41 protein-coding genes and 2 pseudogenes are annotated in these 45960 nt (G+C 70.5%); 14 read left to right on the forward strand and 29 right to left on the reverse strand.

Going from position 1 to position 45960, the window contains the following annotated elements:
• Together ALA01S_RS34830 and ALA01S_RS17270 are read left to right on the forward strand one after the other, a co-directional pair.
• Positions 1–153, forward strand: a pseudogene (locus tag ALA01S_RS34830) (response regulator); the annotation flags it as partial.
• Positions 154–209: 56 nt separating this feature from the next.
• A complete protein-coding gene (locus ALA01S_RS17270; protein ID WP_066338677.1) occupies positions 210–2150 on the forward strand; it encodes a hybrid sensor histidine kinase/response regulator in 1941 nt (646 codons plus the stop codon).
• Between the two features lie 78 nt (positions 2151–2228).
• Here the strand turns inward: ALA01S_RS17270 and ALA01S_RS17275 are convergent, their stop codons facing one another.
• The 6 genes and pseudogenes from ALA01S_RS17275 to ALA01S_RS17300 form a co-directional block, all read right to left on the reverse strand.
• Positions 2229–2426, reverse strand: a complete 198-nt coding sequence (locus ALA01S_RS17275; RefSeq protein ID WP_066338681.1) for a YqaE/Pmp3 family membrane protein — start codon at positions 2424–2426, stop codon at positions 2229–2231.
• Positions 2427–2574: 148 nt separating this feature from the next.
• A complete protein-coding gene (locus ALA01S_RS17280; protein ID WP_066338683.1) occupies positions 2575–2973 on the reverse strand; it encodes a GFA family protein in 399 nt (132 codons plus the stop codon).
• A 408-nt stretch (positions 2974–3381) separates the two neighbouring features.
• Positions 3382–3792 (reverse strand): carboxymuconolactone decarboxylase family protein, encoded by a 411-nt coding sequence (locus tag ALA01S_RS17290; RefSeq protein ID WP_066338686.1) that lies wholly within the window; start codon positions 3790–3792, stop codon positions 3382–3384.
• A gap of 102 nt (positions 3793–3894) precedes the next feature.
• A complete protein-coding gene (locus tag ALA01S_RS17295) occupies positions 3895–4296 on the reverse strand; it encodes a hypothetical protein (RefSeq protein WP_066338688.1) in 402 nt (133 codons plus the stop codon).
• 59 nt (positions 4297–4355) lie between these two features.
• A pseudogene (locus ALA01S_RS33155) lies at positions 4356–4484 on the reverse strand (methyl-accepting chemotaxis protein); the annotation flags it as partial.
• 228 nt (positions 4485–4712) lie between these two features.
• The gene (locus tag ALA01S_RS17300; protein WP_157119086.1) at positions 4713–5003 is read right to left on the reverse strand and encodes a hypothetical protein; all 291 of its coding nucleotides are present in this window, start codon (positions 5001–5003) and stop codon (positions 4713–4715) included.
• A gap of 329 nt (positions 5004–5332) precedes the next feature.
• Between ALA01S_RS17300 and ALA01S_RS17305 the strand changes: the two genes are divergently transcribed.
• Together ALA01S_RS17305 and ALA01S_RS35230 are read left to right on the forward strand one after the other, a co-directional pair.
• Complete coding sequence (locus ALA01S_RS17305; RefSeq protein ID WP_066338781.1) at positions 5333–5518, forward strand: CsbD family protein; 186 nt, start codon at positions 5333–5335, stop codon at positions 5516–5518.
• Positions 5519–5535: 17 nt separating this feature from the next.
• Positions 5536–5736 (forward strand): hypothetical protein, encoded by a 201-nt coding sequence (locus ALA01S_RS35230; RefSeq protein ID WP_066338697.1) that lies wholly within the window; start codon positions 5536–5538, stop codon positions 5734–5736.
• Positions 5737–5812: 76 nt separating this feature from the next.
• On the opposite strand, the gene ALA01S_RS17315 is transcribed toward ALA01S_RS35230, so the two are convergent.
• From ALA01S_RS17315 to ALA01S_RS17340, 6 genes are all read right to left on the reverse strand, one after another.
• Entirely contained in the window at positions 5813–7093 is a 1281-nt protein-coding gene (locus ALA01S_RS17315) for an NRAMP family divalent metal transporter (RefSeq protein WP_066338699.1), read from the reverse strand.
• Positions 7093–7896 (reverse strand): metal ABC transporter permease, encoded by an 804-nt coding sequence (locus ALA01S_RS17320; RefSeq protein ID WP_066338701.1) that lies wholly within the window; start codon positions 7894–7896, stop codon positions 7093–7095. Before ALA01S_RS17320 ends, ALA01S_RS17315 begins: the two co-directional genes overlap by 1 nt.
• Positions 7893–8816 carry a metal ABC transporter substrate-binding protein gene (locus ALA01S_RS17325; protein WP_066338704.1) on the reverse strand — a complete coding sequence of 308 codons (924 nt, stop codon included), beginning with the start codon at positions 8814–8816 and terminating at the stop codon, positions 7893–7895. Before ALA01S_RS17325 ends, ALA01S_RS17320 begins: the two co-directional genes overlap by 4 nt.
• Positions 8817–8840: 24 nt before the next feature.
• Positions 8841–10271: a hypothetical protein gene (locus ALA01S_RS17330; protein WP_066338707.1), complete on the reverse strand. Its 1431-nt coding sequence runs from the start codon at positions 10269–10271 to the stop codon at positions 8841–8843.
• 80 nt (positions 10272–10351) lie between these two features.
• Positions 10352–10693 carry a hypothetical protein gene (locus ALA01S_RS17335; RefSeq protein ID WP_066338710.1) on the reverse strand — a complete coding sequence of 114 codons (342 nt, stop codon included), beginning with the start codon at positions 10691–10693 and terminating at the stop codon, positions 10352–10354.
• Positions 10694–10789: 96 nt separating this feature from the next.
• The gene (locus ALA01S_RS17340) at positions 10790–11401 is read right to left on the reverse strand and encodes a peroxiredoxin (RefSeq protein ID WP_066338712.1); all 612 of its coding nucleotides are present in this window, start codon (positions 11399–11401) and stop codon (positions 10790–10792) included.
• A gap of 63 nt (positions 11402–11464) precedes the next feature.
• Between ALA01S_RS17340 and ALA01S_RS17345 the strand changes: the two genes are divergently transcribed.
• On the forward strand, positions 11465–12124 hold the full coding sequence (locus ALA01S_RS17345) for a UPF0149 family protein (RefSeq protein ID WP_238455841.1): 660 nt from the start codon (positions 11465–11467) through the stop codon (positions 12122–12124).
• 69 nt (positions 12125–12193) lie between these two features.
• Here ALA01S_RS17345 and ALA01S_RS17350 read toward each other — a convergent pair whose 3' ends face one another.
• Positions 12194–12808, reverse strand: a complete 615-nt coding sequence (locus ALA01S_RS17350; protein WP_066338783.1) for a DUF938 domain-containing protein — start codon at positions 12806–12808, stop codon at positions 12194–12196.
• Between the two features lie 107 nt (positions 12809–12915).
• Between ALA01S_RS17350 and ALA01S_RS17355 the strand changes: the two genes are divergently transcribed.
• Both ALA01S_RS17355 and ALA01S_RS17360 read left to right on the forward strand, forming a co-directional pair.
• Complete coding sequence (locus ALA01S_RS17355; protein ID WP_066338719.1) at positions 12916–13275, forward strand: hypothetical protein; 360 nt, start codon at positions 12916–12918, stop codon at positions 13273–13275.
• A gap of 150 nt (positions 13276–13425) precedes the next feature.
• Positions 13426–13647, forward strand: a complete 222-nt coding sequence (locus ALA01S_RS17360) for a glycine zipper 2TM domain-containing protein (protein WP_066338722.1) — start codon at positions 13426–13428, stop codon at positions 13645–13647.
• A gap of 289 nt (positions 13648–13936) precedes the next feature.
• On the opposite strand, the gene ALA01S_RS17365 is transcribed toward ALA01S_RS17360, so the two are convergent.
• The 8 genes from ALA01S_RS17365 to dinG all read right to left on the reverse strand — a co-directional run bounded on the left by ALA01S_RS17365 (position 13937) and on the right by dinG (position 25895).
• Positions 13937–14989, reverse strand: coding sequence for a DnaJ C-terminal domain-containing protein (locus ALA01S_RS17365; protein WP_169805949.1), 1053 nt, complete (start codon positions 14987–14989; stop codon positions 13937–13939).
• A 268-nt stretch (positions 14990–15257) separates the two neighbouring features.
• Positions 15258–18560 (reverse strand): PAS domain S-box protein, encoded by a 3303-nt coding sequence (locus ALA01S_RS17370; RefSeq protein ID WP_066338728.1) that lies wholly within the window; start codon positions 18558–18560, stop codon positions 15258–15260.
• 168 nt (positions 18561–18728) lie between these two features.
• Complete coding sequence (locus tag ALA01S_RS17375) at positions 18729–19337, reverse strand: tRNA-uridine aminocarboxypropyltransferase (RefSeq protein ID WP_066338731.1); 609 nt, start codon at positions 19335–19337, stop codon at positions 18729–18731.
• A gap of 92 nt (positions 19338–19429) precedes the next feature.
• Positions 19430–19768 (reverse strand): zinc ribbon domain-containing protein YjdM, encoded by a 339-nt coding sequence (locus ALA01S_RS17380; RefSeq protein ID WP_066338734.1) that lies wholly within the window; start codon positions 19766–19768, stop codon positions 19430–19432.
• Positions 19769–19910: 142 nt separating this feature from the next.
• Positions 19911–20528 (reverse strand): FMN-dependent NADH-azoreductase, encoded by a 618-nt coding sequence (locus tag ALA01S_RS17385; protein ID WP_066338736.1) that lies wholly within the window; start codon positions 20526–20528, stop codon positions 19911–19913.
• A gap of 123 nt (positions 20529–20651) precedes the next feature.
• The gene (locus ALA01S_RS17390) at positions 20652–22769 is read right to left on the reverse strand and encodes a putative bifunctional diguanylate cyclase/phosphodiesterase (protein WP_066338738.1); all 2118 of its coding nucleotides are present in this window, start codon (positions 22767–22769) and stop codon (positions 20652–20654) included.
• Between the two features lie 234 nt (positions 22770–23003).
• Positions 23004–23744, reverse strand: a complete 741-nt coding sequence (locus tag ALA01S_RS17395; RefSeq protein ID WP_066338740.1) for a YceI family protein — start codon at positions 23742–23744, stop codon at positions 23004–23006.
• A gap of 12 nt (positions 23745–23756) precedes the next feature.
• A complete protein-coding gene (gene dinG / locus ALA01S_RS17400; protein WP_066338743.1) occupies positions 23757–25895 on the reverse strand; it encodes an ATP-dependent DNA helicase DinG in 2139 nt (712 codons plus the stop codon).
• Positions 25896–26132: 237 nt separating this feature from the next.
• Between dinG and ALA01S_RS17405 the strand changes: the two genes are divergently transcribed.
• Positions 26133–27056, forward strand: coding sequence for a YihY/virulence factor BrkB family protein (locus ALA01S_RS17405; RefSeq protein WP_169805950.1), 924 nt, complete (start codon positions 26133–26135; stop codon positions 27054–27056).
• A 42-nt stretch (positions 27057–27098) separates the two neighbouring features.
• Here the strand turns inward: ALA01S_RS17405 and ALA01S_RS17410 are convergent, their stop codons facing one another.
• Together ALA01S_RS17410 and ALA01S_RS17415 are read right to left on the reverse strand one after the other, a co-directional pair.
• Positions 27099–27701, reverse strand: a complete 603-nt coding sequence (locus ALA01S_RS17410) for a diguanylate cyclase (RefSeq protein WP_238455842.1) — start codon at positions 27699–27701, stop codon at positions 27099–27101.
• A gap of 289 nt (positions 27702–27990) precedes the next feature.
• A complete protein-coding gene (locus tag ALA01S_RS17415; protein ID WP_084267673.1) occupies positions 27991–29460 on the reverse strand; it encodes a replication initiation protein in 1470 nt (489 codons plus the stop codon).
• An 844-nt stretch (positions 29461–30304) separates the two neighbouring features.
• On the opposite strand from ALA01S_RS17415, the gene ALA01S_RS17420 reads away from it, so the two are divergent.
• Positions 30305–31564 carry an AAA family ATPase gene (locus tag ALA01S_RS17420; protein WP_238455843.1) on the forward strand — a complete coding sequence of 420 codons (1260 nt, stop codon included), beginning with the start codon at positions 30305–30307 and terminating at the stop codon, positions 31562–31564.
• Entirely contained in the window at positions 31561–32595 is a 1035-nt protein-coding gene (locus ALA01S_RS17425; RefSeq protein ID WP_066338755.1) for a ParB/RepB/Spo0J family partition protein, read from the forward strand. The genes ALA01S_RS17420 and ALA01S_RS17425 overlap by 4 nt, the downstream gene beginning before the upstream one ends.
• 723 nt (positions 32596–33318) lie before the next feature.
• On the opposite strand, the gene ALA01S_RS17430 is transcribed toward ALA01S_RS17425, so the two are convergent.
• Both ALA01S_RS17430 and ALA01S_RS33160 read right to left on the reverse strand, forming a co-directional pair.
• Positions 33319–35484 (reverse strand): site-specific integrase, encoded by a 2166-nt coding sequence (locus ALA01S_RS17430; RefSeq protein ID WP_066338758.1) that lies wholly within the window; start codon positions 35482–35484, stop codon positions 33319–33321.
• Positions 35481–35678, reverse strand: coding sequence for a hypothetical protein (locus ALA01S_RS33160; RefSeq protein ID WP_157119088.1), 198 nt, complete (start codon positions 35676–35678; stop codon positions 35481–35483). The genes ALA01S_RS17430 and ALA01S_RS33160 overlap by 4 nt, the downstream gene beginning before the upstream one ends.
• A gap of 106 nt (positions 35679–35784) precedes the next feature.
• On the opposite strand from ALA01S_RS33160, the gene ALA01S_RS17435 reads away from it, so the two are divergent.
• Positions 35785–36147, forward strand: a complete 363-nt coding sequence (locus tag ALA01S_RS17435) for a hypothetical protein (protein WP_066338767.1) — start codon at positions 35785–35787, stop codon at positions 36145–36147.
• 13 nt (positions 36148–36160) lie between these two features.
• On the opposite strand, the gene ALA01S_RS17440 is transcribed toward ALA01S_RS17435, so the two are convergent.
• The 4 genes from ALA01S_RS17440 to ALA01S_RS17455 form a co-directional block, all read right to left on the reverse strand.
• The gene (locus ALA01S_RS17440) at positions 36161–36799 is read right to left on the reverse strand and encodes a nitroreductase family protein (protein ID WP_084267674.1); all 639 of its coding nucleotides are present in this window, start codon (positions 36797–36799) and stop codon (positions 36161–36163) included.
• A gap of 412 nt (positions 36800–37211) precedes the next feature.
• Positions 37212–38627 (reverse strand): hypothetical protein, encoded by a 1416-nt coding sequence (locus ALA01S_RS17445; RefSeq protein WP_157119089.1) that lies wholly within the window; start codon positions 38625–38627, stop codon positions 37212–37214.
• Positions 38628–39200: 573 nt separating this feature from the next.
• Entirely contained in the window at positions 39201–42029 is a 2829-nt protein-coding gene (gene fdhF, locus ALA01S_RS17450; RefSeq protein WP_066338771.1) for a formate dehydrogenase subunit alpha, read from the reverse strand.
• Entirely contained in the window at positions 42026–43735 is a 1710-nt protein-coding gene (locus ALA01S_RS17455) for an NADH-ubiquinone oxidoreductase-F iron-sulfur binding region domain-containing protein (protein ID WP_066338773.1), read from the reverse strand. The genes fdhF and ALA01S_RS17455 overlap by 4 nt, the downstream gene beginning before the upstream one ends.
• A 121-nt stretch (positions 43736–43856) precedes the next feature.
• Between ALA01S_RS17455 and ALA01S_RS17460 the strand changes: the two genes are divergently transcribed.
• The 3 genes from ALA01S_RS17460 to ALA01S_RS17470 are packed head-to-tail and all read left to right on the forward strand — an operon-like array spanning position 43857 to position 45950.
• Positions 43857–44954: a substrate-binding domain-containing protein gene (locus ALA01S_RS17460; RefSeq protein ID WP_066338774.1), complete on the forward strand. Its 1098-nt coding sequence runs from the start codon at positions 43857–43859 to the stop codon at positions 44952–44954.
• Positions 44955–45001: 47 nt separating this feature from the next.
• Positions 45002–45454, forward strand: coding sequence for a hypothetical protein (locus ALA01S_RS17465; protein ID WP_066338776.1), 453 nt, complete (start codon positions 45002–45004; stop codon positions 45452–45454).
• Between the two features lie 28 nt (positions 45455–45482).
• On the forward strand, positions 45483–45950 hold the full coding sequence (locus ALA01S_RS17470) for a DUF6152 family protein (protein WP_066338778.1): 468 nt from the start codon (positions 45483–45485) through the stop codon (positions 45948–45950).
• The last annotated feature ends 10 nt before the right edge of the window (positions 45951–45960 follow it).

The following is a 45960-nucleotide window of genomic DNA, read 5'->3' on the forward strand; positions in this document are numbered from 1 at the left end:
GTGCGCAGCTACTCGCTGGGCGTGAACGCCTACGTCGTCAAGCCCGTGGAGTTCAAGCCATTCATCACCGCCATTGCCGACCTGGGCATGTTTTGGGCGGTGCTCAACGAACCTCCCCCGGGCTCGGTGCGGGCCACGCGGCGGGGGGACTGATCTTGGAAAGGCACGTGATGGGCGCAACAGGCGCAAAGAGCGCAACAGAGGCGGCCATGGCCGAACCGCGCGGACGGGGGCTGCAGGTGCTGCTGCTGGAGGATTCGCGCTTCGACGCCGAGCTCATCGGCGAGTGCCTGCGCGAGCACTACCCGAGCTCGCGGCTGCAAGTGGTCAGCGACGAGGCGGGCTTTGCCGCGGCGCTGGCGGCAGCCCCGCAGCCGCAGCTCGTGCTGTCGGACTACGAGCTGCCGGGCTTCAGCGGCGCGCAGGCGCTGGAGCTGGCGCGCGTGCTGGCACCGCAGGTGCCCTTCATCTTCGTCTCCGGCGTCATCGGCGAGGACAACGCCGTGGAGCTGCTCAAGCGCGGCGCCACCGACTACGTGAGCAAGAGCCGGCTGCAGCGGCTGCCGGTGGTGGTGGAGCGCGCGCTGCGCGAGGTGGCCGAGCGCGACGGGCGCGACCGTGCCGAGCGCCAGTTGCGCGAGGCCGACGCGCTGCACGCCCGCGTGGTGGACGCGCTGCACGACTACGCCGTGATCGTCCTGGACCGCGAGGGCTGCATCCGCAGCTGGAACCGCGGCGCGCAGGACGTGTTCGGTTTTGCACGCGAGCAGGTGCTGGGCCACCGCGCCGACCTGCTCTACACGCCGCAGGACAGGCGAGCCTTCGTCTTCGAGGACGGGCTGCAGCAGGCGCTGGCCCAAGGCAAGGCCACGGACGCGCGCTGGATGATGCGCCGCGACGGCTCCCAGCGCCGCGTCGAGGGCCTGACCATGCCGCTGCACGGCGGCGCCGCCGGCGAGCCCAGCGGCTTTTGCAAGGTGCTGCACGACGTGACCGAGGCCCACGCCCACGAGGCGCGGCTGCGCGCGGCCAAGGAGGAGGCCGAGCAGGCCAACCAGGCCAAGGACCGCTTCCTGGCCATGCTCTCGCACGAGCTGCGCACGCCGCTCACGCCCATCTCCTCGGCGGTGTACCTGCTGGAGCAGGTGGCGCAGATCCCGGCGCAGTACCGCAAGCTGCTGCCCATGATCCGGCGCAACGTGGCGCTGGAGGCGCGGCTGATCGAGGACCTGCTCGATCTCACCTCCATCAACGCCGGCAAGCTCACGCTGCACCTGCAGCCCGTGGACATGCACCGCCTGGTGCAGGCCGTGGCCGAGATGCTGGCCGAGGAGGTCGCCACCAAGCGGCTGCAGCTCACGCTGGCGCTGCAGGCCCCGCACAGCGTGGTGATGGCCGACGAGGCGCGCATGCAGCAGGTGCTGTGGAACGTGGTGCGCAACGCCATCAAGTTCACGCCGGAGGGCGGGCGCATCACGCTGCGCACGGCCTCGGTGGACGGCGGCTTCACCGTCACCTGCACCGACGACGGCATCGGCATAGACGCCGCGGCGCTGCCGCACCTGTTCACGCCCTTCCGCCAGGGCGACAGCGACACGACGCGGCGCTTTGGCGGACTTGGGCTTGGGCTGGCCATCGCGCGCGGGCTGGTGGGCGAGCATGGCGGCAGCATCGAGGCCGCCAGCGACGGCTTGGGGCTGGGCACGCGGGTGACGATACGCGTGCCGGTGTCGCTGCAGCCGGCGCAGTCGGCCGACGCGCCGGCCGCGCCCTCGCTGGCCGAGGACGACGGCACGCGGCTGCTGCTGGTGGAGGACAACGAGGACGCGGCCGAGGCCATGCGGCTGTCGCTGGAGGACCTGGGCTACCGCGTCACGCACGTGGGCACGCGGGCGGCCGCGCTGTCCGTGGCGCGCGAGCGGCACTTCGACGTGGTGCTGACGGATTTGGGATTGCCCGACGGCAGCGGCATCGACGTGGGCCGCGCGCTGTGCGGGAGCTGCCCGGTGATTGCGCTCAGCGGCTACGGCGCGCCCTCGGACGTGGAGCGCTCCACGCGCGCGGGCTTTTCAGGCCACGTCGTCAAGCCTGCCGACCCCAGCGCCGTGCACACGCTGCTGCAGCGTGTGCTTGCGCAGCGCGCGGCCTGAATTTCAAAAGGCCGTTGCCGGAAAGTCTTTGTTTTCCAGCCGCCCGCCGCCCGCCTGGTTTTCAGGCCCCACTGAAAATCAGGCCGATGGCCGGCGCAGGGCGCTTTCTATTTTCTTGTCCGTCTTGTATTGGCTCAGCGCATAAACCGCCCAAATGGCCGCCGGCAGCCAGCCTATGAGCGTGACCTGCAATATCAGGCAAATGATGCCGGAGATGGGCCGGCCGATCGTGAAGAACACGACGAAGGGCAGGAATATGGCAAGCAGCAGGCGCATTTTGAATCCTTGAATACGGGCCACGGAGGGAGCCGGAAGGTCAGCCGCAAAATGAAAATTTTTCCCCCGGCATGCCTTGTTGCATCGACTCCATCGGGAGCCAATGGTTCCCCGAAGGTCACAGAGCAAATTCCTGGCCCACAAGGCATCAGGTTTTCATGCGCACGGTGGCATATCCGGGCAAACCATCGTCCATGGAAATCCAGGGCAATTGCCGGGAAACCCAGGTATGGTCGGCGGGCGGGCATTGCTCCGGCTGGTCCAGCGTGCAAATCGTCACGTCGATTTCTTCCGGCAAATCGGAGTTTTCAAATGTCAACGCACTGCCGCAATCCTTGCAGAAACTGCGCATGCCTTGGGCACTGGAAGAAAACCGGGCCGGTGTGCCCTGCACCAGCCGGAATTCATGCTTGGGCACGCTGAACCAGGCCACCAGCGGCGCACCGCTGGCGCGGCGGCAGGTGGCGCAATGGCACATCGTCAAATTGAAGGGCGTGCCGCCTGCTTCATAGCGGACGGCGCCGCACAAACATCCGCCGGTGAGCATGCTGGAAACTCCTGTTGCTGCTCACGGCATGATGCAGCCGTCCCGAACGGGAACGGACGAAAAGGCGCGCGGAATACAGGCTTATATATTCCGCAGGCAGCGGCCCCGCGGGGCCGATTCAAATACGTTTCAATAAAGATATGTCAGGTTGTGACTTGACGCCCATTCCAGCGCGAAATCCACCGCGCCCGGCTTCAAGGTATCCATTGCCATCCACAGCCACAGCAGCGCAACGCTCATGACGAACTCCCTGGTGACGCCCCACAGAGCACAAGCCGTGCCTGCGGTGGATTCATCGTAGCGCGCACGCACCGCCGGGTCACGGTTCGAGATGTGGATTTTTTCTCCTGGGAATTGTGTCCCGCACCGCCCACCGGCCACCCGTGACAAATGGCCTGGCGGGCCGCTTCAAGGCCGCCCGGTTTCAGCCGCCTGCTGCCCGCGCTCGTCCAGTTCCGCGAAAACCTCCTTGGCCACCAGCAGTGCATTGACCGCGGCGGGAAATCCGGCGTACACGGCCATTTGCATGATGACTTCCACGATGTCCTGCCGGCTGCAACCCACGTTGAGCCCGCCCTGGATATGGGCGCGCAATTCCTTGGGCGAATGCCCCAGCGTCACCAGCGAGGAAATCGTGGCGATCTGCCGCTCGCGCGGCGACAGGATGCCGCGCGCGTAAATGTCGCCGTAGGGAAACTCGATGATGAAGCGCGCGAATTCCGGCGCAATGTCGCCCAAGGCCTTCATCACGCCTTCGCCTATATGGCCGTGGATACTGGAAAGCGTGGCCTGGCCGCGCTGAAAACGATCTGAATCCATGAGGAGGCGCCGAGAGGAAAACCCGGGATTTTAAAAGCCCGGTGCCCCCGGCGCGGCGGACGGCAAGGAGCTCAAGAGCGGCCCAAACCCGTACCCCGGCCTTCAGCGCAGGTTCCAGCGCAGCGTCATGACAGTGGCGCGCTCCAGCGCGTGCCAGCGGTGGTGCAAGCCCGCGCCCCAGGCCGCGAAGTCGCCCTGGCGGCGCAGCAGCACAGTGCGCAGGCCCTCGGGGCGGAAGTCCGGATGCGGGCTGAACTCGATGCGAAACAGCGACTCCCCGCTCACCAGCAGCGACACCGTGCGGCCTTCGCTCAGCGGCTTGCCCAGGCCGCTGCCGTCACCCGCGGGGTGGTCCCACCACTTCATGCACAGCCCGTCCAGCGGCTGCTCGCGCGGCACGTGCAGCAGCTCGCCCAGGCCGTGGCGCGTCCAGTCGCTGAAGCCCAGGAACCAGCCGGTGCCGCGGGTGTCTTGGTCGTAGGCGTTGCCGGTGATGAGGTCCATACGGGGGATGACTCCTGGGCGTTGAAGGGGTGCCGCCGTCCTCAGGACGACGAGGAGCGCAATGCCTCGTGTGAAATCTCCAACGCGCCCGCTTTTCCCTGGTGCGCCAGCACCGCATACAGCACCAGGCACTGCGAAGTGAAACGGCGCCGGCCGGAAAGGTTGATCAAATGCGAGCTGATATTCATGACTTGGCTCCCTGAGCTCCATGGAACGCACCAACAAATGGCAGTCTCGACCCAAATCAGGTGCTCGCAGCTTTCATACTCAAATTCATAACGGAATTGAATACCGTGAATTACTTCACGACCCTGGAATCAGAAGACAAGCATTTTCCATCCCGGAGAAGTACTCACGGCGGAATCAAGGGCGGGCATGCACTCGAAACCGGCAGCGGGCCTGCGAGGGGCCGCCGCTCAACGCGCGCGCTTGGGAGGACGGGGCGCGGCGGGCAGGAGGTCCGGTAGCGCAGCGGCGCGAGGCGGCGCCTCCTCTTCCTGGCCTTCTTCCTGGCCCAGCAGCAGCGCGGGCTGGTTGGCCGCACCCCATTGCGGCGGCCGGGTCGGCGGCGGTACCGGCTCCCACGCAAAGCGCTCGTCGGGCCGAGGCGCCTCCGGCGGCGGGCCGTCGTCCGCCGGCTCCACGCCCAGCCAGTCCAGCACGCGCCTGTGCCAGGGCGGGACGGGGGAAGAGGGTGGCGAGCTCATGCGGCTTGCGCTGCAAGTGCCAGGCCAAGTTTTTGTGCAATGCAGCATGCGTCCCGTGATGCGGGGGCCCAAAACCCCGGCGTTCCAGCATGCGGGAGCTGCCAACGCCATGCACCGTTGCCAGGCGGTCCAGGCCGTCGGCGTTTCACATCGTCCCACGCAAGCAGCGGTAAACCGGTTTCCGCCATCGGGAAAATCCCGCCGCCCCTTGAAAAATCTGCGGCCTGGGACTACGGGACAACGGCATGCGCGCCTACAGCGCAGGCCCGCGAACTGCTCCAGAGTGAAGCAACCGGCATGTGCCGGCCAACACCGACAAGGAGCACCGCATGAACAAGGATCAAGTCAAGGGCGTCGTGGACAACGCCAAGGGCCGCATCAAGGAAGCGGCAGGCGACCTCACCGGCAACCGCCAGATGCAGCAGGAAGGCCGCGCCGACCAGGTGGGCGGCACCGTGCGCAAGAACGTGGGCGACGCCAAGGAAACGGTCAAGCGCGGCATCGACAAGCTCTGAGCCGCAGCCCAGCGCGCATGACCCCGCATCAATCCCTTGCACGGCCGCAGCGGCGCATCCCGCCGCCGCTGTGGGCGCACGTGGTGCCGCCGGAGCCGGTGATGCCGCCGGGGCCCGCCCCGTCGCCGCTGCCGCCCGGCCCGGCACCGGTGGGCGACCCCATCAGCCCGCCGCCCGGCCCGGCCACGCCGGAGCCCCCGCCGCCCACGCCCATGTGAGCAGCGCCGCGCTCCTGGGACGCGCCCCCCGCAGGGCGTGGCCCCGGGACCGGCCGTTCTCCCCGGGACAGCAACTTCAGCCGCCGAGCAGGCTGGACAGCCCCATGAAGGCCACGGCCGCCGCCATCACGCCGGTGGCCAGCCAGCTCAGCCAGCGCAGGCGGCGGCTCATCACTTGCGCGCCCATGAGGCGGCGCGACTGGCCGATGAACAGCATGGCCACCATGATGGGCACGGCGATCACGCCGTTGGCCACCGCGCTCCATACCAGCGCGGACATGGGGTCCACCTCCAGCAGGCTGCCCAAGGTGCCCAGCACCGTGGCGGCGACGATGATCCCGTAGAAGCCCCGCGCCTCGTGGAAGCCGCGCGAGAGCCCGCCGGGCCAGCCCAGCAGCTCGCTCACCGCGTAGGCCGCCGAGCCCGCCAGCACCGGCACCGCCAGCAGCCCCGTGCCCACGATGCCCAGCGCGAACAGCCAGAAGGCGAAATCCCCCGCCACCGGCCGCAGCGCCTGAGCCGCCTGCGCGGCGCTGTCCACGTGCGCGCCCTGGCCGTGCAGCGTCACGCCCGCGGCCACCACGATGCACAGCGCCACCGCGTTGGAAAAGCACATGCCCACCACCGTGTCCACGCGTATGCGGCGCAGGAACAGCCGCTCGCGCGCCGGGTGCGGCAGCGTGCGGTCGCCCAACGGGGCGCGGCGCTTGTTTTCCACCTCCTGCGCGGCCTGCCAGAAAAACAGGTAGGGGCTGATGGTGGTGCCCAGCACGGCCACCACCATGGCGGCGTAGGCGCCCACGGACAGGTCGTCGCGCCAGGCCGTCCACGGCAGCAGCCCCTCGGCAGCCACCTCGCCCCACGGCACGCGCACGGCCAGCAGCACGGCCACGTAGGCAAAGAGGACGAGCGTCAGCCACTTGAGCAGCCGCACCGTGCGCTCGTAGGGGAAGAAGAGCTGCATGGCCACGCACAGGCCGCCCAGCGCCAGCACGTAGGGGGCGGACTGGCCGCCGGCCAGCAGCCGCACGGCCTCGCCCATGGCCGCGACGTCGGCGGCGATGTTGAGCGTGTTGGCCGCCACCAGCAGCGCCACCAGCGTCACGGTGACCCAGCGCGGGCACACGCGTGCGATGTTGGCCGCCAGCCCCTGGCCGGTGACCCAGCCGATGCGGGCCGACAGGAGCTGGATGCCGATCATCAGCGGCGTGGTCAGCAGCAGCGTCCAGGCCAGCGCGAAGCGGAACTGCGCGCCGGCCTGGGAGTAGGTGGCGATGCCGCTGGGGTCGTCGTCGGCCGCGCCCGTGATCAGGCCCGGGCCGAGCCGGCGCACGAAGCCGCGCAGCCCGCTGGCCATCACGGCGCTCCGTGCGAGGCGGCTTCCATCGCCGCCGACGGGCCGGCGCGGCGGCGCAGCAGCGCCGCGGCCGCCAGGGCGCACAGCGCCAGCGTCCAGACGACGACGGCGCCGGTAGGCCAGTCCAGCAGGGCGGACAGCGCCAGCCCAAGCACGTAGCCCGCCGCGCCCACCGCGTAGCCGGCCACCAGGCGCGAGCGGCCGCGCAGCGCCGTGGTCGCCAGCGCCGGGACGATGAGGCTGGAGAACACCAGGTACACGCCCACCAGTTGCACCGAGGCCGTCACCGCCAGCGCGAACAGGGCGTAGAAGCCCAGCCGCCCAAGCCGGCGCGGCAGCCCAAGCGCCATGGCGCCCAGCAGCAGCGCCGTGATCGCGGCCAGCACCCCGAGCTGCGAGGGCTGCACCCACAGGATCTGGCCGACCAGCAGGTCCTTGAGGTGCTCGCCGCCGTGGGGGTTGCCCGCCAGCAGCAGCAGCCCGGCGCAGGCGGCCAGGACGAAGAGCACGCCGATCAAGGCTTCCTGCTGGCGCGGGGCGCGCTTTTCCGTCCAGGTCAGCAGCAGCGCGCCCAACAGGGCCGCGCCCACCGCGGCGCCCTGCACGGCCAGCCCTCCCTCGGGCAGCCCCAGCGCGTCGGCCGCGATCACGCCCAGGCCGGCGATCTGCGCGATGGCCAGGTCGATGAAGACGATGCCCCGCTCCAGCACCTGCTGGCCCAGCGGCACGTGCGTGAGCAGCACCAGCAGCCCGGCCGCCAGCGCCGGGCCCAGGATGCCGGCGTCCAGCGCGTCCCAGTTCATCGCTTGGCGCCGGCGGCGGCCAGCAGCCGCCCAACGGTGTCGTCAAAGAGGCCGAACAAATCGTTGGCGGCGTCGCTGCCGCCCACGGTGAAGGGCAGTTTCACCGACGGGATGCCCGCATTGCCGCTGAGCCAGTCCGAGGCCTTGGGGTCCTGGTAGGCGGCGTGGATCACCATCTTGGCCGGCGTGTTCTTCAGCGCCGCCTGCACGGCCTGCAGTTGCGACACCGAGGGCTCCACGCCCGGCTTGGGCTCCAGCACCGCCACTTCCTTCAGGCCCAGCCAGTCGTAGAGGTAGGGGAAAGCCTTGTGCTGCGACACCACGGGCACGCCCTTGAGCGGCGCGGCCTGCGCGTTCCAGCGCGCCAGCGCCTGCTGCCAGCGCTGGCTGAAGGCGCGCTCGCGCTGCGCGTAGTCGGCGGCATGGGCGGCGTCGATCTGCTGCAGCCGGGTGGACAGCGCCGTGGCCACCAGGGCGATGTTGCGCGGGTCGGTCTGGATGTGCGGGTTGCCGGCGGCGTGCACGTCGCCCTGCGAGCGGTCCAGTTGCGTGGGCACCTCCAGCTTGCGCACGTAGGCCGCGGCCTCGAAGTAGCCGGGCTTGCCGGGCTGTATGGCGGCGTTGCCGGACTGCTGCAGCAGCAGCGGCAGCCAGCCCGTCTCCAGCTCGGCGCCGGTGCACACCACCAGGTCGGCGTTGCGCGCGCGGGCGATGAGGCTGGGTTTCGCTTGTATCTGGTGCGGGTCCTGGCGCGCGCTGGTGGCCACCGCCACGTCCACCGCCGGGCCGCCCAGCTCCATCGCCAGCGCCCCCCATTCCGGCTCGCAGGCCAGCACTTTTACATTTGCCTGGGCCTGCGCGGCCAGCAGGGCCAGGGGCAGCGCCACGAGGGCGCTCAGGACGAAATTGCGTTTCTTCATGTCGGAATCCGGTTCGGGGGCGAATCAATAGCCGTGGGCACCGTGCGCGCCCAAGCTCATCTGGTACTGCAAAAAGATCTGGTTGTCGGCCGCGCCCTCGCGTGCCAGGTCGCGCGCGAGCTGCAGGCGCACGCGCGAGAACTCGCTTGGGCTGTAGTCCAGCATCAACGAATGTTTTTTCGGCTGGAAGCCTGAGCCATCAAAGAGGCCGGCATGGGCGCCGTAGTTGGGCGAGCCCGCATCCAGCCGCTCGGTGCGCAGGCCCACGCGCCAGCGCGGCATGAATTGATAAATTCCCTGCACGTACCAGCCGGACTGCGTGACGCGGTAGTCGCCGGCCGACTCGGCCGGGCCGCCCAGGTCGTAGACCAGCGAGCCGCTGCGCCGCGCCTGCAGGACCTCGCCCTGCAATTTGAAATTCGTGCGCGTGGCGTTGCCCTCCGGCGCCCATTTCCACACCGCGTCGGCGATGTAGACGCGGGTGCGGCCGGTGAAGGCGGTGGCGATGCTGTCGTCGGCCGCCAGGCCCGTGAGCGCCTGCTCGCGCGCGCCGGCCTGCAGCACGGAGAGGCCCGCGCGCCAGGAGTGGCTGTCGCCGATGTCGCCGCCGGTGTGCACGCTCACCGAGCGCATGCCCGCGCCGTTGGCGCCGACGTCGCTGCCGGGGAAGCTGCGGCCGCGGCCCAGCTCGGCGCTGAATTCCAGCAGTTGGTCGGTGGGCGCGATCCAGCGCAGTTGCACGCCGTCGTCGCCGTACTGCGTGCCCAGCAGCGCCTGGTAGGCCAGCGGGTTGTCCACGAAGTCCCAGGTGTGGGCGTGCTGCGGGTTGAGGTAGCCGACGTTGGAGAAGAAGCGCCCGGCCTTGAGCGTGAGGCCGCTGCCCAGCGCGGTGGTTTCGACGAAGGCTTCCTCCACCGAGACGCTGTCGTCCGGGTGCAGCGCCGCGTGCAGGGCGCCGCGCCAGTAGGGGTCGATGCTGGCGGAGAAGGCCAGCTCCGACTCCGCCAGGCTCAGGCCGCGCGTGCCGGGGCCCACCTCGGCGTCCGGCGACAGGCCGAAGCCGCTGATGCGGTAGCCGGCCGGGTCGCGCGAGGTGCGCGTGACCAGGCCGGAGAGGATCAAGGAAACGGCCGGGTTGAAGGCGTTGGCGCCGCCGCCGGCAGGGGCCGCCGCGGCGCCGGGGCTCACGGAGGCGACGCCGGAGGCGGCAGGCGCGGCGGCCGGGTCGGCCGCGGTGGTGGCAGCGGCCGGCGCCTGGGCCGTGGCGCGCTCAGCCGCCTGCAGGCGCTGCTCCAGCGCCTGCAGCCGCGCCTCGTAGGCGTTGCGCAGGGTCTGGATCTCGTCGCGCAGCGACTGCAGCTCGTTGGCGGAGGTGGTGGATTGGGCGGCGGACTGCGCCGCCACCGGGCCGGCCATGGCCATCGCCACGGCAGCCGTCAGGATGCGTTGTTGCATGGGTGGGTCTTCAAGCAAAGGACGTTGCAAAGCACCGCGCCCGCGCAAGGCACAGGCGGGCCGGTACTGCTGAGGGACGTTCAGTGCGTGAAGACAGGGGGTGCGCGGCTGTCGTAGGCCGCGGCGAAGGGCGGCGCCCAGGCGCTGTCCACGGCCACCGCGGGCGCGGGCTGCCCAAGCCGCAGCGCCGGCAGCGCCGGCAGCGTGGCCGGCAGCGCGCCGGCGGCCACGGTGGCGGCGGTGATGCACAGCTCGCAGTGCGCCGCGTGCAGCGCCTGCTTGTCGTGCGGCGAGCCGCTGCCGCCGGCCAGGTGCGACACCGCATGCCCCGCCGCCACGGCCTGCGCCAGCGGCAGCAGCGCCAGCAGCAGCCACGCCAGGGCGCGCTGCAGCAGGGGGAGGCGGGAGAGGTGGCGTCGCATGGGAAGGGCGCGATCTTAGGGGCTGCGGATGAGCCGGCCCTTAAACGCGTGCCGCGCCGCGGTGCGGTCGCGGCGGCCATCGCGCCCAGGCGCGGCTCAGGGCTTGGGCACCTGAGCCGGTTGGACGGGTTGCGCGCGCTTCCAGTCCTGCACGGCCTTGAGCATGGCGTCGACGTGGCCGTCGGGGTTGAGGCTGGAGTACACGGCCATGACCTTGCCCTGCGGGCTGATGGCGTAGGAGATGCGGTCGGCCATGTCCCGCTTGACCCAGAGCGCGGCGTCGTAGGCCTTCATGACGCGCGCACCCGCGTCGGCGGCCACGGCAAAGCGGTTGCGGCAGGCCTCCACGGAGAACTTCTGCAGCGTGGCGATGTCGTCGTTGGACATGCCGATGACCGTGGCGCCCAGCGCCTCGAACACGGGCGTGGCCTCGGCGAAGGCATGCGCCTCCTGCGTGCAGCCGCTGGTGAAGGCGCGCGGATAGAAGTACAGCACCACCGGCCCCTTGCGCAGCGCCTCGGCCAGCTTGAAGTGGAAGGTGTTGCCGCCCAGGGCGGCGTCGGCGTTGAAGTCCGGCGCGGCCGCGCCCACGGGCAGCGCCGCGTGCGCGGCGGTGGAAAAAACGGTGGCGGCAACCGCGGTGGTGGCGGCGGCAAGCACCCGCGAAAGCGCGCCCAACGCGGTGCGGGATCGGTTCGTGAAACTCATGGCATGCGGCTCCTGGCGTCGGGTCAAGCACTGTAGCCGGCGGCTACACCACAATCCGGGCCCTTGACGCATTCCAGAAAGCACGACGTGGACTATCCGCAGTACGACCCTTCCCTGCCCGACCGGCCGCTCTCCGACGAAGAACTCTCCAAGCTGGACCAGGCGCTGCTGGCGCTGCCCGCCGACGAGGCCATGAACGTCGAGGCGCTGGACGGTTATTTGACCGCGCTGCTGCTGGCGCCCACGCCCGTGAGCACCCTCCCGACCGCGCGCTGGCTGCCGGTGGTCTGGGGCGGCGACGGCGAAGAAGGCAAACCCTTCCCCAGCAACCGCAAGCGCAAGGACACCGCCGTGCTGGTGCTGCGCCACCTGCACAACATCGCCACGCGGCTGAAGGAGACGCCGGACGACTGGGAGCCCGTGGTGAGCGTGGCCGAGGTCAAGGGCCGCGAGGTGGTGGACGCCGAGGACTGGTGCATCGGCTTCCTGCAGGCCACGGCGCTGGACCCCGAAGGCTGGGGCGCCCTCTTCGACGACCCGGACATCGGCGCCGTGCTGGCGCCCATCGTGCTGCTGGGGGGCGACGAGGAGGGGCTGTCGGACGCCGAGCGCGCGCGGCTGCAGGACCCGGAGGCCCGCGACGAGCTCAGCCGCGCCGCCGTGGAGTCGGTGCTGGCGCTGTGGGAGGCGCGCCACGCCGCCGACGAGGGCGAGGAGGCCTGACGCCGCGGCCCGCGGCGCCGCCCCCGCGAACCCGGTGTTAGACCGTCTAACACCCCCCGCCCGACCGCTTCAGCCGCCCGCGCGCAGGAAGACCAGCAGCAGGTTGTTGGCCGGCAGGGCCACGGACTCCTGGAAGCGCAGCCCCGCTTCGCGCGCCAGGTCGGCCACGTCGGCCAGGCGGCGCAGGCCCCACGCGGGGTCGCGCGCGCGCAGGTCGGCATCGAAGGCGAGGTTGCTGGGCGCGGTGGGCACGCTGTCCTGGATGAAGGGGCCGTAGAGGACCAGCGGCGCGCCGGCCTTGAGGTGGCGCGCCGCGCCACGCATGAGGCCCTCGCAGCAGGCCCAGGGGCTGATGTGGACCATGTTGGCGCAGTAGAGGGCGTCCAGCGCCGGCGGCACGCCGTCCCACTGCGGCGCGGCCACGTCCACGTGCAGCGGCGGCAGCACGTTGGACAGGCCGTCGCACCAGGCGGCGATGGAGGGCAGCACGCGCGCGTCGCCGTCGCTGGGCAGCCACTGCCAGTTGGGCAGCGCCCGGGCGAAATGCGCCGCGTGCTGGCCGCTGCCGGCGGCGATTTCCAGCGCCGTGCCGCCCGCGCCCGGCAGTACGCGTTGCAGCACTTGCAGGATGGGCTCGCGGTTGCGTTCGGCGGCGGGGCTGTGCAGGAGAGAAGAGGCTTGCATGGCACGCATGCTAGGCGCGGCACCGCTTGGGCCGGCCCAAGCGATGGGCATCGCGCTTGCCGCAAAGCGCGCCTCTTGGCCTTTCAGGCCGACAGGAGCTTGCTGCCATGCCCCCTCTTCCCACCATCACCACGGCCGCCACCACGCCGGTCACCGCGGCCCACCCCATCCCGGACGACGTCCACGAAGGCACGCCCGCCGCGCCGCAGAGCCCGCTGCAGCGCGCAGCCGAGCGGCTGCGGGCGCTCAAGCGCCTGGACGACCAGCGCCCAAGCGTGCCGGGCGAGCACTGGTTCGCTTTCGGCACGGGCGCGGCGCTGCTGCTGCGCGGGCGGCGCTCCTCCAGCGCGCTGCTGCGCACGGCGGCCACCGTGGGCGGGCTGCTGTTCATGGCGCGGGGCTTGAGCGGGCGCGACGGGCTGCTGGCAAGACTGCAGCAGCGGCCGGACCGGCGCCAGGACGACTGAGCCCGCGCCGTGACCCGGGAGGCGCCCTCCCCTGTCCGGTGTGGGCGCTATCCGACACGCGGCGGCGGCGCCGTCCGATGGCGGGCATGGGGGATGCCGGAGATGCTGTGTCCACGGCCGACATCCGGCCCCCAACAAACGGAGACCACCATGCGAAAGCTTCCCCAACGCCGCGGCCTGATGCTCGCCGCCACCCTCGTCACCGCGCTGCTGGCCGGCGGATGCGCCAGCATGGACCAGTGCTCCAAGAACACGGCCGTGGGTGCCGCCGTGGGCGGCGTGGCCGGCTCGGTGCTGACCGACCAGAGCACCCTGGGCACCGTGGGCGGCGCCGTGGCCGGCGGCGTGCTGGGCCGCGGGCGCGGGTGCTGAGCGGCTGACGGGCGCCCTGCTGTCCGGGAAAAGTTGTTCCGCCCGTCAGCCCCATGGCAAGGGCACATTGCACCCTGATTCGTCATACCCGCGAAAGCGGGTATCCACGCCGGCCGGGATGCTGGCGTTGGCTCTGGGCGATGCGTTCGAAGGCTGCGCTTCGGCGTTCGTGGATACCCGCTTGCGCGGGTATGACGAAGTAGAAAGCGAAGCGCCCGGGCTCACGGGATACGAGGACCTTCCCAGCTTTCTCCGGATTGCAGTGCGCCGTCCTCTCACTTTTCCCTTCCTACCCCACCTTCGCCTTCCACCGCACCACCTTGCCCTGCCACTCGTGCAGGGGCGTGCCCGGCGCGTGGCGCTGCGAGGCGGCCAGGCGTTCTATGAGCTGCTCCTGCTCGCGCGTGAACTGCGCGGGGAACAGCGGCTTCACGTCCACGATGTAGTGCCCGCGCGCGCCGCCGTGCTCCTTCGGGAAGCCCTGGCCGCGCAGCCGGTAGCGCAGGTGGCGGCGGTCCAGCCGCAACTGCTGCGGGCCGTAGAGGGTGGGCACGTCGGTCCAGCGGTTGGCCATCCACAAGAAGCCGTCCACCGGCATCTCGCAGTGCAGGGTGCCGTCGGCTTCCAGGCGGAAAAACGGGTGCTCGCGCAGAACGACGTGCAGCTTGAGCCGGTCGCCCTGCGTGCCGCCGGCCGAGAGGTCCAGCGTCTCGCCGTCGCGCAGGCCCGCGGGCAGGTCCACCGCGATCTCGTAGCGGCAGCGCCCAAGCTCGCCTTGCCCGTCGCAGGCCTCGCAGGCCAGCCGCGCCAGGCCGTCGCCCTGGCACTCGCCGCAGGTCTCGAAACCCGCTACCCAGCCGAAAAAGTTGCGCCGGCCTATGCGCCCAACGCCGTGGCAGGGCTCGCACGGGCGCGGGCTGTGTCTGAAACCCACGCCCTCGCAGGCCACGCAGCGCTCCACGTGGCGCCCGCGCAGCACCATGCGCCCGCCCGCGGCGGCCTGCTCCAGCGTCAATTTCAATTTGCGCTCGATGTGCCAGGGCGGGCGCGGCGGCTGGGGCGGCTGCGTCCAGCCGCCGCCGGACGCGGGCTTGGCCGACCGCGCGGCCGGCTGGGGCGCAGGCTGCGCGGGAGCGGCCGGCGGCGCCGCGTCGTCGGCCTCCAGGCCTTGGCGCAGCAATTCAAAGGCGGTGTTGATGCGCTGCATGCGCACCAGCGCCTGTGGGCTGGCGTTGCGGTCCGGGTGCCATTGCGACACCAGGCGCCGCCAGGCGGCCTTGATTTCGTGGTCGCTTGCGCCGGCGGCCAGTCCAAGCTCGGCGTATGCGTCGTCGGTCCCCATCCCCATGCTGTCCTTGTCGGCCCGCCGCGTGAAACTGCAAAGCGGCGGCAGCCGGGGATGGTAGCCCAGGGGCTGCAAGCCGCCGCCTGCACCCGAGTGCGGCGCTGCCCTGACGCAAACGAAGGGCCGCCGCCATCCCCGGACCGTCCCCGGCGCGCCCCCGGGCGGCGGGGGATGGTGGCTGCGGACGCAAGCATCGGCCTCAGGCGGCCGGCAACACCCCAAGGTTGAAATCCATCGCGCGGGCGCCGTGGCCGTTGTGCCGGTGTCAGGCGGCCGCCGTGCGGCCCAAGGGCTCCAGCGCGAACAGCTCGTCCAACTGCTGCGGCGCCACGGGCTTGGTGAGGTGCCGGTCGAACCCCGCTTCCAGCGCGGCCTGCTTGTCCTGCGCCTGCCCCCAGCCGGTGAGCGCCACCAGCAGCAACGCCGCGCCACCGGGCTGCGCGCGGATGCGGCGCGCCACCTCGTAGCCGCTGATGCCCGGCAGGCCGATGTCCACGATGGCCAGCGCCGGGCGGAACGCCTGCGCCAGCGCCACGGCGGCCAGCCCGTCGTGCGCGGTGCGCACCTCGTGGCCCTGCAGCTCCAGCAGCAGCGCCAGGCTTTCGGCGGCATCGGGGTTGTCGTCCACCACCATGACGCGGCGCGCGGCAGCCTGCGGCGCGCCCGCGGGCGCGCCGTCGTCCTGCTGCGGCGCCACGGCGCCGGGCTGCGCCGGCAGCGGCAGCCGCAGCTCGAATTCGCTGCCGCACCCCGCACCCTCGCTGCGCGCGCTCAACTGCCCGCCGTGCAGCACGGCCAGCGCCCGCGCCAGCGCCAGGCCCACGCCCAGGCCGCCGTGCGTGCGCTCCAGCGCGGGCTGCACCTGGGAAAACATGTCGAAGATGTGCGGCAGGTGCTCGGCGGCCAGCCCTATGCCGTTGTCCGTGACGGTGACGACCACTTCGCCCGCGGCGCCCTGTGCCTCCCCTGCGCCCTGGTCGCCGCTTTCGGCCCCGTCGCCCTCCTTGTTCTCCTCGCGCCGCACGGCCAGCGCGATGCGCCCGCCCTGCGGCGTGTACTGCGCGGCGTTGTTGAGCAGGTTGAGCAGCAGTTGCGTGAGGCGCGCGGCGTCGCCCACCAGGTGCAGCGGCTCCTGCGGCAGCGACACGCCGAGCGCATGGCGCCGCGCCTGCATCTGCGGCAGCGCGGCGTCCACGGCGCCCTGCACCACCTCCGACAGCGCCAGCGGCTCGCGGCGCAGCTCCAGGCGACCCTGGCTGATGCGGGCGATCTCCAACAAGTCGTCCACCAGCCGCGTGAGCTGGCGCAACTGCCGCTGCAGCAGCTCGTGCGACCAGCGCAACTGAGCGTCCTCGGCCGGCAGGCGCAGGCGCTGGATTTCCAGCGCGTTGCGCATGGGCGCCAGCGGGTTGCGCAGCTCGTGGGCCAGGGTGGCGAGGAACTCGTCCTTGCGCCGCGCGGCGTGCTGCAGCTCGGCGTTCAGGCGCTGCAGCTCCTGCTCGGCGCCCTTGCGCTCGGTGATGTCTATGCCCAGCCCGTAGAGCATGGCCGGCTGCCCGGCGGCGTCGGCCACGATGCGGCCGCGCCCTTCCATCCAGCGCCACTGCCCGCCGGCATGGCGGAAGCGGAACTCCACCGCGTAGTCGCCCGCCTGGCGTATGCCCTCTTGCACGGCGTCGCGCACGGCCTCGCGGTCCTCGGGGTGGAGCAAGGCCAGGAAGTCCGCCTCGCTGCCGCCGAAGCTGCCCGGCGCCAGGCCGAAGATCTCCTCCAGCTCGTGGCTCCACCACTCGCACCCGGTGGAGAGGTCGCGCGACCACGCGCCCATGCGCCCGGCGCGCATGGCCAGGCCCAGCACGTCGCGGCTCTCGCGCAGCCGCGCCTGGGCATGCGCCGTCTCCAGCGCGAACCAGGTGCGCTGCGCGAGCTGCTCCACCAGCGCGATCTCGTCGCGCTCCCAGCGGCGCGGGCCGCGCTGGTGCACGGACAGCGCGGCGACGAGCTTGCCGTCCTTGACCAGCGGCACGCACAACTGCGCCACCAGCCCAAGCGCGGCGTAGGCCGCGCGCGTGCCGCCGTCGGCCAGCCGCGGGTCGCTGCGCACGTCTTCCACCACGAAGGTTTCACCGGCGGACAAGGCCTGGCGCAGCGCGAGGCCGAAGTCCGCCATGCGGTGCACGCCGGCGATGCTGGGCACGCCGTCGGCGTAGTCGTGCAGCACGCGGGCATGGCGGCCGTCGTCCTCGAACTCGGCGTACAGGCAGCGGCTGGCCCCCAGGTGGCGGCCCAGGCGCTGCGCCACCTCGCGCTGCACCGCGCGCGGGTCGCGCTGCGCGGCCGTGGCCTCGTGCATGGACACCAGCAGTCGGTGCAGCGCCTCGCTGCGGCGCAGCGCCTGCTCGACCTCGTGGCGCTCGCTCACGTCCAGCAGCACGCCGGTGGTGCGCACGGCGCGGCGCTGCGCCCCCTCGCCATCGAAGAGGGTCTGCGCGCGCGCGCTGACCCAGCGCAGCGCGCCGTCGGGGTGCAGCACGCGGTACTCCAGCGTGAACACGCCGTCACCGCGCGGGTCCTCGGCGGCGCGGCGGCGGCTTTCATACACCTCGCGGTCCAGGGGATGGACGGCGTCCCGCAGCGATTGGGCGTCCACCGCCAGGCGCGGCGGCCAGCCCAGCAGCTCACGCAGCTCGGCGCTGGCGTGCAGCGTGGCGGCGGCGTGGTCCAGGTCGAAGATGCCCATGTCCGCGGCGCGCACGGCCAGCGCCAGCCGCTCCTCGCTGCGCGCCTGCGCCTGCGCGGCGCGCATGCGCGCTGAAATGTCATGGACCATGACGGCGATGCCTTCCACGCGACCCTTTGGGCCGCGGTGCGGCACGTAGCTGGCCTCGATGCAGCGCCGGCCCGCGCCCCGGATGTAGAGCTCGGCCTCGTACTGCACGGCCTCGCCCGCGAGCACGCGCGCCATGCGCGGGCCCACGGCGCGCCAGGCGTCCTCGCCCACCACGTCGGCCACGCGGCGGCCCACGATGCGCTCGCGCGGCAGGCCGAACCACTGCTCGTAGGCCTGGTTGACGAAGCGGTAGCGGCAGTCGCCGTCCACGTAGGCGATGAGCGCGGGCACGTTGTCGGTGATGAGCTGCAGGCGCTCCTCGGCCTGGCGGCGCAGCGCCTGCGCGGCCTTCTCGGCGGTGATGTCGCGCGCCACCTTGGACACGCCCACCACGCGCCCGCTGCGGTCGCGCACGGGCGAGATGCCCAGCAGCACGTCGATGCGTCGGCCCGCGCGGGTGAGGCGCACGGTTTCGTGGTGCGCCACGCGCTCGCCGCCGGCCACGCGGCGCAGCATGGCCAGCGCCTCCTCGGTGCGGTCGTCGGGCACGATCAATGCCAAGGGATGGCCCAGGGCCTCGGCGGCCGTGTAACCGTACATGCGCTCGGCCCCGGCGTTCCAGGAGGTGATCACGCCGTCCAGCGTGGTGCTGAGGATGGCGTCGTCGGACGACGACACGATGGCTGCCAGCAGCGCCTGCATATCGCCGCTTGGGCAGCCGTGGGAACTCTCGGACATGGCGGCCTTTCCTCAGACGGTCGGCCTGCAGTGGCCCGGCCCCTCGCCGAACCGGCGCCGTCAGGCGGCCTGCCGCGTCCTTTGGGCCGGATAGAGGGCAAGCGGCATGCCGCCAGCCCGCGCGGGCCGTGGGCCCGCACCACGGGCCGGGAAATGAGCCTCAGGGTTTCATGAGCCGCAGCCGGGCGGCGCCGGGCCTGCGGCGCCCGCCGGCCGCTGGCGGGCCTGCACGTCCGCGACGAAGCGGCCAAAGGCGTCCAGCAGCGGCGCGGCCTGGAAGCAGGGGCCTTCGAGCATGGCCAGCGCCTGCACGGTGGCTTCCAGCGTGGAGACCTGGTCGGCCCGCCGCGCCGCGCGGATGGCGCGGTAGCGCGTGGGCTGCGGCGCGTCCAGCGACAGCCGCGGCAGCGCGGCCAGGGCGGGGTGTTCGAGCAGCATGCGCAGGCTCTTGCGCCAGGTCGCGTCGATCACGACGAGCCGCAGCGGCGCGCCGGCGGCCGGCGGGGCCGGCGGCGCGGGCGCGGCCGGCACGTCCGGGTAGAGCAGCCGTGCCTGCCTGCCGGGGCGGTGCAGCAGGGCCTGCAGCGCCGCGGGCTCGAAGCGCTCGCCGACCACCACCTCGCAGTGCGCCAGCGACAGCCGCAGCAGCGCCACGCTGTTCTTGGCCTGGCGCTGCTCCTGCGGGTGCTGAAGCACCAGCACCTCGGTGCGGTGGCCGGTGGGCCGCGCCAGCGCGCACAGGCAGGTGGCCTGCGGGCGCAGGCAGCGCGCGCACACCGCGCGGCGGTGCGCAGACGGGCCTGGATCGCCGGCCGGCCCGGCTCCGGAGCCAGTGCCGCCGTGGCCGGGCGGGGCCGGTTGCACCCGGCTCAAGCCTTCTTGACGAACTCGGACTTCAACTGCATGGCGCCGAAGCCGTCGATCTTGCAGTCGATGTCGTGGTCGCCTTCGACCAGCCGGATGTTCTTCACCTTGGTGCCGACCTTGATGGCGGTGGACGAGCCCTTGACCTTCAGGTCCTTGACGAGCGTGACCGTGTCGCCGTCCTGCAGCACGTTGCCGTGCGCGTCCTTCCACACGCGCTGGGCCGCTTGGGCCGGCGCGGCGTCGGGGCTCCATTCGTGCGCGCACTCCGGACAGACCAGCAGGGCGCCGTCTTCATAGGTGAACGCGGAGTTGCAGGCGGGGCAAGGGGGCAGGCTGCTCATGGGCGGATGAATTCTTCAGGAAGGCACGCCGGCCGCACTCACGGGTGGGTGCGGCCGGCAAAGCCTGGCAGGCGCTTGCACACGCCCGCGCAGGTCACGACCCCCGATTTTGCCGGCTCTCCTGACGGTGGCCGGCACCCGCTCAGGCCGCGACGGCCTCGCTGCCGGCCTGCTTGGCCTGCGCCAGCGCGGCGGCGCGGGCCTCGGGGCCCATGGCCACGCCCTCGGCGCGCACCACGTCCACGTCGGTGATGCCCAGGAAGCCGAAGACGGCGCGCAGGTAGGCCTCCTGGTGGTCCATGGCCTGTTCATAGGCCGTGCCGGCGTAGCGGCCGCCGCGGGCCGAGGCGACCACGACCTTGCGACCGCCGGCCAGGCCCACCGGGCCTTCGGCCGTGTAGCGGAAGGTGCGGCCGGCCTGCGCGATGCGGTCTATCCACGCCTTGAGTTGCGTGGGCACCGAGAAGTTGTACATGGGCGCGCCCACGATCACGACGTCCGCGGCCAGGAACTCGGCCAGCAGCTCCTCGGTGAGCGCCAGCTCGCGCGCCACAACCTCGCCCGTGGGAGCGGGGGCGCCGGGCGCGGGGCGCAGGGCCTGCAGCAGCTCGCCGTCCAGGTGCGCGATGGGCTGCGCCGCCAGGTCGCGGTAGGTCACTTGGGCGCCGGTGGCCTGGTAGGCCGAGGCCAGCGAGGCCGTCAGCTCGCGCGTTGCCGAGGCGCCACCGAGCGGGCTGGAATCCAGATGCAAAACCTTCATGGCGTACTCCGTTGAAATCCGTTGAAGCAGTTAATCACTGCATGGACAAAAGGATAGGTACGCCAAGCCCGGCCTCCATGTGGGAGGCCGTGAACGCTGAATTCTGGATTTTTGAAGGCTGGATCAGGCGCCGGCTTCGCGCAGCGCCTGGGGGGCTTCCGGCGGGCGCGGGCCGGCCTGGCGCTCCTGCAGCCACTGCAGCAGCGCGGCCGCGGGCATTGGGCGGGCGAACCAGTAGCCCTGCAGCAGGTCGCAGCCCAGCGCGGTGAGGGCTTGGGCGTGGGCGGCGGTTTCCACGCCCTCGGCCACGGTGCGCACGCCAAAGGCGGCGGCCAGGCCCACAACGGCGCGGACGATGTGCATGTCGCCCTCGTCGGTGAGCATGCGCCGCACGAAGCCCTGGTCGATCTTGAGCCACTTCACCGGGAGCTGGCGCAGGTAGTGCAGCGAGGAGTAGCCGGTGCCGAAGTCGTCCAGCGCGAAGCACACGCCCAACTGCGCGCAGGCCTCCATGGCCTGCGCCACGGCGGCCAGGTCGGCCAGCGCGGCGGTTTCCAGCACCTCCAGCTCCAGCCGCCCGCGCGGCACGCCGTGCTCGCGGGCCAGCAGCGCCACGCGCGACGTGAACTGCGGGTGCAGCAGCGTGGCGGCGCACAGGTTCAGGCTCAGCGACATGTCGTGGCCTTCGAGCGTCCAGCGCCCAAGCTGCGCCATGCCCTGCTCCAGCACCAGCCAGTCGATCTCGCACTCCAGCTCCGTGCCGTGGATCTGCGGCAGGAACTCGCCCGGCGTGAGCACGCCGCGCACGGGGTGCAGCCAGCGCAGCAGCCCTTCGGCGCCCACGGGGCGCTGGGTGCGCGCTTCCACCTTGGGCTGGAAGTACAGGCACAGCTCGCCGCCGAGCAGCGCCTCGTGCAGCGCCGTGGCGTGCTGCTCGCGCGCGGCCACCTCGGCCTCGTCGCCGACGACGAGGCACGCCAGGTTCTTGCCCTGGCGCTTGGCGCGCAGCATGGCCTGGTCGGCATTGCGCAGCAGCCGCTCCGGCGTGGTGCCGTGCTGCGGGAACAGCGCGATGCCCAGGCTGGCGGTCACGCGCGCCTCGCGCCCCATGAGGGTGTAGGGTGCGCCCAGCGTGGCGAGCACGCGCTCGGCCAGCGCGCCGACCTCGGCCTCGCTGGGCGCGTGGTCCAGGATGAGGACGAACTCGTCGCCGCCCAAGCGCGCCACGGTGTCGCCGGCGCGCAGGGCCAGGCGCATGCGCTCGGCGGCCTGCACCAGCAGCTCGTCGCCCACGGGGTGGCCCCAGGCGTCGTTGACGGCCTTGAAGCCGTCCAGGTCCAGCGAGCACACGGCCAGCGGCTCGCGACGGCGCTCGGCCTGCGCGATCTGCGTCTGCAGCCGGTCGGTGAGCAGCACGCGGTTGGGCAGCCCGGTGAGCGGGTCGTAGTGGGCCAGCCGCTCCAGCGTTTCCTGCTGGCGCTTGAGCCGGGTGATGTCGCTGAAGATGGCGACGTAGTGGGTGTGGCGCCCCTGCTCGTCGCGCACGGCGGAGATGCGCAGCAGCTCGGCCAGCAGTGCGCCATCGGCGCGGCGGTTCCAGATCTCGCCGCTCCACTGGCCGGTGGACAGCAGCTCGCCCCACATCGCCTCGTAGAAGGCCTTGTCGTGGCGGCCGCTGGACAGGAGGGCCGGCGTGCGGCCCAGCACCTGCTCGCGGCGGTAGCCGGTGATGTCCTGGAAAGCGGCGTTGACCTCCAGGATGCGGCCCTGCGGGTCGGTGATGGCGATGCCTTCGCGCGCACCGTCGAAGACGCTGGCCGACAGGCGCAGCCGCTCCTCGGTGGCGCGGCGCTCGCTCACGTCCACCAGCGTGCCGGCCACGCCGCGCACGAGGCCCTGGGCGTCCAGCGCGGGCCGCGCGGCGACCTCCACCCACTTGAAGTCGCCCCCGGCCAGCAGCAGCCGCAGCGTCTGGCGCCATTCGGCCTGGTCGCCCTCCAGCAGCGCCAGGCAGCGGCCTTGCGCGCTGTCGCGGTCCAGCGGGTGCACATCCTGCAAGAAGGCGCACCCCAGGCTGGAAAGGGGCTCGCGGCCGCTCAAGCCGGCCCAGGACGGGTTGAGAAAAGCCCAGCGCCCCTGGACATCGATGCGGAACACCACCTCGCGCAGGTTGTGGACGACGCAGGACGCATCGGCCGTGGCGGCAGCGGATTCGGGGCGACAGGGGGACTGAAAATTCATGCCGGAAACGAAACGGCCGCCGGATGCGGCGGCCAACGGGTATTTTTCGCCCGCACGGCCGGTCTGGCCGTTTTCTTACCAGTGGTGTCGTGAAAGGCGTCACGGCAGCGGCGAGCGCGCTGTGCGCGCCGGGCGAGCACGCCGGGCGTGGACGGGCACCGGGGCCGACCGTTCTTCTCCTGGGCGGGCCGGCGCAGTGTCCCATGCCCGCACGGGGTCTTGCCTTGATCCGGCTCAAGCCGGCGGCCGCGGCGCGGCGCCATCGGGGTCGCGGCGGGCGCGCAGCTCGAAATCCATCTCCAGCCGGTCTTCCACGCGCAGCGCGCCGCCCAACACCGTGAGCGGCTGCATGCCGAAGTCGCTTTGCAGCAGCACGAGGCGGCCGCGCCCGCGCAGCTCGCCGCGCTCGGCCTGCCAGTCCACCGCCACGCGCTGACGCCGCGTGACGCCGTGCAGGGCGATCTCCACGTCCACTTCGGCGGACGGGTGCGGCTCGGCCGACAGGCGCAGCCGCGCCAACGGAAAACGATAGTCCTGCAGCACGCGCTGCAGCATGTTGGCGCGCGTGCCCTCCACGGCGGCGGGCGTGGGCTGCGTGTCCAGCGCGTAGCGCGCGCGCAGCGCGGGGTCGTCCACGACCAGCCCGGACAGCAGCACGGTGACCTCGCCCTCGGCACGGCTGCCGCCGCCGGCCGGCACGCTGAAATGCCCCTGCAGCGCCGGGTGGCTGACGACGTGGTCATGGCCCAGGCGGGCCAGCGCGCCGCCGCGACGCACGAGCACGGCGATCTCGGAGCGGGCGGGGTCCAGCGTGTAGGTGCCGGGCTCGGCGCGCAGCGTGGCGGGCGGCGGCACGGACTGGCCGGCAGGCGCGGCGGGCGGCGGCTGCGGGCCGCCTGGGTGCGGGCCGCAGGCCGTGAGGACCCAGGCCAGCAGGGCCGGCAGCAGGCGGTGCGGGGCGGGCGACGGCTTCATGGCGGTGCCGCCCTACCCCTCCCCGACCTCCAGCACCGTTTCCTTGCCGCCCTTTCGCAGCAGCTTGGCAAACGGGGGCAGCCCGGCCAGGAGCTGGCGGCCGAAGGGGGTCGTCGCCAGGCGCGGGTCGTAGCACACGAGCGTGGCGCGGTCCTGCTCGCTGCGTATGCCGCGGCCGGCCCACTGGTTCAGGCGCACGCCGGTGGCCGGCACGGTCAGCTCCACGAAGCTGTTGCGGCCCTTGGCCTCCAGCCACTCGCTGCGCGCCTCGGACACCGGGTCGCTCGGGTTGGCAAAAGGCACCTTGGGCATGAGCACCCATTCGCACAAAGTTCCGGGCAGGTCCAGGCCTTCGCCGAAGCTTTGCAGCCCAACCAGCACCGAGCGCTGGCCGCGGGCGACGGCCTCGCGGTGGCGGCGCAGCAGCTGCTCGCGCGAGGCGCTGCCCTGCACCAATAAATCGTTGCGGATTTCCACCGGCATGGCTTCCACCACCGCGCGCAACTGCACCCAGGACGAGCACAGCAGCAGCGCGCCGTGCTGCACTTCGCGCAGGTCGCGCGCGATCAGGCCGGCGCACTCGCGGTTGTGCGCGGCCGGGTCCTTGGGGCTGGCTTGCGTGGCCACGACGATGAAGCGACCCTGCTGCCCGTAGTCGAAAGGGCTTTGCACCTGCAGCGTGCGCGTGCCTTCCACGTGGTCCAGGCCGGCGTCGCGGACGAAGAAATCGAATTTCCCCAGCGCCCGCAGCGTGGCCGAGGTCACCACCGCGCCGCGCAGCCGGCTCCACAGGTTGCGCTGCAGCAGCCCGCCGGCAAACAGCGGGCAGGCCTTGGCGTCGAGCTGCACCACGCCGCCCTCGGCGCGGAACTCGAACCACTTGGCGGGGGGCATGGCGCCCTCGTCCAGCATCAGCTCGGCCGTCTCGACCAGCTCGGTCAGGCGCCGCGCCTGCGGGCCTATGGCCAGCATGTGCGGATTGACTTGGGCGGCGCTGTCGGCGTCCTCGCCGCGCTTGCGGCGCATCCAGTTGGAGAAGTCGGCGAGCTTGGATTCGGCCGCGGCCGCCACCTGGTGCAGCTCGTCCCAAAAGCCGTGCAGCTCCTCGGAGAGCTTGCCGTGGGTCAGGCGCACGCGCAGCGGCTCGCTGCTGGCCGATTCGGCGTGGGCCTGGATGCGGGTGGTGTAGGCGTCCAGCAGCGCGCGGGCCAGTTGCGCGAGCTTTTCGCGCAGCGCGCCCAAGGAGTCCGGCAGCGACTCGGCGGGATAGTCCAGCTCCGAGGCGGCGGCGGCCAGCGCCCGCTCCAGGCGGGTGGCCCAAGCGGTGCTGGTCAGCGCCGTTTCACTGGCGCCGTGCGACAGCGCGATGGCGGGCAGGTGGTGGCCTTCGTCGAAGACGTAGATGGCGCGCTCGCCGTTGGGCAGCGCGGACTTGTCGCTGCGCAGCGAGGCCAGCACCAGGTCGTGGTTGGCCACCAGCACGTCGGCGGCGGCGGCCACGCGCTTGGCGCCGTAGTAGAGGCAGTCCTGGTAGGCCTCGCAGGCGGGGCCCGTGCAGGCGTGGCGGTCGGCGGCGATGCGGCCCCAGCCGGCCAGGGCCTCGCCCTCCAGGCTGTCGCGCTCGCCGTCCCAGGCGCCGGACTGCAGTTTGCGCTGCAGCTTCTGGAACACGGCGGCGTCGGCCTCGGCGGCGCCCTGCTGCGCGGGCTCGGCCAGGTCGAACTCCTCCTGGGCCTGGCCGCTGGCCTGGGCGTCGAGCTTCAGGAGGCACACGTAGCGGCCGCGGCCCTTGAGCATCGCGTAGCTGAAGGGCTCCTGCAGCGTCTTGGCCAGCTCCGGCAAGTCCTTGTGCATGAGCTGCTCCTGCAGCGTGATAGTGGCCGTGGACACGAGCAGCTTCACCTTGCGGGCGCGGGCCAGGTGCAACCCGGCGAGCAGGTACGCGCGGGTCTTGCCCACGCCGGTGCCGGCCTCGATGACGGCGACCTTGGTGGCGGGCGGGTTGGCGGGGTCGAAGTCGGCCTCGGCCAGCGTGTCGGCGATGGCGTGCAGCATCTGCAACTGGCCCTCGCGCGGCTGGAAGCCTTCGAGCCGGTCGGCCAGGCCGAAATACTGCGCATCCAGCACGTCGTGCAGCGCCTGCTTGTCCATGGGTCCCAATGAAAAAGCCCCCGGCGAAAACGGTGCGCAGAGCGCGCGGCGGGGGCGTGGATAAAAAACCAGTGGACAGTGTAATGGCGCCCTCCTCCCACCCTCGCCGCCTAAGGCCTTGGGCCGGCCGAGGGCCGTGGCGGCCTGCACGCCCGTGCTGGGAACGCGCATTGCACCGCAGCAAGCCAGGACCATGATTACGAAAGCGAGGCGCTCATGCTTGGCGGCGTGTCTTTGATGCAGTTCTTCAAGGAGCTGTACCAGGAGATCAGCGACGACGACATCTTCAACGGCGCCGCGGCGCTGGGCTTCTACCTGACGCTGGCCATCTTCCCGGCCATGATCTTCGTGATGGCCGTCATCCCCTTCCTGCCCATCCCGCATGTGGACCAGGCCATCATGGACCTGCTGCGCCAGGCCATGCCGGCCAACGCGGCGCAGCTCTTCGCCAGCGTGGTGCAGGAAATCACCGGCGAGCAGCGCGGCGGGCTGCTGTCCTTCGGCTTCCTGGCCACGCTGTGGGCCACCTCCACCGGCATGTACGCGGTGATGCAGGAGCTCAACATCACCTACGACGTCAAGGAGGGCCGCGGCTTCGTCAAGGCGCGCGCCACGGCCATTGGGCTGAGCATCCTGTTCGTGGTGCTGATGGTGGGTGGTTTCTCGCTCATCGTCCTGGGCGGCGTGATCCAGGAGTGGCTGGGCCAGTACTTCAATCTCAACCAGGCCGTGCTGTGGTTCTTCGCAGCGCTGCGCTGGGTGATCATCGTGGCGGGGCTGATGCTGGCCTTCGCCCTCATCTACTACCTGGCGCCGGACGTGAAGCAGAAGTTCGTCTTCATCACGCCGGGCAGCGTGCTGGGGGTGATCGCGTTGATCATCGCCTCGCTGGGCTTTGCCTTCTACGCCACCAACTTCGGCAACTACGACGCGACCTACGGCAGCATTGGCGCGGTGATCGTGCTGATGCTGTGGCTCTACATCGTGGGGCTGGTCATCTTGCTCGGCTCGGAGATCAACGCCCTGGTGGAGCACCACGCCGCCGGCGGCAAGCAAAAGGGAGAAAAGGTCGAAGGCCAGGCCGCGCGCGACCCCGGCACGCGCCGGCGCGTGCAGGCCGTGGCGCCCGAGCACGGCGGGGTGCAGCACAAGCGCGGTTGACGGGGGCGGGCGGCGGGGCCCATTTGCTGCCTGGGTGCGTTTTCAACGAGCTGCGCGCACGGCCTCTCGCAGCCGCGAGCGCTGTGCGGCCTTCACCGCGGCGCGGCGGCAGCGCAGCGTTTCCTCCGCAAACGGCAAGGCCACCAGCAGCGTGCCGGCCACCGCCACGGCCCACACGTATTCAAGCGGCAGCGGCTGCGCCTTGAGCCTGAACGTCCAGTCCGCCGCCTCGCCCCGGCCCAGCAGCGCGGCGGCCTGGCCGCGGTGTATGAGCGCCAGCGACACGAAACCCACCCAGGGCAGCGAGAACTGCAGCGCGTGGAACCACTGTTCGACGGGCGGGATGCGCCGGCGCGGGTAGGCAAAGCGCAGGTCCCACCAGGTGGTGAGCTCGTGCGCGGCGCACAGCACCAGCAGCAGCGCCAGCACGCCCGCATTGAGTTCCAGCAGCAGCGCGGCGGCCAGCGCCGAGCCCATCTCCAGCAGCATCAGCCAGTGCAGCAGCGACTCCCTGGTGCCCGCGCTGTCCTCGATGCGCTGCGCGCGGTGGCAGAGCCAGTCGCCAAAGCCAGCCAGCAGCCACAGCGGCATCAGCCCCCACGCCAGGAGCCGCTGTAGCAGCGCGGCCGTCGCGTCCAAACCCATGTCGATGTCCATCGCGCGGGCGGGGCAATGCCCATGCCCCGGCGGCCCGGGTGTTCCACCGGGCGGTACCGGCGCGCGCATGCCCTCAGCGCCAAGCGGGTCACGCAGCCCATCGGGTACGGCGCGGTGCACACGCCCTCAACTTCGAGCTCGCGCGCGGGCCGCTGGACTGCGCTTTCCGGGACAGTGCCAGCGGCATCCACGGCCATCACGGCAGTGGACCACCGGAAGCGCGAGCACTTTTCGTGGAAACGCGGGCCCGAGGCGCAGCCGAAGGCGAAGGCGGCGCTCAGCCGTCGCCCAACTCGGCGGCGATCTCCAGCAGCTGCTGCGGCGTGGGCTGGTCCCAGGCGGGCCCGTGCGTGCCTTGCGCATACCAGCGCACCATCTCCGGCAGCACCAGCGGGTGCTGCCAGCCGCTGGTCTGCAGCCGCTTGCGGATGGAGGGGTGCACCTGGCGCGCCTGCATGTCGGCAAGCAACTGCTCGCACAGCTCGGCCTGGGCTTCAGGCGAGAGTGCGGCAATGTCGTCCACCACATGCTCGCGGCGGCGCCGCAACCAGGCCTCCACCCACCGCGCCTGCCGCCGCGCCGAGGGTTTCACGGACCACTCCCCTGCCCCGCCGTCGACGTCGGCCGTGGTGGCCGTGGCCGCAGCTGTCGCCTCCTGGGGTGCGGCCGTGGGCGCGAACCGCGGCGTGGTCAGCGGCGGCGGCGCGGGCTCGGCCACCGCGGGCGGCGCGGCCGGCTCGCCGGCCAGGAGGGCTTTCAGATAGCGCGCCGGGTCGCGCAGCGGCTCGGGGTAGCTGGAGGCCACGCGACGCGCCAGCAGCTCCAGTGCCGCCTGCACGGCCGCGGGACCATGGGCCTGAATGAAAGCCTCGGTCTTTTCCTCGGCCACCCCCAGCGCCTGCGCACGGCCGACGATCTGCAAATCGACGGGCTGCACGGCGGCAGGAGCCGGCAAGGCGGCTTGCGGCTTTGGTCGGATGAGGAACTGGATGTCGCTGATGAAGCGGCCTTCCTTGTATTCGGCCAGCTCCACCTGCAAGTCCGTGAGCGCGTTGACCTCGGCGATGGCGGGCTTGAGCGTGTCGCGCTTGAAGATGCGGTATTCCAGCTTGGCCGTGCGCTCGCTCTCGGGCTGGCCGCTGAGCACCGGGCGCCACCAGCGCCAGTGCTGGCGCGAGGTGCGGCCCACGTCCTTGTAGCGGGTGCAGATCTCGTAGAGCGCGATGCCGGCGTGCGAGCGCAACTGGCTGATGATTTCCAGCTTGAGCCGCGCGAACACGCTGGGCTCCAGCAGCTCCTGCTTGAGGTTCACCGCGTAGGACCACTCCACCCAGACCTGGCCGCGCTCCTTGGTCAGCCGCGCGTGCGCGAGCAGGCCGCTGACGTTCCAGGCCATGCCCTCGCCCGTGGTGGGCGACTGCCACTCCACGGTGGTGGAGACCATGGCGCGCAGGTGCTTCTTGATCAGGGCGTGGTCGTTGGAGTCGAAGTCCACGCCGCGGACGATGCGCTCCAGCGGGGCGCGGAACACGTCCTTGTCCAGCCCTTGCGCCTGCGCCTCGTGCAGCAGCACGTTGTAGCTCTTGCGCCCAAGGGACGTGATGCGCGCCGACTTGGGAACGATGGCCAGCGTGTTGACCGGCTTGCGCACGGTGACGGCACGTGCCGGCGCACCGGTGCCGCCACCGCCTGCAGCGGGGGCTTTGCGGCGCCGCGCACTTGGGCGGGGGGAGTCGTCGCTGGGCATGGCGGGCACTGTACCCCACGCGTGAGAGGGCGCTTTCACATGAAAACGAAAAGCGCCACGCTGTCCTTACCGAAAACTCTCACCTGTGTGCAAGTGGCCGGGATGGTGGCTGTGCACGTGCCGGCAACCGGTGACTCCTGAAAAGTCTCACGTTCGAACGCGCCGATTCTTGCCGGAGTGCGGCTCACGGATTCCCGAAAAAGCTCACCTCAATGCCATGAGATCGAAGCCGGTGCAGGCAGGCTCCGCGTCCCGAAAAGGCTCACGTCCACCACGCGGCAGCGCTGCGCAGGACACATCGGCATGTCCCGTAAATGCTCACCTCAATGACCGCTGGCGCAGGGTTCTGTTTCCGCCAGGACGCCTGCGCCGCCGGCCGTCCGGGTTTGCCGCCTCATGCGGTGGGCAGGGCGGGGCGGTCCGGTGCATCCCGAAAATCCTCACGTCAGTTTGCTCAGGAGCCATCAGCTTGTGCACAGGCCCATCGCGCCAGTGACCCCGAATCCGCTCACGTGTTGTCCCGCAAAGGCTCCATGTCGTCCCGTATCCCTGCACGCACGGCCCCGAACATTCTCCGCAATGTCCTGCATCCACTCACGTGAAATGAGTTAAGTCTTTGTCACACAAAGACTTTTTTCAGGCTAAAGGTATTGAATGTATTAAAGGCTCTGAACTATCCAAAGCGTCGCGGCGTTTTAGTCAAGGCAAAAAGACTGTGGGGTGTCGCGCGGAAGGGACGTACCCATCGAACGCTGCTTTGCAACAAACTGTCCACTTGACACAATGCGCGCGAATCCAATGGCTAGCGTCAAGCTGGCTCCGACTGACAAGCAGTGAGGGATCCGTGTTGGACAAGATAGAACTCAAACCGCCCAAGCCCATCGGCCTGCAGGACATTGCGGACCAGGCCGAGCGAGCGGTCGCCATGATGGGTCAGATCCGCAGCGCCATGCTGGCGCCCACGGCGCGCAAGAACGCGCCGGTGTTCAATTTGAGCCAACTGGCCGCCTTGTGCGGCATCGAAAAGGGCAGCCTGAGCCATCGCATGACGCGCGGCGACTTGCCCGGCGGCAAGCTCAACGAGGCGGGTTCGCGGCGCGAATTCAGCCTGGCCGAGGCGCGGGCCTGGATCCGCGAGTACCGCAAGGAGCAGTTGCGCCCGGCCGGCGCCGAGGCCGTGACGCTGAGCATCGGCAACTTCAAGGGCGGCGTGTCCAAGACGACCACCGCCGTCACGCTGGCGCAGGGCCTGTCGCTGCTGGGCCACCGGGTGCTGGTGATCGATACCGACCCGCAAGGCTCGCTGACCACGCTGTTCGGCATCCTGCCCGACACGGAGGTGGTGGAACAGAACACCATATTGCCGCTGTGCATGGGCAGCGAAACGTCCATCCGCTACGCCATCCAGCAGACCTACTGGGACGGCATAGACCTCGTGGCAGCGGCGCCGGTGCTGTTCGGTGCGGAGTTCGCGCTGCCGGCGCGGCAGACGCAGGAGCCGGGCTTCGAGTTCTGGCGCGTGCTGGATCTGGGCATTGACGACGTGCGCGCCGACTACGACGTGATCATCATCGACACGCCGCCGGCCCTCTCCTACACCACCATCAACGCCTTCATGGCCAGCAACGGCATCATCATGCCGCTGCCGCCCAACGCGCTGGACTTCGCCTCGGCGGCGCAGTTCTGGAGCTTGTTCTCCGACCTGACCACCGAGCTGCTGGGCCGGCGCGGCCTGTCCAAGGAGTTCGACTTCATCCACGTGCTGCTGGCGCGGGTGGACTCCACCGATGCGGCCAGCACCATCGTGCGGCAGTGGATTGGGCAGACCTACGCCGAGAAGGTGCTGCCCGTGGAGATCCCGAAAACCGCCGTCACCGGCGTCACGGCCGCCGAGTTCGGCACCGTGTACGACGTGGCCCGCTACGACGGCAGTGCCCGCACCTTCAAGCGCGCGCGCGAGGCCTACGACTCTTTCGTGGGCCACGTGGAGGGCTCCATACGCTCCGTGTGGGCGCAGCAGCAGCAGCGCTCCGGCGTCGCGCCGGTCTGTGCGGCCAAGGGTGTTGAACCGTTCAACACCCGCAAGGCGAGGGCACGTGCATGAGCAAGAAGTTGGCAGCCAAGGCGGGGCTGATCCAAATGCCGCCGGTGCCGGGCAGTGCGGCGGCGGCCGCTGCGGCGCCCATGGCGGGTGACGAGAGCCGTGCCAAGACGGCGCCAGGCTCCATGCTGCAGTTCCTGTCCACGCAGTCGGCCGCCATCAAGGAGGCCGAGGATCTGAAGGAGCGGCTGCGCGAGTTCGACGGCGCGGTGCCGGTGCGCAGCCTGGACGCGGCTTCCATCCGCCCGTCGCGCTGGGCCAATCGGCACGAGGCCAGCTTCAGCGATGCGGAGTTCCGCGAGCTCAAGACCGAAATTGAGGCGGCCGGCGGCAACGTGCAGCCGGTGAAGGTGCGGCCGCTGTCGGCGGCCGAAGCCGCGTCGGCCGGGCGGGGCGTCCGCTACGAGCTGGTCTTTGGGCACCGCCGCCACCGCGCCTGCCTGGAGCTGGGCCTGCCGGTGCGGGCGCTGATCGAGGAGGTCAGCGACCAGCAACTGTTCGAGGCCATGGAGCGCGAGAACCGGGGTCGCAAGAACCTGAGCCCCTGGGAGCAGGGCTGCATGTACCGCCGCGCGCTGGATGAGGGCTTGTATCCCTCGCTGCGCAAGCTGGCCGAGTCGGTGCAGGTGGACGTGTCGCTGGTGTCCAAGAGCCTGTCGCTGGCGCGGCTGCCGGCGGCCGTGGTGGAGGCGTTTGCCTCGCCGCTGGAGATCCAATTCCGCTGGGCGCAGCCGCTATCGGAGCTGCTGCAGAAGGACCCGGACACCGTTCTGGCGCGGGCTCGTGACTTGAAGGGGCAGGGCCAGGCATTGACGGCGCAGGCGGTGTTCAACGCGCTCACCGGTCAGGAGGTCGTGCCGGCCGCGCGCTCGGCCGCTGCCCATGTGCGCCGCGACGGTCGCAAGCTGGCCACGCTGTCGCGCGACGCGCGGGGCAGGGCGTCCTTGCGTTTCGAGGCGGGAGTGCTTGCACCGGAGCGGGAGGAGGAACTTCTCCAACTGGTCGAAGACTTCATACGCCGGCAACCGGCGTGAGTCACAAGGCGCCGCAAGGCGCTTTTTTCTTGGCGGAGTGTTGAACGGTTCAACACCTCGTCTTGGCGTTGAAAACAGGGTGACGGCCATGGCGCCGCAGCGTGTTGGGTAGCCACGGTGTTGAACGATTCAACACCGCTGTGCGCCCACTGCCCAACATCGTTGTACCGGCCGACCACGACAGGGTGTTGAACGGTTCAACACGCACCGGGCTGCCGGCTCATGAGCGGCTGCAAGGCTTGCCGGCTGCTGCTGCATCGCATGAACGCATCCACACAACACAACTTGGGCTGGCCACAAGTGTTGAACGGTTCAACACCCCTGAGCATCCATCACCAGCCCGCGTGGCCAGGGCCTGAGAGGCCGCTGGCTTGACTGGACTGGGCGACAGCCTTCGTGGAGGGCAGGGCAGGGCAGGGCAGGGCAGGGCAGGGAAGACGTCGGCAGCCCTCCCGAAAACCCTCACATGGATCCTCCGGCTTGAATGCCCGCGCGCCACGGGCATGGAAGCGACGCGGCAACGGCCGGCGCCATGAAGGGCTGAGAACCTGCGCCCACTTCCCAGCAACGACGCGGGCCTCGACCAAGGCCTCAGGCACGACGGCGGGCGACACGGTAGAGCGCCGCCATACGCAGGCCAGGGTGTTGAACGGTTCAACAAGCCTATGCAGGATTTCCGTCAAGCGCTTCCCGAAAATCCTCACACGGCTGTTAAACCACCCATCAGCCCGTCCCGCGGCGCCTCACCTTGGCCAGCTCCCGCACCATGAACTGTTGCTCCGGCCGGGTGTAGAGCGATGTGGTCTTCAAATCCGCATGCCCCATGGCGCCCATGAGCGCCACTGGAAGCACGCCATCGGCCGCTGCGTTGTTGGCGAAGAAATGGCGCAGCCAATGCGTGGAGGCGGCGTTGAACGCCGTGCCGTCCAGTGCAGGTTCGGCCTCGTGCGCGTGCTCGCCGGCGTGGCGCAGCAGCCGCTTCAAGGACTGGTAGAGGGCGGACGGCTCCAGTGCGCCCCAGCGGTCGGCCTGGCGGCTGGCGTCCAGCACGGGCACGCCCGCGTCGTCCAGGCGCCAGCGCGGCACGGCAGGGCGCAGGGCGCCTATGAGAGGGCGGAGAGGGCGTTCGGCCATGCCGTCCTGGCCCGCCGTGGGGTCCCCAGCGATGGCGGCAGACCCGGCCGGCGTGAGCAGCGTGCGCAGCGGTGCGCCGGGCTCATGGCCTATGCCCGCGGCTTCCATGTCCGCCTGGTGGCGATCAATCAACAGCTTGATGTCGTCGTAGATGGGCACGCTGCGCCGACGGTGGCCCTTGCCCAGCACGTCCAGCATCCACAGCGCCTGGCCGTCGAACACCTCGCGCCGCAGGCCGGACAGGCGTGCCGTGCACAGCTCGATCAGCCGCAGCCCCGTGGTGGCGCCCAGCTCCAGCACCAGCCGCAGCCGGCGCAAGCTGCGCGCGCGCGCGGGCTTGGCATCCGATCCCAGGTCGGCCAGGCCGCCAGCCGCGCCGGCTTCGCCGTACAGGCGTTCCCAGCAGGCCATCAGCCAGCGCCATTGCGCCTCGTCGAAGCTGCGCCGCACGTCTATGCCCGGCCGCGGCAGTTTCAAATGCGGCGTCACGCCGGCCGCGGCGCTGGCACCCAGATAGCCGGCCTTCATCAGCGCCCCCAGCAGCGAGGCCACGACGGTGAGCGCATGCCGCTGCGACAGCGGGCTCAAGGGGCCACGGAACGGGCGCCAGTGCTCGCTGTCGCGGCTTTCCTGGCGCGGCTGCAGCCAGTCGCCCGGCGGGTTGGCGACGAAGGCGCGGTAGGCGTGCAAATCCTCCTCCGTCACCGACGACAGCGGTTTCCTGCGCACACACAGGCACCAGAGGTAGAAGCGCTCAGCCTCGCGCGCGTAGGAGGCATGCGTGCGCGGCGACATGGCATAGCGGCGCAGCCAGCCCTCTATCGCCTCCAGATCAGTCTGCGCACCCAGCACGTTGGGCGTGGACAGGCGGAAGGTGCCGCCCCGGCCGTCGAGCTCCGGCGGCACCGCCAGGCGCTCCAAAGGGACGATGCCCAGCCGCCTGTCCTGCACCGTCGCCAAGGCCCGTCCACGCGCCAGCGCCAGTTGTTGGGCCGGCTGCAACGCGGTCTCGCGCAGCGGGTGCTCAAGCGCCGCGGCCAGGGGTTGCAGCCACACCAGCAGGCGCCGCGCGCGTACTTCGCCCAGGCCGCGCACCAGCCGGAACCAGCGCGCGCCGTGCACGTTGGCGAAGTCCACCAGGTCGCGCAGCGTGAGCAGTCCGGCGCTGCGCAGCGAGGCCGCCAGCGCCGGTGCCAACCACTGCGACAGCGCATCGGCGAGCGCCGGCGGCGCCGACAACGCCGCCGCCAGCCGGTTGAGCGCCGCCAGCCGTGCGGATCGCGGCAGTGCCAAAGCCGTCGCCAGCGCGGGTTGCGGCAGCGCAGCGGCGTCCAGGCCGAATTCATCTTGATACGCCTGCAGCCATTCGGCCGGGGTCCGGTCCTGCGCCTCCAGCCCGCTTTCGGTGCAGCACTGGGCCACCCAGTCCTCCAGGCCAGGAAGTGATCCGGTTGCCGGGCCGGGTGCGGGATCGGACAGCGCCTCGGCCGCGATGTCCTGCAGGCCGTGAGCGCGGGCCGCTTCGGCCACGTGCCGGCGCAGCCGCCGCAGTTGGGCCGCGAAGTGCCGCTCGTCGTCCGGCCCACCGGCGAACGCCATGTAACGCTCCCAGGCACTGCGCAAGCCCACGCCTTCGGCCAGCGCGCGCAGAAAGCTGAAGTGGTGCAGCCGCAGCAATGCATGCGGCGCGGCCACTTCGGCCTTGCTGCCGGGCGGACGGCCGCGGCGTTTGGCTGTGCAACCGTTCGCCGTCATGACGCCACGGTTCCTGAGCCATCCATACCGTGCTGCGCAAAACAGCCGTCATGCACCAAGGTTTGGCCCGCCAGCATGGCGGGACGGGTCAGCTTCGAGCAAACGTCAAAGCGTTGATGGAATTGTTCTTGTACCTGCATAACAAGAATTATCAGGGTATCAATGGAGCGTTGAAAATGATGGCGGTTTCTCACGGGCCTGGGCCACTGAAGGGGCTCGTCCGTCCGCCTGGTCCGCACCGCTCACGCGCCAAGGCATCAGCCGCAGCCGTGGGCGGGCGCTGCGCCTACCATCGCGGCCATGTCACCCCTGCTGTCCAAGGCCCTGGCCGAAATCGAACCTTTCATTGCCGAGCGCGGCTGGATCGCGCCGGCGTCCATCGCGCTGGAGGAAGCCGATCACCTCATCGCCGCCACCGCGACGGCTTGGCCACCGCCGGCGGTGAACGCCGAGCCGGACGGCGCCATCGCGCTGGAGTGGGAAGCCGGCGAACACGGCTGGCTCAAGCTCAGCGTGCGTGGACAAGGCGAGGTGGCGCACGAGGCCGTCATCGCCGGCGACGAGTTCGAAAAGGTCGAGTTCTGGACGCCCGCGCCCTCGGCGGACGCGTTGCCCGCTTGGGCGCATGAGCTGCTGCGCCGCCTGTGGCCGTGCGACGCGTGAAGCGGCCGCCGGCTTAAAGCTCGCTCAGGATCTCGTGCGGGCTGGCCCGCGGCCGCATGGGTTTGCGCTGCGTCACCGTACCCACGCTCACAAAACAAACCGCTTCCTCGCCGGGCTGCAAGGCGAAAAGCTCGCGCAGCCGTGGCGACTGCATGGCCTGGCCGCTGGTCAGCCCGGCGCCGAAGCCCATGGCATGTGCCAGCAACAGCAGGTTTTGCAGCGACGCGCCCAAGGACACCATGCGCTCCAGCACCGGCATGTCCGGCTGCGCCGAGCCCAGGCGGGCGATGGCCAGCATCAGCAGCGGTGCGCGGTGCGCCTTCTCCCGTGCGGACTCGCGCTGGTCCGCCGTGGCCTGCGCGTCGCGGTCCAGCAGCGCAGCCTCGAACACGTCGGCCAGCAGCGCGCGCTTCGATGCCGGGATGAGCACGAAACGCCAGGGCCGCAGCTCGCCATGGTCCGGCGCCGCGGCCGCAGCCTGCATCAGCCGATGCAACTGCTGCACATCCGGGCCCGGCGCCACCAGGCGCTTGGGCAGCACGTTCTGGCGCGAGGCGATCAGCGCCTGGGCCAGCGCCGCAACGTCGTCCTCGGCGCCGACGACAGCAACAGCGTTGGAATGCGGGAGCGAAGGCGGGGTCGGCAACGTCATGGCGGGTACAGCGGCGGCGAAATACTTCTGCGGGCCAGAGCCCGGGGGCGCCGGCATTGTCCTGCATAGCTTCGGTCCGCTCCCGTCCCGGACAGCCACGCACAGACCTCCAAACGGCACCCAAAAAAAATGCCCGCGGGACGGTTCCATGAACTGTCCAACGGGCTCGGGGAAAACGTGAAGAACCGGTAATCCTTACAAAACCCTGCCGGTCACGCTTGCAAAAGCAAACATCATCGACAGGGTTGGATATTCCGTATGGTGAAATCTGGGCTTGTCTGACAGAAAGCTGACAAGCGCGTCCCTCTCATGTCGGCTTGGCCGGTGTTCTTCTTGTCATCCAGGGAGGGGCCATTTCAGCCGGTCCTGGACGCTTTGGAGCCCGTCAAAGCGGGCTCGGCCAATCGCCTGATTAAGGCAGGCGCGCAGCGCAGTTGCCGAATTTGGACGGGCAGGCTGCGCTCAGGCCGCCGGCACCGCCATCGGGGAATGCTTCACCCTTGAACATGCTCAGCACGTCCTGCCAGGGATTGTGGCGGTCGGTATAGCGATACCAGAACATGTAGTTGGCATACAGCTTGTCGCGGGCGAAGCGGTAAATATCGCGCACGTCCACCTGGGTGTAAGGACCGCCATGGCGCACGGCGTTATAGCAATCCGACTCCACCTTCATGCCGATGGGCACAATACCCTTGGCTTCAGGATTGAAGCGGTAGGCGGATTTGTTGAGGTCCGGGTCGTTGATGAAAACGTCGGGGCCGCCCATGCCCACGCCCTTGTCCTTCATATTGGCAAACAGCGGCGGTACCAGGTTGGACGGGTAATTGATGAATTGAATCACCACGCTGTTGGGAAAAGCCTGGCGCGCGGCGGTATCCACCTTGGCGAGGTTGGCGAAGAATTTCTCCTTCTGCGCGTCGCTCATGGGGCGGACCAATTGGCCAAAGGCAGTTTCGTTGAAGGTGATGCCTTCAAAGCTGTTGTCGTTGTTGTAGCGGCGGCCCAGCGCCTGGACCAGCGCGATCAGGCGGTCGCGCACCTCGTCGTCGTACAGCGCCGCGTTCTCGCCAAAGGTGCCGATGATGGTGCCGATGCGGAAGGCGCCACCGCTGTACTGGTCGGTGCGCATGTAGTTGGGGATGGCCGCATCACCGTTGAACGTCTTGGTGCCCAGCGTCAGGAACAAGCGCTTGCCCTTGGCCTTGGCCTTGGTCAGGTAGCGGTCGACGCGGGAGAAGTCGTACTCACCCTTGCCCTTTTCCAACTGGCTCCAGTTGGCACGCACCATGATGCCCTTCACGAAAGGCATGCTCGCGGTTTCACGCAGGCCGGCATCGATCATGAAATCGCTGGCCTTGGAGCCATATTCGACGTAGTGGCCGGGGTTCCATTTGACGGTGGAGGCGGCGGCGTAATCGGCGGAAGCCAAATACGAGCCGTCGCTGTATTGCTGGCGCACAAAGGTCAGCGGGTCGAGCTCAGGCAACTGGGCAAAATCATCGGCGCCATAACGGATGGAGGAATCCTCCGTGTCCGTTTCAGCCGCGGAAATGGAGGCCGAGACGGTGCTCGATTCCGCGGTGGACGTTGAAGTGGAAGCCGTGGAGGTGCTGGCGGAAATCGCCGACGCCGTCAGGCTGGATGAAGCGAACAATTCCTTGGCCGCTTCAGTCGCTTGTTGGGTGCCGGAATTTGCCGCGACGGCCGAAACCGATTCGGTTTGGGCGGCATTTTCCTGTTGGAGGTCACTGCCTCCACCGCATGCGCCTAGAAAAGCGGAGCATGCAAGCGCAATGGCCAAAAGTTGCCTTTGGGTCATGATATTCATTCGAGTAGTCAACAGCACGCCACGGAAAACATGCACAGGGCATGTATTTCCGGGCCTCGGCGAAGAGTTACTGAGGCGTGGCGCTTGGGCACGCCTCGTCACTCAGGGTCGTCATGGATTGCGTTGCACGTCTGTTCGTGCCGCGGAACGAACAATGCCACGACATGCTTTGGCACGCGTTACGGCATCTTTGGAGGCGTAAGTGGATGCAGTTAAGCCCCGGCAGCGATGCTGACGGGGCATTTGTGACGAAGGTCACACAGGCAACCGTTGTGCCCGCCCCGGTTTGGAAGCTCTCTGTTGCGCCCGTTGCTGCAGGTGGGGACTTGAGACGGGGCGTGCTTCCAGATGACGAAACAACGGGTTTGAAAGGCCTTTTTTCGGCCCATGCGCGCGCAACCGCTGTAACGCCTGCATGGCCCGTTCAGTTGACCAAAGACGGAGCCGGCGTCACATCCCATAACGAAGAAGCCGCCTTTTGCGGCACGCCAGAGGCCCTTGCAGGCTCCTGCGCGCCGCCCAAGGCGGCTCAAACAGCACCAAAGGGCCTGCGCCCCGGCGCTTTTTGCATCGTCAGGCGGGCTGCAGGCGCGCCGCCGTGACCTTGAAGCCCGGAATCTTGGCCACGGCGTCCAGCGCGTCGCCGGTGAGCGCGTTGGCCGCGGCCTCCCAGAAGGCAAAGGGAATAAAGAGCTGGCCGCGCTGCACCTGGTCGCTGATGCTCGCGCGCGCAACCACCTCGCCGTGGTGCGTCTGCAGCCTGACCATGGCCCCGTCGCTCACGCCCTGGCTGGCCGCGTCCAGCGGATGCAGGCTCACCAGCGCCTGCGGCGTGATGGCGTCCAGCATGCTCGCGTGCCGCGTCATGGCGCCCGTGTGCCAGTGCTCCAGCACGCGGCCCGTGGTCAGGACGAAGGGGTACTCCTGGTCCGTGCGCTCCACGCCGGGGCGGAACTGCGTGGGCACGAGCCGCGCGCGCCCGTCGGCCGTGGGAAAGCCGTCTATGAAGACGACGGCTTGGCCCGGCGCATCCTCCGCCGGCGCGGGCGTGACCACCGCCTCCTCGCGCTGCAGCCGCGTCCACGGCACGCCCGCCAGCGGCGCCATCACGCCGCGCATCTCCTCATAGACGCGCGCCACCGGCGCCTCGGCGGCGGCTTGCCCGTCGCCATCCTCGTCGCGCCAGTAGTTCCAGCCCGCGCCCAAGCGGCGGGCCAGCTGCTCGATCACCCACAAGTCCTGCCGCGCCTGCCCCGGCGGCGCCACTGCCGGGCGGCCCACCTGTATCAGCCGGTCGGTGTTCGTGTACGTGCCCCATTTCTCAGGCTGCGCCGAAGCCGGCAGGATGACGTCGGCCAGCAGCGCCGTTTCGGTGGCAAAGATGTCCTGCACCACCAGATGCTGCAGCTCGCACAGCGCCTGGCGCGCGAAGTTCAGGTCCGGGTCGCTCATGGCCGGGTTCTCGCCCTCCACGAACAGGCCGCGGATGTGGCCCTCGTGCGCCGCGTGCATGATTTCCACCACCGTCATGCCCGGGCGCGGGTCGATGTCGCTGTGCCACAGCGCCTCGAACTGCGCGCGCACGGCCGCCTCGCTCACGCGCTGGTAGTTGGGCAGCATCATAGGGATGAGCCCCGCGTCGCTGGCACCCTGCACGTTGTTCTGGCCGCGCAGCGGGTGCAGCCCCGTGCCGGGACGGCCTATCTGGCCGGTGATGAGCGACAGCGCGATGAGCCCGCGCGCGTTGTCCGTGCCGTACACGTGCTGGCTCACGCCCATGCCCCACAGGATCATGGCGCTGCGCGCGGTGGCAAAGGTGCGCGCCACTTCGCGAAGGGTGTCCGCCGGAATGCCGCAGATCTCGGCCATGCGCTCCGGCGTCGCCTCCGCCACCGAGGCTTTCAAGGCCTCGTAGCCCTGCACGCGCGCGGCAATGAAGCCCTCGTCCACCAGGCCTTCGGCAATGATCACGTGCAGCAGCCCGTTGAGCAGCGCCACGTCCGTGTCCGGGCGGAACTGCAAATGCCACTTGGCGCGGCGCGTGAGCTGCTGGCGGCGCGGGTCGGCGATGATGAGGGTTGCGCCCGCATCCACCGCGTTCTTGATGAAGCTCGCGGCCACCGGGTGGTTCACGGTCGGGTTGGCGCCGATGAGGAAGATCACTTCCGCCTGCGCCACGTCCGCCACCGGGTTGCTCACCGCGCCGGAGCCGATGCCTTCCAGCAGCGCCGCCACCGAGCTGGCGTGGCACAGCCGCGTGCAGTGGTCCACGTGCGAGCTGTGAAACACCTGGCGCACCAGCTTCTGGAAGAGATAAGCCTCCTCGTTGCTGCCCTTGGCCGAACCAAAGCCCGCCAGCGGCGAGTCGAAGCCGGGTTGCGCGGCGTCGCGGATGCGCGCGAAACCGCCCGCGGCCAGCGCCAGCGCCTCGTCCCAGCTCGCCTCGCGGAACAGCTCGCTCAGCGGCTTGGCGCCGGACTTCACCGCCTCGATGTCGGCCGGGCTCTTGGGTACGCCGTGGCGGCGCACCAGCGGCACGGTCAGGCGGCGCGGGTTGTGGATGTAGTCGAAGCCGTAGCGGCCCTTGACGCACAGCCGGCCCTGGTTGGCCGGGCCGTCGCGGCCGGTGACGGTGTGGATGCGCTCGCCGCCCTGGCCGTCGGGGCCGACGTTCCAGGTAAGCTGGCAACCCACGCCGCAATAGGGGCACACCGAGTCCACCTTCTTGGTGATCTCCGCCAGCCCCGCGCCGCGCGCGGGCATGAGGGCGCCCGTTGGGCAGGCCTGCACGCACTCGCCGCAGGCCACGCAGCTGGACTGGCCCATGGGATCGCCCGCGTCGAACACGATGCGCTCGGCCGCGCCGCGCAGCGCCAGGCCGATCACGTCGTTGCCCTGCTCCTCGCGGCAGGCGCGCAGGCAGCGCGTGCACTGTATGCAGGCGTCCAGGTTGACGGCGATGGCGGCGTGGCTCAGGTCCGGCGCGGCGTAGCTGCGCGCGCGCTGCGGCAGCCGGCCGCGCGGCACGTCCAGGGCGTTCGCCCACTGCGTCAGCTCGGACTCACGGGTGTATTCGTCCGTGCTGCCGGCGTCGCTCACCAGCAGCTCCAGCACCATGGCGCGGGCCTTGACGGCGCGCGGGCTGTCGATGTTGACCTTCATGCCCGGCGCCGCGGCGCGGCAGCAGGAGGCCGCCAGCGTGCGCTCGCCCTCCACTTCCACCACGCACGCGCGGCAGTTGCCCACGGGGCGCAGGCCATCCTTGTGGCAGAGGTGCGGAATCTCCACGCCCTCGCGCATCGCCACTTCCCACAGCGTTTGGCCGGGCAGCGCCTGCACCGTGCGGCCGTCGAGCTGCAGCTCCAGGGTTTGCAGTTCCGGGGTCGGGACGCGTGCGTTCATGGCTGCAGCTCCTGCGGGAAGTAGTTGATGACGCAATCCACGGGGTTGGAAGCGGCCTGGCCCAGGCCGCAGATGGAGGCGTCGCGCATGACTTGGGAGAGCTCGGCTATCAGCCCCGTGTTCCAGCGGTCGGTGGCGATGAGCTCCTCGATCTTGGCCGTGCCGCTGCGGCAGGGCGTGCACTGGCCGCAGCTTTCCTCGGCGAAGAAATGCATGAGGTTGCGCGCGGCATCGGTGGCGCGGTCGTGCTGCGACAGCACCATCACCGCCGCCGAGCCGATGAAGCAGCCGTGCGGCTGCAGCGTGTCGAAGTCCAGCGGCACGTCGGCCAGCCGCGCCGGAAGGATCCCCCCCGACGCGCCGCCCGGCAGGTAGGCGTACAGCTCGTGGCCCGGCAGCATGCCGCCGCAATACTCGTCGACCAGCTCGCGCAGCGTGATGCCCGCCGGCGCCAGGTGCACGCCGGGCTTCGCCACGCGGCCGGACACCGAGAAGCTGCGCAGCCCCTTGCGCCCATGGCGGCCCTGGCCGGCAAACCACTGGGGGCCGCGCTCCACCAGGTCGCGCACCCAGTACAGCGTCTCGAAGTTGTGCTCCAGCGTGGGCCGGCCGAACAGGCCGACCTGCGCCACGTAGGGCGGGCGCAGCCGCGGCATGCCGCGCTTGCCTTCTATCGATTCGATCATCGCGGACTCTTCGCCGCAGATGTAGGCGCCCGCGCCGCGGCGCAGCTCGATGGTGGGCAGCCCGCCCGCGGGCGGCGCGGCGTGAAGGCGCTCCAGCTCGGCCTCCAGCAGCGCGCGGCAGCCGTGGTACTCGTCGCGCAGGTAGATGTAGATAGCCTCCACGCCCACGGCCCAGGCGGCGATGAGCGCACCTTCAAGGAAGCGGTGCGGATCGCGCTCCAGGTAGTGGCGGTCCTTGAACGTGCCGGGCTCGCCCTCGTCGATGTTCACCGCCATCAGGCGCGGCCCCGGCTGCTGGCGCACCAGGCGCCACTTGCGCCCGGCCGGAAAGCCCGCGCCGCCCAAGCCGCGCAGGCCGGCGTCTTCCAGCGTGGCGAGCACGCTCTCCAACTCGCGCTCGCCGCGGCGGCAGGCTTCCAGCAGCCGGTAGCCGCCCGCGGCGCGGTAGTCGTCCAGGTTCGCGTAGGGCTCCGGCGCGTGCGCGGTGACGCTGCCCTGCACCTTCTCCACCACCGCCTCCAGCGTGGCGTGCGGCACGGGATGCTGGTGCACCACCGCCACCGGCGCCTGCTCGCAGCGGCCCACGCAGGGCGCGGGGATGACGCGCACGTCCGCGTCCAGCAGTTGCGGCAGCTTTTCCAGCAACGCGTGCGAGCCCGCCAGCGAGCAGCTCAGGCTCTCGCACACGCGCACCGTGAGGCGCGGCGGCGCCGGGTAGGCGCCCTGCGCGTCCTCGCGCACCACGTCGAAGTGGTGATAGAAGCTCGCAACCTCGTACACCTCGGTCTGCGCCAGCTTCATGCGCTGGGCCAGCGCCGCCAGGTGGTCGGTGCGCAACTGGCCGAAGCGGTCGTTCAGCGCGTGCAGGTGCTCAATCAGCAAGTCGCGCCGCAGCACCAGGTGGGCGGTGGTGGCCTCGACGTCGGCCAGCGCTTGGGCCGTCACGGGGCGTTCGCGTTGCGTGCGCTGGCCCCGGCGCGGGGCGTCCGCCAGCGGGCGGATCGGGATCACGCTGCTCATGGCTGTCTCCTTGCGGGCGGCTATGTCGAAGCCGCCATATGTTTCAATCAACCGAAATCCGGTCCGGCTTGCTCGGCAAGATAGCCCTGTGGCCTGGATCAAATATGCAAGGTCTTGCCAGATGTTCCGCATTCGCATCACACCGCGCTGGGAGCTGGGCCGGCGCGACGGCGCGGCGGCCGAAGGCGGCGTGCCGGCCGAGGCCGACACCACCGCGCTGATCGCGCTGCTGGCCGCCATCGCCGAGACGGGCGCCATTGCCGAGGCCGCGCGCGTGCAGGGCCTGAGCTACCGCAGCGCCTGGGGGCGGATCAAGCAGGCCGAAGCGCTGTTCGGCCAGCCGCTGCTGGTGGCGGGGCGCGGGCGCGGCTCCACGCTCACGCCGCTGGCGGAAAAGCTCATTTGGGCCGACAAGCGCATTGCCGCGCGCTTGTCGCCGCTGCTGCAGTCGCTGGCCTCGGAGCTGGAAGGCGAGCTCGAACGCACGCTGCCCGTGCCCCCGCGCGCGCTGCGCCTGCACGCCAGCCACGGCTTTGCGGTGGCGGCGCTGCTGGAGCAGCTGCAGGCGGCGTCCTTGGGCGTGGAGCTGCGCTACCGCAACAGCTTTGAATCGGTGGCGGCGCTGTCGCACGGCGAATGCGAGCTGGCCGGTTTCCACGTGCCCATAGGCGAATTCGAGGCTGCTGCGGCGCAGCGCTACGCGCCCTGGCTGCGCAACGAAAAGCATCGGCTGGTGCACCTGGCGGTGCGCACGCAAGGCCTGTTCGCCGCGCCGGGCAATCCGCGGCGCATCAGCAGCGTTGCCGACCTGCGCCGCCCCGACCTGCGCTTCGTCAACCGCCCCGCGGGCTCCGGCACCCGGCTGCTGACCGAGCTGCTGCTGGCGCGCCACGGCATTGCGCCGCGGGAGGTGGCGGGTTTTGACAATGCTGAATTCACGCATGCGGCGGTGGCCGCCTTCATTGCCAGCGGCATGGCCGACGTTGGGCTGGGCGTGCAGACCGCCGCGCAGCGCTTCGGCCTGCACTTCATCCCGCTGCTGCGCGAGCGCTATTTCCTGGCCTTCAACGCCGCCGACGAGAGGCGGCCGGACCTGCAGGCGCTGCTGTCGCTCATGCAGTCCCCCACCTACCGCGCCGCGGTGGCGGCGCTGCCGGGCTACGAGGCCGGGCGCACGGGAGAGGTGTGCGGGGTGCGGGAAGCGGGGCTGGCGGCGTGACCGGCAGGCGGTGCCAAGCGCCACGCGGCTTCCTATAAGGTCAAGCCATGGCCGACCTTTCCGCCCTCGAAGCGCCCGCCGCCCTGGCCTGGGTGCAGTCCCATGCCTGGGCCTATCCCGCGCTGGAAGCTGCGCACATCACCGGCATTGCGCTGCTGCTGGGCAGCCTGGTGGTGTTCGAGCTGCGCGCGTTGGGCGCGGCGCGCGAATTGCCCGCTCTGGCGCTGGCGCGGCTGGCGCTGCGGGTGGCCGTGGCCGGCTTCGCGCTGGTGGCCGCCAGCGGGCTGCTGATGTTCGGCAGCCAGCCCGGCGAGATGCTTTCAAACCGCTTCTTCGTCGCCAAGCTCGCGCTGGTGGCGGCCGGCGGGCTCAATGCGCTGCTGTTCCACTGGCGCGGCGGCATAGAGCGGCTGGACGGCGTGGCGCGGGCGCAAGCCCTGTTGTCCATGGGCTTGTGGCTCGCCGCCATCCTCTGCGGCCGCTGGATCGCCTACGCCTGACCAGGCAGGGAAAGGATTTCACGTGGACATGAAACGACGACTGTTGATCGCTTCCGGTGCCTGTGCGCTGCTGCCCACGGCGCGCGCCCACCACGGCTGGAGCAGCTTCGACCAGAGCCGGCCCCTCTACATCGAAGGCGCGGCGCGCGAGGTGCACTGGCGCAACCCGCACGCGGAACTGGTGCTGGAGCTGCCGCCCACGCCGACGCTGCCGGCCGACCTGCGCCAGCGCGCGCTGCCTGCGCAATCGGCCAGCGTGGACGGTGCAGCCTTGCTGGCCAACGCCAGGCTGCCCAGCCGCACGGACAAGCGCTGGACGGTGGAGCTGGCGCCGCTCACCCGTATGCAGGCCTGGGGCGTGGCGCCCATCAAGCCCAACGCCAACGTGGGCGTGCTGGGGTTCACGTACGCCGGGGAAAAGGGCGAGCCGGTGCTGCGGGCGGAATACCTGTTCGTGGACGGCAAGGCGTATGGGTTGAGGTCGTCGCCGGCGTGAGGCTGTAAGT

This window comes from Azohydromonas lata NBRC 102462, assembly GCF_001571085.1.
In the GTDB taxonomy this organism is placed as follows: Bacteria; Pseudomonadota; Gammaproteobacteria; order Burkholderiales; family Burkholderiaceae_C; genus Azohydromonas; species Azohydromonas lata.

What these genes read in the sequence shown, in the direction of transcription:
- ALA01S_RS17315 (WP_066338699.1), bottom strand. Translation starts at nt 7,093, where the DNA reads ATGGCCAGCGGGCTGCGCGGCTTCGTGCGCCGGCTCGGCCCGGGCCTG.
- ALA01S_RS17445 (WP_157119089.1), bottom strand. Translation starts at nt 38,627, where the DNA reads ATGAATATCATGACCCAAAGGCAACTTTTGGCCATTGCGCTTGCATGC.
- ALA01S_RS17280 (WP_066338683.1), bottom strand. Translation starts at nt 2,973, where the DNA reads ATGCTCACCGGCGGATGTTTGTGCGGCGCCGTCCGCTATGAAGCAGGC.
- ALA01S_RS17430 (WP_066338758.1), bottom strand. Translation starts at nt 35,484, where the DNA reads ATGACGGCGAACGGTTGCACAGCCAAACGCCGCGGCCGTCCGCCCGGC.
- ALA01S_RS17460 (WP_066338774.1), top strand. Translation starts at nt 43,857, where the DNA reads ATGTTCCGCATTCGCATCACACCGCGCTGGGAGCTGGGCCGGCGCGAC.
- ALA01S_RS17440 (WP_084267674.1), bottom strand. Translation starts at nt 36,799, where the DNA reads ATGACGTTGCCGACCCCGCCTTCGCTCCCGCATTCCAACGCTGTTGCT.
- ALA01S_RS17330 (WP_066338707.1), bottom strand. Translation starts at nt 10,271, where the DNA reads ATGCAACAACGCATCCTGACGGCTGCCGTGGCGATGGCCATGGCCGGC.
- ALA01S_RS17385 (WP_066338736.1), bottom strand. Translation starts at nt 20,528, where the DNA reads ATGAAGGTTTTGCATCTGGATTCCAGCCCGCTCGGTGGCGCCTCGGCA.
- ALA01S_RS17425 (WP_066338755.1), top strand. Translation starts at nt 31,561, where the DNA reads ATGAGCAAGAAGTTGGCAGCCAAGGCGGGGCTGATCCAAATGCCGCCG.
- ALA01S_RS17360 (WP_066338722.1), top strand. Translation starts at nt 13,426, where the DNA reads ATGCGAAAGCTTCCCCAACGCCGCGGCCTGATGCTCGCCGCCACCCTC.
- ALA01S_RS17305 (WP_066338781.1), top strand. Translation starts at nt 5,333, where the DNA reads ATGAACAAGGATCAAGTCAAGGGCGTCGTGGACAACGCCAAGGGCCGC.
- ALA01S_RS17350 (WP_066338783.1), bottom strand. Translation starts at nt 12,808, where the DNA reads ATGCAAGCCTCTTCTCTCCTGCACAGCCCCGCCGCCGAACGCAACCGC.
- ALA01S_RS17340 (WP_066338712.1), bottom strand. Translation starts at nt 11,401, where the DNA reads ATGAGTTTCACGAACCGATCCCGCACCGCGTTGGGCGCGCTTTCGCGG.
- ALA01S_RS17275 (WP_066338681.1), bottom strand. Translation starts at nt 2,426, where the DNA reads ATGCGCCTGCTGCTTGCCATATTCCTGCCCTTCGTCGTGTTCTTCACG.
- fdhF (WP_066338771.1), bottom strand. Translation starts at nt 42,029, where the DNA reads ATGAACGCACGCGTCCCGACCCCGGAACTGCAAACCCTGGAGCTGCAG.
- ALA01S_RS17300 (WP_157119086.1), bottom strand. Translation starts at nt 5,003, where the DNA reads ATGAGCTCGCCACCCTCTTCCCCCGTCCCGCCCTGGCACAGGCGCGTG.
- dinG (WP_066338743.1), bottom strand. Translation starts at nt 25,895, where the DNA reads ATGGACAAGCAGGCGCTGCACGACGTGCTGGATGCGCAGTATTTCGGC.
- ALA01S_RS17470 (WP_066338778.1), top strand. Translation starts at nt 45,483, where the DNA reads ATGAAACGACGACTGTTGATCGCTTCCGGTGCCTGTGCGCTGCTGCCC.
- ALA01S_RS17380 (WP_066338734.1), bottom strand. Translation starts at nt 19,768, where the DNA reads ATGAGCAGCCTGCCCCCTTGCCCCGCCTGCAACTCCGCGTTCACCTAT.
- ALA01S_RS17270 (WP_066338677.1), top strand. Translation starts at nt 210, where the DNA reads ATGGCCGAACCGCGCGGACGGGGGCTGCAGGTGCTGCTGCTGGAGGAT.
- ALA01S_RS17355 (WP_066338719.1), top strand. Translation starts at nt 12,916, where the DNA reads ATGCCCCCTCTTCCCACCATCACCACGGCCGCCACCACGCCGGTCACC.
- ALA01S_RS17325 (WP_066338704.1), bottom strand. Translation starts at nt 8,816, where the DNA reads ATGAAGAAACGCAATTTCGTCCTGAGCGCCCTCGTGGCGCTGCCCCTG.
- ALA01S_RS17320 (WP_066338701.1), bottom strand. Translation starts at nt 7,896, where the DNA reads ATGAACTGGGACGCGCTGGACGCCGGCATCCTGGGCCCGGCGCTGGCG.
- ALA01S_RS17410 (WP_238455842.1), bottom strand. Translation starts at nt 27,701, where the DNA reads ATGGGTTTGGACGCGACGGCCGCGCTGCTACAGCGGCTCCTGGCGTGG.
- ALA01S_RS17290 (WP_066338686.1), bottom strand. Translation starts at nt 3,792, where the DNA reads ATGGATTCAGATCGTTTTCAGCGCGGCCAGGCCACGCTTTCCAGTATC.
- ALA01S_RS17365 (WP_169805949.1), bottom strand. Translation starts at nt 14,989, where the DNA reads ATGGGGACCGACGACGCATACGCCGAGCTTGGACTGGCCGCCGGCGCA.
- ALA01S_RS17335 (WP_066338710.1), bottom strand. Translation starts at nt 10,693, where the DNA reads ATGCGACGCCACCTCTCCCGCCTCCCCCTGCTGCAGCGCGCCCTGGCG.
- ALA01S_RS17455 (WP_066338773.1), bottom strand. Translation starts at nt 43,735, where the DNA reads ATGAGCAGCGTGATCCCGATCCGCCCGCTGGCGGACGCCCCGCGCCGG.
- ALA01S_RS35230 (WP_066338697.1), top strand. Translation starts at nt 5,536, where the DNA reads ATGACCCCGCATCAATCCCTTGCACGGCCGCAGCGGCGCATCCCGCCG.
- ALA01S_RS17370 (WP_066338728.1), bottom strand. Translation starts at nt 18,560, where the DNA reads ATGTCCGAGAGTTCCCACGGCTGCCCAAGCGGCGATATGCAGGCGCTG.
- ALA01S_RS17295 (WP_066338688.1), bottom strand. Translation starts at nt 4,296, where the DNA reads ATGGACCTCATCACCGGCAACGCCTACGACCAAGACACCCGCGGCACC.
- ALA01S_RS17435 (WP_066338767.1), top strand. Translation starts at nt 35,785, where the DNA reads ATGTCACCCCTGCTGTCCAAGGCCCTGGCCGAAATCGAACCTTTCATT.
- ALA01S_RS17415 (WP_084267673.1), bottom strand. Translation starts at nt 29,460, where the DNA reads ATGCCCAGCGACGACTCCCCCCGCCCAAGTGCGCGGCGCCGCAAAGCC.
- ALA01S_RS17390 (WP_066338738.1), bottom strand. Translation starts at nt 22,769, where the DNA reads ATGAATTTTCAGTCCCCCTGTCGCCCCGAATCCGCTGCCGCCACGGCC.
- ALA01S_RS17465 (WP_066338776.1), top strand. Translation starts at nt 45,002, where the DNA reads ATGGCCGACCTTTCCGCCCTCGAAGCGCCCGCCGCCCTGGCCTGGGTG.
- ALA01S_RS17395 (WP_066338740.1), bottom strand. Translation starts at nt 23,744, where the DNA reads ATGAAGCCGTCGCCCGCCCCGCACCGCCTGCTGCCGGCCCTGCTGGCC.
- ALA01S_RS17405 (WP_169805950.1), top strand. Translation starts at nt 26,133, where the DNA reads ATGCAGTTCTTCAAGGAGCTGTACCAGGAGATCAGCGACGACGACATC.